At 66.7% G+C, this 56,468-nt stretch carries 52 protein-coding genes and 2 riboswitches (1 of these 54 running past the window's edge); of the genes, 22 read left to right on the forward strand and 30 right to left on the reverse strand.

What is annotated here, in order from left to right; all coding sequences use genetic code 11:
• The 7 genes from LGN10_RS30600 to LGN10_RS30630 form a co-directional block, all read right to left on the reverse strand.
• Window positions 1-1,729: type II and III secretion system protein family protein (locus LGN10_RS30600; RefSeq protein WP_226226019.1), on the reverse strand; the 1,729-nt coding region annotated here is incomplete at its 3' end.
• Between the two features lie 104 nt (window positions 1,730-1,833).
• Entirely contained in the window at window positions 1,834-2,673 is an 840-nt protein-coding gene (cpaB, locus tag LGN10_RS30605) for a Flp pilus assembly protein CpaB (RefSeq protein WP_226226020.1), read from the reverse strand.
• A 35-nt stretch (window positions 2,674-2,708) separates the two neighbouring features.
• Complete coding sequence (locus LGN10_RS30610; RefSeq protein WP_226226021.1) at window positions 2,709-4,109, reverse strand: ATP-binding protein; 1,401 nt, start codon at window positions 4,107-4,109, stop codon at window positions 2,709-2,711.
• Window positions 4,110-4,141: 32 nt separating this feature from the next.
• Entirely contained in the window at window positions 4,142-4,681 is a 540-nt protein-coding gene (locus LGN10_RS30615) for a prepilin peptidase (protein ID WP_226226022.1), read from the reverse strand.
• A 28-nt stretch (window positions 4,682-4,709) separates the two neighbouring features.
• A complete protein-coding gene (locus LGN10_RS30620) occupies window positions 4,710-4,916 on the reverse strand; it encodes a Flp family type IVb pilin (RefSeq protein WP_060313811.1) in 207 nt (68 codons plus the stop codon).
• A gap of 82 nt (window positions 4,917-4,998) precedes the next feature.
• Complete coding sequence (locus tag LGN10_RS30625; protein WP_059577621.1) at window positions 4,999-5,190, reverse strand: Flp family type IVb pilin; 192 nt, start codon at window positions 5,188-5,190, stop codon at window positions 4,999-5,001.
• A gap of 149 nt (window positions 5,191-5,339) precedes the next feature.
• On the reverse strand, window positions 5,340-5,531 hold the full coding sequence (locus LGN10_RS30630) for a Flp family type IVb pilin (protein WP_060313814.1): 192 nt from the start codon (window positions 5,529-5,531) through the stop codon (window positions 5,340-5,342).
• 1,052 nt (window positions 5,532-6,583) lie between these two features.
• On the opposite strand from LGN10_RS30630, the gene LGN10_RS30635 reads away from it, so the two are divergent.
• The 6 genes from LGN10_RS30635 (at window position 6,584) to LGN10_RS30660 (ending at window position 12,063) form a co-directional block, all read left to right on the forward strand.
• A complete protein-coding gene (locus LGN10_RS30635) occupies window positions 6,584-7,822 on the forward strand; it encodes a glycosyltransferase family 87 protein (protein WP_226226023.1) in 1,239 nt (412 codons plus the stop codon).
• Window positions 7,819-9,198 carry a glycosyltransferase family 87 protein gene (locus LGN10_RS30640; protein WP_226226024.1) on the forward strand — a complete coding sequence of 460 codons (1,380 nt, stop codon included), beginning with the start codon at window positions 7,819-7,821 and terminating at the stop codon, window positions 9,196-9,198. Before LGN10_RS30635 ends, LGN10_RS30640 begins: the two co-directional genes overlap by 4 nt.
• Before the next feature lie 24 nt (window positions 9,199-9,222).
• Window positions 9,223-10,266, forward strand: a complete 1,044-nt coding sequence (locus LGN10_RS30645) for a glycosyltransferase family 2 protein (protein ID WP_089466202.1) — start codon at window positions 9,223-9,225, stop codon at window positions 10,264-10,266.
• Window positions 10,267-10,279: 13 nt separating this feature from the next.
• On the forward strand, window positions 10,280-10,663 hold the full coding sequence (locus LGN10_RS30650; protein ID WP_060010744.1) for a GtrA family protein: 384 nt from the start codon (window positions 10,280-10,282) through the stop codon (window positions 10,661-10,663).
• Window positions 10,664-10,955: 292 nt separating this feature from the next.
• Window positions 10,956-11,459 carry an inclusion body family protein gene (locus tag LGN10_RS30655; protein WP_059577607.1) on the forward strand — a complete coding sequence of 168 codons (504 nt, stop codon included), beginning with the start codon at window positions 10,956-10,958 and terminating at the stop codon, window positions 11,457-11,459.
• Between the two features lie 64 nt (window positions 11,460-11,523).
• Window positions 11,524-12,063 (forward strand): AidA/PixA family protein, encoded by a 540-nt coding sequence (locus LGN10_RS30660; protein WP_226226025.1) that lies wholly within the window; start codon window positions 11,524-11,526, stop codon window positions 12,061-12,063.
• A 107-nt stretch (window positions 12,064-12,170) separates the two neighbouring features.
• Here the strand turns inward: LGN10_RS30660 and LGN10_RS30665 are convergent, their stop codons facing one another.
• Window positions 12,171-13,112, reverse strand: a complete 942-nt coding sequence (locus LGN10_RS30665) for an ABC transporter substrate-binding protein (protein ID WP_226226026.1) — start codon at window positions 13,110-13,112, stop codon at window positions 12,171-12,173.
• 96 nt (window positions 13,113-13,208) lie between these two features.
• Window positions 13,209-14,330 carry a TauD/TfdA family dioxygenase gene (locus tag LGN10_RS30670; RefSeq protein ID WP_059637735.1) on the reverse strand — a complete coding sequence of 374 codons (1,122 nt, stop codon included), beginning with the start codon at window positions 14,328-14,330 and terminating at the stop codon, window positions 13,209-13,211.
• Window positions 14,331-14,736: 406 nt separating this feature from the next.
• On the opposite strand from LGN10_RS30670, the gene LGN10_RS30675 reads away from it, so the two are divergent.
• Complete coding sequence (locus LGN10_RS30675) at window positions 14,737-16,191, forward strand: MFS transporter (RefSeq protein ID WP_226226027.1); 1,455 nt, start codon at window positions 14,737-14,739, stop codon at window positions 16,189-16,191.
• Window positions 16,192-16,246: 55 nt separating this feature from the next.
• Window positions 16,247-17,515: an ATP-grasp domain-containing protein gene (locus LGN10_RS30680; protein WP_059577592.1), complete on the forward strand. Its 1,269-nt coding sequence runs from the start codon at window positions 16,247-16,249 to the stop codon at window positions 17,513-17,515.
• A gap of 18 nt (window positions 17,516-17,533) precedes the next feature.
• On the opposite strand, the gene LGN10_RS30685 is transcribed toward LGN10_RS30680, so the two are convergent.
• On the reverse strand, window positions 17,534-18,409 hold the full coding sequence (locus LGN10_RS30685; RefSeq protein WP_226226028.1) for a LysR family transcriptional regulator: 876 nt from the start codon (window positions 18,407-18,409) through the stop codon (window positions 17,534-17,536).
• Window positions 18,410-18,571: 162 nt separating this feature from the next.
• Between LGN10_RS30685 and LGN10_RS30690 the strand changes: the two genes are divergently transcribed.
• Window positions 18,572-19,516, forward strand: a complete 945-nt coding sequence (locus LGN10_RS30690; protein WP_226226029.1) for a hypothetical protein — start codon at window positions 18,572-18,574, stop codon at window positions 19,514-19,516.
• A 28-nt stretch (window positions 19,517-19,544) separates the two neighbouring features.
• Window positions 19,545-20,795, forward strand: a complete 1,251-nt coding sequence (locus tag LGN10_RS30695; protein WP_226226030.1) for an ATP-grasp domain-containing protein — start codon at window positions 19,545-19,547, stop codon at window positions 20,793-20,795.
• 175 nt (window positions 20,796-20,970) lie between these two features.
• On the opposite strand, the gene fumC is transcribed toward LGN10_RS30695, so the two are convergent.
• The 5 genes from fumC to LGN10_RS30720 form a co-directional block, all read right to left on the reverse strand.
• Window positions 20,971-22,356 (reverse strand): class II fumarate hydratase, encoded by a 1,386-nt coding sequence (gene fumC / locus LGN10_RS30700; protein WP_059577580.1) that lies wholly within the window; start codon window positions 22,354-22,356, stop codon window positions 20,971-20,973.
• Window positions 22,357-22,517: 161 nt separating this feature from the next.
• Entirely contained in the window at window positions 22,518-23,348 is an 831-nt protein-coding gene (locus LGN10_RS30705; protein WP_059577576.1) for a hypothetical protein, read from the reverse strand.
• Window positions 23,349-23,466: 118 nt separating this feature from the next.
• The gene (locus tag LGN10_RS30710) at window positions 23,467-24,696 is read right to left on the reverse strand and encodes a pyridoxal phosphate-dependent aminotransferase (protein ID WP_226226031.1); all 1,230 of its coding nucleotides are present in this window, start codon (window positions 24,694-24,696) and stop codon (window positions 23,467-23,469) included.
• A gap of 126 nt (window positions 24,697-24,822) precedes the next feature.
• Window positions 24,823-25,644, reverse strand: a complete 822-nt coding sequence (locus LGN10_RS30715) for a hypothetical protein (protein WP_124862431.1) — start codon at window positions 25,642-25,644, stop codon at window positions 24,823-24,825.
• A 37-nt stretch (window positions 25,645-25,681) separates the two neighbouring features.
• Window positions 25,682-26,878 (reverse strand): MFS transporter, encoded by a 1,197-nt coding sequence (locus LGN10_RS30720; protein ID WP_124657520.1) that lies wholly within the window; start codon window positions 26,876-26,878, stop codon window positions 25,682-25,684.
• A gap of 95 nt (window positions 26,879-26,973) precedes the next feature.
• On the opposite strand from LGN10_RS30720, the gene LGN10_RS30725 reads away from it, so the two are divergent.
• On the forward strand, window positions 26,974-27,867 hold the full coding sequence (locus LGN10_RS30725; RefSeq protein ID WP_059577565.1) for a LysR substrate-binding domain-containing protein: 894 nt from the start codon (window positions 26,974-26,976) through the stop codon (window positions 27,865-27,867).
• An 8-nt stretch (window positions 27,868-27,875) separates the two neighbouring features.
• Here LGN10_RS30725 and LGN10_RS30730 read toward each other — a convergent pair whose 3' ends face one another.
• Both LGN10_RS30730 and LGN10_RS30735 read right to left on the reverse strand, forming a co-directional pair.
• Complete coding sequence (locus tag LGN10_RS30730) at window positions 27,876-29,081, reverse strand: MFS transporter (protein ID WP_089466204.1); 1,206 nt, start codon at window positions 29,079-29,081, stop codon at window positions 27,876-27,878.
• Window positions 29,082-29,556: 475 nt separating this feature from the next.
• Window positions 29,557-30,171, reverse strand: a complete 615-nt coding sequence (locus LGN10_RS30735) for an NIPSNAP family protein (protein ID WP_060313842.1) — start codon at window positions 30,169-30,171, stop codon at window positions 29,557-29,559.
• Window positions 30,172-30,267: 96 nt separating this feature from the next.
• Here LGN10_RS30735 and LGN10_RS30740 point away from each other — a divergent pair, with 96 nt between their 5' ends.
• Window positions 30,268-31,188 carry a LysR family transcriptional regulator gene (locus LGN10_RS30740; RefSeq protein ID WP_059577555.1) on the forward strand — a complete coding sequence of 307 codons (921 nt, stop codon included), beginning with the start codon at window positions 30,268-30,270 and terminating at the stop codon, window positions 31,186-31,188.
• 183 nt (window positions 31,189-31,371) lie between these two features.
• Here the strand turns inward: LGN10_RS30740 and LGN10_RS30745 are convergent, their stop codons facing one another.
• The 3 genes from LGN10_RS30745 to LGN10_RS30755 form a co-directional block, all read right to left on the reverse strand.
• On the reverse strand, window positions 31,372-31,596 hold the full coding sequence (locus LGN10_RS30745) for a hypothetical protein (RefSeq protein WP_059577552.1): 225 nt from the start codon (window positions 31,594-31,596) through the stop codon (window positions 31,372-31,374).
• Between the two features lie 278 nt (window positions 31,597-31,874).
• The gene (locus LGN10_RS30750; protein WP_006485974.1) at window positions 31,875-32,078 is read right to left on the reverse strand and encodes a cold-shock protein; all 204 of its coding nucleotides are present in this window, start codon (window positions 32,076-32,078) and stop codon (window positions 31,875-31,877) included.
• 451 nt (window positions 32,079-32,529) lie between these two features.
• The gene (locus LGN10_RS30755) at window positions 32,530-33,633 is read right to left on the reverse strand and encodes an alpha/beta fold hydrolase (protein WP_226226036.1); all 1,104 of its coding nucleotides are present in this window, start codon (window positions 33,631-33,633) and stop codon (window positions 32,530-32,532) included.
• Between the two features lie 207 nt (window positions 33,634-33,840).
• On the opposite strand from LGN10_RS30755, the gene LGN10_RS30760 reads away from it, so the two are divergent.
• Window positions 33,841-34,470 carry a TetR/AcrR family transcriptional regulator gene (locus tag LGN10_RS30760; protein ID WP_060313847.1) on the forward strand — a complete coding sequence of 210 codons (630 nt, stop codon included), beginning with the start codon at window positions 33,841-33,843 and terminating at the stop codon, window positions 34,468-34,470.
• A 148-nt stretch (window positions 34,471-34,618) separates the two neighbouring features.
• Entirely contained in the window at window positions 34,619-35,140 is a 522-nt protein-coding gene (locus LGN10_RS30765; protein WP_089466207.1) for a DUF2867 domain-containing protein, read from the forward strand.
• Between the two features lie 119 nt (window positions 35,141-35,259).
• Here LGN10_RS30765 and LGN10_RS30770 read toward each other — a convergent pair whose 3' ends face one another.
• Complete coding sequence (locus LGN10_RS30770; protein WP_059577547.1) at window positions 35,260-36,180, reverse strand: LysR family transcriptional regulator; 921 nt, start codon at window positions 36,178-36,180, stop codon at window positions 35,260-35,262.
• 81 nt (window positions 36,181-36,261) lie between these two features.
• Between LGN10_RS30770 and LGN10_RS30775 the strand changes: the two genes are divergently transcribed.
• The 6 genes from LGN10_RS30775 (at window position 36,262) to LGN10_RS30800 (ending at window position 41,688) form a co-directional block, all read left to right on the forward strand.
• On the forward strand, window positions 36,262-37,212 hold the full coding sequence (locus LGN10_RS30775; protein WP_089466208.1) for a ketopantoate reductase family protein: 951 nt from the start codon (window positions 36,262-36,264) through the stop codon (window positions 37,210-37,212).
• Window positions 37,209-37,601, forward strand: a complete 393-nt coding sequence (locus tag LGN10_RS30780; protein ID WP_059577543.1) for a VOC family protein — start codon at window positions 37,209-37,211, stop codon at window positions 37,599-37,601. Before LGN10_RS30775 ends, LGN10_RS30780 begins: the two co-directional genes overlap by 4 nt.
• A gap of 2 nt (window positions 37,602-37,603) precedes the next feature.
• On the forward strand, window positions 37,604-38,062 hold the full coding sequence (locus LGN10_RS30785; protein ID WP_059577540.1) for a MaoC family dehydratase: 459 nt from the start codon (window positions 37,604-37,606) through the stop codon (window positions 38,060-38,062).
• Complete coding sequence (locus LGN10_RS30790) at window positions 38,062-39,285, forward strand: CaiB/BaiF CoA transferase family protein (protein WP_060010608.1); 1,224 nt, start codon at window positions 38,062-38,064, stop codon at window positions 39,283-39,285. Before LGN10_RS30785 ends, LGN10_RS30790 begins: the two co-directional genes overlap by 1 nt.
• Entirely contained in the window at window positions 39,282-40,115 is an 834-nt protein-coding gene (gene aroE, locus LGN10_RS30795) for a shikimate dehydrogenase (protein ID WP_089466209.1), read from the forward strand. The genes LGN10_RS30790 and aroE overlap by 4 nt, the downstream gene beginning before the upstream one ends.
• Before the next feature lie 340 nt (window positions 40,116-40,455).
• Window positions 40,456-41,688 (forward strand): MFS transporter, encoded by a 1,233-nt coding sequence (locus tag LGN10_RS30800; protein WP_060010614.1) that lies wholly within the window; start codon window positions 40,456-40,458, stop codon window positions 41,686-41,688.
• 68 nt (window positions 41,689-41,756) lie between these two features.
• On the opposite strand, the gene LGN10_RS30805 is transcribed toward LGN10_RS30800, so the two are convergent.
• Window positions 41,757-42,521 carry an SDR family NAD(P)-dependent oxidoreductase gene (locus tag LGN10_RS30805; RefSeq protein ID WP_060313868.1) on the reverse strand — a complete coding sequence of 255 codons (765 nt, stop codon included), beginning with the start codon at window positions 42,519-42,521 and terminating at the stop codon, window positions 41,757-41,759.
• Between the two features lie 139 nt (window positions 42,522-42,660).
• On the opposite strand from LGN10_RS30805, the gene LGN10_RS30810 reads away from it, so the two are divergent.
• Window positions 42,661-43,578 (forward strand): LysR family transcriptional regulator, encoded by a 918-nt coding sequence (locus LGN10_RS30810; RefSeq protein ID WP_059577525.1) that lies wholly within the window; start codon window positions 42,661-42,663, stop codon window positions 43,576-43,578.
• 218 nt (window positions 43,579-43,796) lie between these two features.
• Here the strand turns inward: LGN10_RS30810 and LGN10_RS30815 are convergent, their stop codons facing one another.
• The gene (locus LGN10_RS30815) at window positions 43,797-44,663 is read right to left on the reverse strand and encodes an NmrA family NAD(P)-binding protein (protein WP_059577522.1); all 867 of its coding nucleotides are present in this window, start codon (window positions 44,661-44,663) and stop codon (window positions 43,797-43,799) included.
• 209 nt (window positions 44,664-44,872) lie between these two features.
• On the opposite strand from LGN10_RS30815, the gene LGN10_RS30820 reads away from it, so the two are divergent.
• Window positions 44,873-45,805 (forward strand): LysR family transcriptional regulator, encoded by a 933-nt coding sequence (locus LGN10_RS30820; protein ID WP_104012676.1) that lies wholly within the window; start codon window positions 44,873-44,875, stop codon window positions 45,803-45,805.
• 50 nt (window positions 45,806-45,855) lie between these two features.
• Here LGN10_RS30820 and LGN10_RS30825 read toward each other — a convergent pair whose 3' ends face one another.
• The 7 genes from LGN10_RS30825 to LGN10_RS30855 form a co-directional block, all read right to left on the reverse strand.
• Window positions 45,856-46,593 carry a transporter substrate-binding domain-containing protein gene (locus tag LGN10_RS30825; RefSeq protein ID WP_226226032.1) on the reverse strand — a complete coding sequence of 246 codons (738 nt, stop codon included), beginning with the start codon at window positions 46,591-46,593 and terminating at the stop codon, window positions 45,856-45,858.
• A 159-nt stretch (window positions 46,594-46,752) separates the two neighbouring features.
• The gene (locus LGN10_RS30830) at window positions 46,753-47,664 is read right to left on the reverse strand and encodes an ABC transporter ATP-binding protein (RefSeq protein WP_226226033.1); all 912 of its coding nucleotides are present in this window, start codon (window positions 47,662-47,664) and stop codon (window positions 46,753-46,755) included.
• 45 nt (window positions 47,665-47,709) lie between these two features.
• Complete coding sequence (locus LGN10_RS30835) at window positions 47,710-48,684, reverse strand: ABC transporter permease (RefSeq protein WP_226226034.1); 975 nt, start codon at window positions 48,682-48,684, stop codon at window positions 47,710-47,712.
• Window positions 48,685-48,748: 64 nt separating this feature from the next.
• Window positions 48,749-50,620 (reverse strand): allophanate hydrolase, encoded by a 1,872-nt coding sequence (gene atzF, locus LGN10_RS30840; protein ID WP_089466212.1) that lies wholly within the window; start codon window positions 50,618-50,620, stop codon window positions 48,749-48,751.
• Window positions 50,617-54,237: an urea carboxylase gene (gene uca / locus LGN10_RS30845; protein WP_089466213.1), complete on the reverse strand. Its 3,621-nt coding sequence runs from the start codon at window positions 54,235-54,237 to the stop codon at window positions 50,617-50,619. The genes atzF and uca overlap by 4 nt, the downstream gene beginning before the upstream one ends.
• Window positions 54,238-54,316: 79 nt before the next feature.
• Complete coding sequence (locus LGN10_RS30850) at window positions 54,317-54,973, reverse strand: urea amidolyase associated protein UAAP2 (protein WP_089466214.1); 657 nt, start codon at window positions 54,971-54,973, stop codon at window positions 54,317-54,319.
• Between the two features lie 11 nt (window positions 54,974-54,984).
• Window positions 54,985-55,740, reverse strand: coding sequence for an urea amidolyase associated protein UAAP1 (locus LGN10_RS30855; RefSeq protein ID WP_089466215.1), 756 nt, complete (start codon window positions 55,738-55,740; stop codon window positions 54,985-54,987).
• Window positions 55,741-55,798: 58 nt separating this feature from the next.
• Window positions 55,799-55,930: riboswitch (guanidine-I (ykkC/yxkD leader) on the reverse strand.
• 432 nt (window positions 55,931-56,362) lie between these two features.
• Window positions 56,363-56,468, forward strand: a riboswitch (guanidine-I (ykkC/yxkD leader) (it continues 16 nt past the right edge of the window).

Raw genomic sequence — 56,468 nt, forward strand, 5'->3', positions numbered from 1 at the left:
GCGCCGCTTTCGGCGGCTCGGCCGGCGCCGGCGGCTGCACGGCGGCTTGCGGCGCGCGCGGCGCGGGCAGCGCGGCCGGCGCGACCGGGGCTTCCGATTTCGGCGCCGGAGCGGGTGCGGGCCCCTGGGCCGGTGTCTGCGGCGCGGCGGCGGCATCGTTCGCGGGCTGCATCGGCTGGGCGCCTGCCTTGCGCACGCCGCGGCGGCCTTCCATGTTGCCGGTCGCATACACGTCGATTTCGTTCGGCTTCGAGAAGCTGTCGGTCGGCAGCGCGACGTCGGCGGTCTGCAGCGGCTTCACCAGGTGCGGCGTGATCAGGAAGATCAGCTCGGTGCGGTCCTGCTGGAACGACGTGCTGCGAAACAGCGCGCCGAGCACCGGCACTTCGCCGACGCCGGGGATCGCCTTCAGCGCGCCAGTCGCGTTGTCCTTGATCAGCCCGCCGATCGCGAACGATTCGCCGTCGCTCATCTGCACCGTCGTCGATGCGCGCCGCGTCGTGATCAGCGGCAGGATCGACGTGCCGCCGATGTTGGTCGCGCTCAGCGTGACGCCCGTCTGCGACAGCTCCGACACTTCCGGCGCGACCTTCAGGCTGATCCGGCCGTTGGCCAGCACCGTCGGCGTGAACTTCAGCGCGACGCCGAATTCCTCTTCCTGCAGCGTGATCGACGACGTGCCGTTGCCGCTGCTCTGCGGGATCGGGATGAAGATCTTGCCGCCCGCGAGGAACGTCGCTTCCTGGCCGCTGATCGTCACGAGGTTCGGCTCCGCGAGGATCTTGACGAGGTTGTCGGTGTTCTGCGCGTCGGCCGCGATGCTGAACGGCTTGTTGTTCGCCTTGTTGAAGATGGCGCCGCTCGCGACACCGGCGAGCAGGTTGCTGACCAGCGCGCCGCTCCACGAACCGAACCCGCCCTGGATGTTGAACGCGCTGCCCATCTGGTTGATCAGCGTCTTCGACACCTCGGCCACCTTCACCTCGAGCATCACCTGCTGCGGCGACGTGACGTTCAGCATGTTGAGCACGCCGCCGCCCTGCTTGCCGCCGCCCGCGCCTTCGCCCGCGTTGTCGCCGTACGCATGGGCGATCTGCACGGCCTGCTGCGCGGCCTGCGAGCTCGACACGGTGCCGGCGAGCACGATCGTGCCGGCCGCGGTCGACACGTGAATGTCGCGCTCGTTCGGCATCAGTTGCAGCAGCGACGCCTGCAGGCCGCCGGCGTCCGCGCCGACCGCGACGTCGATCACGCGGCACGCACCGCTCCTGCCCTGCACGATCATGTTGGTCGTGCCGACCGCGAGCCCGAGGATGTACAGCGTCTGCGGCGACACCATCGTCGCCTGCGCGACGGCCGGATTGCCGATCGTCCGGTTGCGGACCGGCTCCGGCATCGGCACCAGCAGCGACTTGCCGAGCGGCACCGCGACGCTGGTCGATTCGTGCACGGCGCCAACGCAGTTCGGCCCGCGCAGCGGCCCCGCCGATGCGGCGGGCGCGGCGGCCGGCGCCGGCGACATGCTGATCGTCATCTGCATCGGCCCCTTGCCGACCGCGGCCGGCGCGCTGGCGCCGCCCTTGGTCAGCACCGCCGATTCGATGCCTTCCTGGGCGAGTGCGCCATATACGGTCAGCCATCCCGAACAGAGGATCGCGGCCATCATCGTGCCCCGTGCGACGCGTGTGCGCAGTGGGCCGGTACCTGTGCGTTGCGGTTTGATCTTCATTTCGTCTGATCCCCCGAGAGACCGGCGCCGTGCCGGTTATCGACTTCCAAGGCCGCCGCGCGTTGCCGGCGGCCGGTTTGTTTATCTGGCTGGTTCGATCTGCTTCAGAAACATTCGACGCTGCTCTTCACGCCCGACAGCACGCCGACGCAGTCGCGCCGGACTTCCGGCGCCGCATGCGACGCGACGTGCACGCGCACCGGCCGCGCATGGACGGGCGCCGGCGGTGCTTCCGGTGCGGGCGCCTTGCCGAGCAGCGTCATCTTCGTCGCGCCGCCGGTGGCCAGCGTCTTCTGGTCGACCTGGTTGCGCAGCACCAGCGACAGCGTGCCGACGCTGCGTGCGAGGTCGAGCCGTTCGGCCTGGTCGGGCGTGACTTCCAGCGTCACCGCGTTGACCACCTTCGGCGCCGTGTCGTCGCGGCTGACCTGCTGCGCGACGGCGAGCACGAGGATGTGCTCGAGCACGATCTTCGAGATGCTCTGCCCGTCGGTCTTGCCTTGCTGTTCCTGCGTGTTGACGATCACGTCGACGTAGTTGCCGGGCAGCGCGAAGCCCGCGACGCCAACCACGTCGTTCACGCGCACCGTGATCGCGCGGCTGCCGTCGGCGATCACCGCGGACAGCCCGCCCTTCGTGCCGACCGGCGCGAGCTTCGACTCGATCACCGGCTCGCCGCGCGCGAGGCTGGTGCGTACGACACGCCCTTCGAGCGCCTTCGTGTCGGTGAACGCGCCCGTGGGCACGCTGCCCGACGGCCAGCTCACCATGTGGATCTGGTTCGGCCCGAGCGGCTCGCCCAGGTTCAGGTCGGTGGTGGCCACCGCGACGGACGTGACCGAGCTCGTGGATGTCTGCATCAGCCAGTGGGAGGCGAATACGACCGCGGCAAGACCCGCGATCATCGCGACGACCAGCATCATGACCGCTCGACTGTTTTTCATGGCAATGCTCCTCGACGAATCGTGAAAGAAACCGCTCAACCGGTGACGAACGTACGGCCTCCGCGCTCGATGGGCGGCGGATGGCCGCCGTCCCGTTCGGGCGCCGCGCCGAAATAACTCGCCCACGCGTCGTACAGCGCGTCGTGCGTCACCTCGGGCGGATCGCCGCGGTAACGCGCGCCGGCGGCCACGAGGCGCAGCAGGTCCGCCGGAAAGCACGCGAGAAACGCCTTGCCGGTCGGCCGATGCAGCCGATGCAGCAGGAAATCGAAGGCATCGCTCGCCGAGACGAGCCCGAGCGTCGCGCAGGCCGCGTCGTATACCGCGCGGTAGTCGTCGATCGACATCGCGCCGACGTGCAGCTTCGAGCCCAGGCGGCGCATGAACGCGTCGTCGCAGAACTGCTCCGGCGCGAGGTTGCTCGAGAACACCGGCCATACGTCGAACGGCATCACGAAGCGGTTGCCGGATTCGAGCGTCATGAAATCGACGCCGCGATCGAGCGGACGCAGCCAGCGGTTGAGCAGGTCGCGCGGCTCGACGCGCTGGCGACCGAGGTCGTCGACGACGTACATGCCCATGTTCGCCTTCATGTGCGGCGGCGCCTGGTAGAAGCCGGCCGCTTCGTCGCGACGCAGATCGAGCTCGTCGAGCGTCAGCTCGCCGCCCGACATCACGACCGGGCGCTGGCACAGACGCCAGCGCCGATCGACCGACTGGCCGCCGCACGCGGCTTGCGCATCGACGTGCACGAGCGGGTCGTAGACCTGGATCACTTCGCCCGCCGCGCAGATCGCGTGCGGCACCGGCACGCGGCCGTGCATCAGCGAGCCGAGCCGCTCGGCGAGAAAGGTCTTGCCGCTGCCGGCCGGGCCGTAGATCAGCAGCGGCCGGCCCGCATTCAGCGCGGCGGCCGCCGCATCGAGCACCGCCGTGTCGATCACGACGCCTTCGAACGCGGCCCACACGTCGCTCTGCCCGATGTGCAGCTTGCGCACCGAATGCGCGGCCACGCTCGCGAGATACGCGTCGAGCGTCACCGGCGCGGGGCCGCTGTAGCCGCTGCGTTCCCGCTCCTCGAGCGCGAGCACGCGGCCCGCATCGGTCAGGCGGAACGTCACGTCGAGATCGGTCGCGCCGCGATGGGTCAGCTCGACGAGATGCTCGCGCACCAGGAATCCAAAGACGTCGTCGAGCACCGCGAGCGGCAGGCAGTGCCGCTCGACCAGGTCGCCGTACGACGGGCGGCCGAGCACCAGCGTCGACTTCAGCACGAGGCCGGCGACGAACGCCATGCTCAACCCGGTTTCCGCGAGCGAGCGCGGAGCCGGCGGCAGTTGCGCGCCCAGCTTCGTGTGGACCTCCCGCGACGGCAGCGGATCGGGCAGGCGTGCCACCTGCGCGTCGCGTCTCGGTTCGGTGTGGTTCGTGTTCATGATCGTTGCGTCCTCGTTTCGGATCCGCCGCGCTATGCGCACGACGCGAACAGCATGCCCAGCGTGCCGGCCGCGATCGCGACGCCGTACGGCAGCGTGCCGACCGACGCGATCTCGACGGGGCCGTCGGCGACCTCGGCGCGCGCCGCTTGCGAACGCCGCACGATCAGCGCGCGCACGTTCGCCCACATCCGGCGCATCCGCCCGCGCAGCAGCGCGTAGACGATGGCGCCGATCCCGCCGGCCAGGAACGTGGCCAGCACGATGTAAAACGTCATTTCCGCGCCGACCCATGCGCCGATCGCCAGCATCAGCTTCACGTCGCCCGCCGCCATGCCGCGCAGCAGGTAGAACGGCAGCAGCAGGCCGAAGCCGGTCGCGGCGCCGGCGAGCCAACCGAGCACGCCCGCGGGCACGCCGTGCAACAGGCACTGCGCAACCAGCGCGCCGGCCAGGCCGAGCAGCACGAGACGGTTCGGAATGCGACGGGTCGCGATGTCGGTGCTGGCCGCGGCGATCGCGAGCAGCGTCACGCACAACGGAACCGGATAAGGCGGCGCAACGGGAAACATGGCGAACCTCGCGGGTCGAATCGGTGGATCAGGAAGCCATCGCCAGCGCGGTGGTCACGGCGGTGCTCACGGCCGCGGCGATCATCTCGTACGCATCGCCGAGCGAACCCTTCAGCGTGACGACGCTGCCCAGTACCGCGATGGCGAACATCGACGCGAGCAACGCATACTCGATCGACGTCACACCTCGTTCGTCGGCGATCCAGCGACGGGCGACACGCACGATGGCTTTCATGATGGTCTCCGGTGTCCGGTTGACGGAATCGCCGGGGACGGCTCGAACGCTGCACCAGCCGAGCCGTCCACGGCACGCTCCATCAGATGCCTGCAACCGCCGAATCGAGGTCGGCCGCGATCGTGCTGAACACGGTCTTCAGATCCTTCCCGATGGTCGACAGCGCGAGGATGATGCCGACTGCGATCAGTGCGGCGATCAGGCCGTATTCGATGGCGGTCACGCCGTCTTCGTCGCGAATGAAACGGCCGGCTTGTTGAATGAACTTGGACATGATGTTCTCCTTGCGTGGTGACTTTCAAAACCCTCGCGCACCGGCTGGTCGGACGACCGTGCATCGATACGTCGAGGAATGTCGTTGATGCCGTGTGGCGCCGACGAACGATCCGGACGATTCGGGCGAACCGTTCGTCGTACCGTCCATCAGATGCCTGCTACCGCCGAGTCCAGATCCGCGGCGATCGTGCTGAACACGGTCTTCAGATCCGTACCGACCGTCGCCAGCGCGGCGACGATGCCGATCGCGATCAGCGCGGCGATCAGGCCGTATTCAATGGCCGTCACACCGTCCTGATCGTGGGCGAACCACGCGATCTTTTCGATGATTCTTGACATGAGCGTTCTCCTTTCGGACTGCTATGAAATACCCTTCGTCGGTCATGACGTCGGGAGGGGGCACCACCGGCACTACTCTGGAAATCGGAAGCCGACGATCAGTCGCGGAAACGGGGCGGACCACCGCGGTCCGTGCGAACGGGTATCGGCGAGACGGAGCATGAGAGACGCGCGTACGGTGCGACCGGCCGGATGAGCCGGGCAGGTCGATCGAACTGAACGGCACGACGGCCGTCCGACGCATGGAATCCGGTTGAACGGGAGATGAATTCCCGGCAAAGCCGCAATGTGTCTTTAACGCGGCTTGCGATCCGCGATGTGCTGTGGTCTTTCATTTTTATTCCCCATGTACTGCCATGCCGATTTCTTATTGCCCTGAAGCGACCGGGTCTCTCGGGTCGTTCGACGACGGTTGCCGCGGTGGATCGAACGGGAGCCGCGTGTTCCCCGACGCGCTCCGGCCCGACTTTTTCCGCAGGTGATTCGCGAGCCGGTTCCGCTGCCTGTTGCCCGAACCGCCCGGTCGTCACATCGTCGACTGCCGTGCCAACGCTTACGCAAAGAGCGGACCATCCCGGGCGAAATCGAGACGCACCAAGGGTTTCGGCGATCGACCCGGCCTCCCGCCAACCGCCCGGCCGCCGAAATGTTTCAACTTTGATATATGCGGCGCCGGCGCATGTAGCCGGCATGAAACCCCGTCATCGCGCTGCACAAAGGTCCAAAAAAATTTTCTCGGGATTTTCCCGGACGCGGCGGCGCGCCCAGGCGTCGCGGGTTCCGCGGCATGCCCGGCCGCTAAAAATCGCGGAATGTTTCAGGCCAGAAACACGAATGCCGGCGGCGGCGTTTTCTCATACCAGAAACGGCGGTTTTCACCCGAATCGCTGAACACATTCAATGTCGGCCGGCCGTGCGCGGTTTGCATCACGCGATTTTTTCTTCAACAATGAATTCACCGGACAACGCCAATTCAGCGCGATTCGATCCGCAGGCACGACAACATCGAACGGCTGCGACAAACCACGCGGCCAAACCACAGACGGGGCATCATGTACACAGCCAATCGTGAAACGCGCGATCGCGCAATACGCTGTGCTCAATGGCTGACGGCCGACCGGATCATTCCGTACAGCTGCATCATGCTGATGATCTTCGTCGCGCTCCTGATCGTCTGGGGTGTCGTGACCGACGGCTTCACATCGAACGCCACCGCCCGACCCGGCACCGACTTCTCGGTCTTCTGGACCGCATCGCATCTCGTGTTGCAAGGCCATGCCGCGGCGGCCTACGACACGTCGTCATTCCTGCAGGCCGAGTTCGCGCACTTCGGTGCGTATCTGCAAAACCGGCCGCTTCCCTGGCTCTATCCGCCGACGATGCTGCTGTTCATCGCGCCGGTTGCCCTCGTGCCTTTCCTGCCCGCTTACTTCCTCTTTTTCGCGGGCAGTCTTTTATGCTACGCGTTCGCCGTCTCGCGCTTGTCGGGGCTGCGCGCGCATCTTCCCGTGCCGCGCGCCGCGGCGTTCGTCGTCGTCGCGTATTCGGCGGTGTGCATGTCCGCGCTGTTCGGCCAGAACAGCATCCTGACCGCCGGCCTCGCCGCGCTCGCGCTGCATCTGCTCGGCAGGCGGCCGGTGCTGGCCGGCGTGCTGATCGGGCTGCTCGCGATCAAGCCGCAACTCGCCGTCGTGTTCCCGTTCGTGCTGATCGCGACGCGTGCGTGGCGCACCTTCGCGGCGGCGGCGCTCAGCGCGACGCTGTTCGCGGCGGCCGGCGTCGCGCTGGCCGGCCCCGCCGCGCTGCACGGGCTGAGTCATGCGATGGCGACGGTACGCGCGCAGCATTTCATGCTCGCGTCGTACTGGCTCGCGTCGCCGACGCCGTTCGCCGCGCTGCGGCTCGCGGGCGCGCCGGTGGCGGCCGCGCTGGCCGCCCAGGCGGCGGTCGCGCTCGTCGCGCTCGCCGCGGCTGTCAACGTATGGCGCCGCACGCGCGACATGCGGTTGCGCGGCGCGGTGCTGGCCGTCGCCACGCTGCTGACGACGCCGTACCTGTGGAACTACGAGCTGACGTGGCTCGGCATCGCGCTCTTCTGCCTGATCGCGCACGGCCTCGACGAAGGCTGGCTGCCCGGCGACCAGGGCATTCTCGTGCTCGCGTGGCTGCTGCCGATCTTCGAAATGCTGAACCGGCTGATGAAGCTGCCGCAGATCGGGCCGGTCGTGCTGCTCGCGGTGCTGTTCGTCGTCGTGCGCCGCACGGCGCTCGCGTCGCGGAGCGCACGATGAAGACGCCGTCGTTCGCCCGTCACGCGCACCCGAATGCCGATCTGCACCCGGAACTCCCGATCGCCGGCCCGCGCCGCCATCCGCACTGGCTCAATCGCGATCGCGTGCGTCTCTATGCGGCCGCCGTGCTGCTGACGGAGCTGCTGTTCATCGCCATTTACCTGATCCGCGTGCACCTGTCGCACGGCGGCGCGCTGGAGCCGCTGTCGCAGGATTTCTCGCCGGTCTGGAGCGCCGCATGGCTCGCCGCGCACGGGCACGGCGCCGACGCGTGGCATTACTCCGCGCTGTTCGCGGTCCAGAAGCTCGCCATCCCGACGATGACGCTCGCGGACGGCACGCTGCCGTGGCTCTATCCGCCGACGATGCTGCTGCTTGTGGCGCCGCTCGGCTGGCTGCCGTACACGCTGGCGCTCGTGCTGTGGCTCGGCATCGGCATCGCGCTGTTCGCCGCGGCGATGCGCGCGACCGTGCAGCGCGATGTCGCGTGGCTGTGCGCGCTCGCGTTCCCCGGCGTGTTCCTCACGGTGATCGTCGGGCAGACGAGCCTTTTCACCGCGACGCTCGCCGCCGTCGGCCTGCTCGCGCTGAAACGCCGCCCCGTCTGCGCCGGCATCTGTTTCGGGCTGCTGACGATGAAGCCGCAGCTCGCGGTGCTGTTCCCGCTCGCGCTGCTGTGCGCGGGCCAATGGCGCGCGCTGGCCGCATGGGCCGCGACGATCGCCGTCAGCGCCCTGCTCGCGACGCTCGCGTTCGGCGTCGCCCCGTGGATCGCGTTCGCGCACCTGATCGCCCACGTCTACACGATCGTGGGCACCGGTCACGCGAAGCTCGCACGCATGCCGACCATGTTCGCGCTCGCGACGATGGCCGGCTGGCCCGCCCTCGTCGCGCGCGGCCTTCAACTGCTGTCGGCGGCGGTTGCCGCGGTCGCCGTCGTCTACGCGTGGCGCGGCGCGTGCTCGTATGCCCTGCGCGCCGCGACCCTCGCGTGCGCATGCCTGCTCGTCAGCCCCTATCTGTACGACTACGACCTGACGTGGTACGGCATCGTGATCGCGTGGTACGCACGCTATGCGTCGACGCGCGGCTGGCGGCGCTTCGACCGCGAATGGCTGATGCTGCTGTGGCCGATGCCGCTCGCGGGCCTCGCGATCGTGCCGCACCTGTCGTTCCAGTTCATGCCGCTCGCGACGCTCGCGTCGCTCGCGCTGCTCGTCAGCCGGATCGCCCGGGAAAGACGCGACGTGCCGTCGATGCCCGACGCGCGCGACACCTCCACCGAGACCGGGTTCACCCACCGGCTCCGGCCACACCACCGCCCGGCGCACGGCATGCGCCGCACCGGTCGCCCGACGCTCGGCGCCGGCAGGTAAAGCGACATCACAAGGGGAATCATCATGCGGGAATCCATCTACACGCCGCTCGTCTCGCTGGTCGTGCCGTTCTACAACGAAGGCGAAGCCGTCGAGCGCTTCTTCGACGTCGTGATTCCGTTGCTGAGCGCGATCGACGCGATCCGCTTCGAGATCGTCTGCGTGAACGACGGCAGCCGCGACGACACGCTGGAACGCCTGGTCCGGATCGGCGCCGCCGAGCGGCGCGTGCGCGTGATCGACCTGACCCGCAACTTCGGCAAGGAGGCCGCGCTGACGGCCGGCCTCGACGAAGCGGCCGGCGATGCGGTGATCCCGCTCGACGCCGACCTGCAGGACCCACCGAGCCTGATCCCCGTGATGATCGAACACTGGCGCGACGGCGCGGAGGTCGTCGCGGCGAAGCGCAGCAACCGCGCGTGCGATTCGTTCGCGAAGCGCACCGCCGCCGCGATCTACTATCGCGTGCACAACCTGCTGTCGGACGTGAAGCTGCCGGAGAACGTCGGCGATTTCCGGCTGATGGACCGCAAGGTCGTGAACGCGCTGCGCAACCTGCCCGAGCGACACCGCTTCATGAAAGGGCTGTTCGCGTGGGTCGGCTACAAGACCGTGATCGTCGAATATCAGCGCGATCCGCGCAGCGCCGGGCACTCGAAATTCTCCGGCTGGAAGCTGTGGAATTTCGCGCTCGAAGGCATCACCAGCTTCAGCACCGTGCCGCTGCGCAGCTGGACCTACATCGGCATCGGCATCGCGGCGCTCGCATTCGTGTACGGCGCGTTCATCATCCTGCGCACGCTGCTGCTCGGCAATCCGGTGCTCGGCTACGCGTCGCTGATCTCGGTCACGCTGTTCATCGGCGGCATCGAGCTGATCGGGATCGGCGTCGTCGGCGAATACGTCGGGCGCATCTACGACGAATCGAAGCAACGGCCCGTCTACCTGATCCGCCGCCGCTACCAGGCGCACGGCAAGGTGATCGAACTGCCGGTCGCGCGCGATGCACGCCGCCAGCCCGCACGCCGGCGCGTGCAGCCGGCCCGGCCGCGCATCGGCGCGCGCTGAACGCACCGGCGCCATGATCGGCCTGCTCCAGGCCGAGCGCACGCGGCTCGTGCGCTTTGGCGTGTCCGGGCTCTGCTCGACCGCGATTCACACGCTGGTCGCGACAGCGCTGTTCGCGCTGCGCGATGCGACACCGGTGACCGCGAATGCGGTCGCGTTCCTCTGCGCCACCGTGTTCTCGTATCTGGCGAATACGCTGTGGAGCTTCTCGTCGACGGTACGCACCCGCAATGCGACGCGCTTTCTCGCGGTCACGCTCGCCGGGTTCGTCGAAACGCTGCTGCTCGCGCGCGCCGCCGAGGCGCTGGATGCGTCGCGCACGACGAGCGTCGTCGCGATCGCGCTGCTGATCCCGCCGACGACGTTCGTGCTGCACCGGCTCTGGACGTATCGGTAAGCTCCCCTTCCCGGCCCGCCAACGATCGACCAATCAATTAACAGATTCAATGTCGCGATATTTATGTCACGCATCTAATCGATTGATTCCGATTTTAAAATTAACCCGATAAATCATTTTATCGACCTGTTTACTTTTACAGCTTCCACGAGCAATCAAACGGGATAATCTGCATTCGCGGTCGCTTCCGCACGTGTCGATATCGGTGAGAAGCCTTGCTGCACAAGGCGATGGTGGCCGCACGAAGCAATTCGCGCAACGATAAGTCCCATTACTTCAAACGGGAGCTTCTATGTCACGCGTTACCGATGTGCTCGTTTCGTTCGATACCGAAACCATTCTCAAAAAATATCCGAATCCCAGCAAGAATCCGGCGGCGCCAACGCTGATCGACTGGCACTATGTCTATATGGTGACCAACCAGGACAACGTCATCTCCGGCCAGGCGGGCGGCGAGCTCGACCTGAAGGCGCAGGTCGGCGACCTGATCCGCTGGCGCGAAACGAGCCTGTCGCTGGGCTTCGAGAACCAGGTGGTGTTCTACAAGTTCATCGGCAACGTCGGCAACGACCTGATCTCGACGCCGACGCCGCGCGTCGCGGAGGCGTCGATTCCGGTGCCGAACACCAGCAAGCCCGAAGTGCCGACGTGCCAGAAGGTCGCGAACTACTACTGGTCGTCCGAATGCCTGAAGGTCGGCCGCGTGACCTACCATTTCCTGTTCCAGATCATCGATCGCAATTGCCAGAGCCAGGGCTGCTTCTCGTGGGATCCGTTCATCTCGATCCATAACTGATCGCGGCACGCGGGCGGCCGCACGACGGCCGCCCGTCCCGCCCCTTGTTGCGGAGGACGTGCTCATGTCTGGTGTACGTTGCGATGCGCTCGCGATCGTCGACGCCGTCACGCTGCTGGCGGCCTATCCCGATGCGAGCCGGGACGCCGACGCGCCCACCGTGATCGACGGCCGGCACATCTACGTGCTGAGCCCCGGCGACGCCGGGCAGGTCAGCCACCACGACAACCGGCTCTTTGCCGGCCTGTCACCGGGCGATCGGCTTCATCTGCGCGAAACCGCGCTGGCGCTGCGCGCGGAGGTGACCGTGCTGTTCGTCCGGTTCGCGCTGAGGGACGCCGGCATCGTCGCGCCGATCGAAGCGGAGATCCGCGACGCCGCCACGGCGGTGCCGAACGGCGACGACCTGCTGCATCCGTCGTGCCAGCCGATGAAGGACCATTTCTGGCGCGGCGAGGTGCTGGCCCCGGGCGCCACCACGTGCACGGCCGATTTCGCGGTGCTCGATCGCGACGGCGCCGTGTCGGGCTATTTCCGCTGGGAAACGACGATCGAGATCGCCGGCAGCGGGCCGGACACGAAACAGCCCGGCGCCACACCGTAGCCGGATCGCGACGGCCGTTTCACGTTGCCGGTGAATGCCGACTTCAACGCGATCGGGGCGGGGGACGGCTACGACGACGCTCACGTGCGCCCCGCCGCGTGCCGTACTCAGGTGCGCGGCAGCCCCGGCGGATTGGTCTGCGACCGGTCGATCGCCTCGGCATCCAGCCGCCAGTGGTCGAGCGCCTTCCGGTAGCTGCCGTTCGCGATCAGCGCATTGATCGCGAGCGTCAGCGGCTCGGCGAGGCCGCTGCCCTTGCGGGTCGTGATCGCGATATCCGCGGTGCGCGGCCAGCCGCCGCTGACGGTGCCGATCAGCTTTGCATCGCCGCGCAGCGACGCCTGGTACGCGAGCATCGAATTCACGCTGAAGATCGTGTCGACCCGGCCCGACTGCAGCGCGACCCAGCGCTCGGCCGCATCCGCGTAATACTGGATCTCGACCGGCGCGAGGCCGCGCGCGACGTTCTGCCGGTTCCATTCGAGCAGGATCTTTTCCTGGTTCGTGCCCGAATCGGTCACGACGCGCAGCCCCGCGACATCCTTCGGTTCGCGGATCGCGGCAAGCTTGCTGCCGGTCTTCACGTAAAAGCCGAGCTGATCCTTCCGGTAGGTCGAGAAGTCGAACTTCTCCTTGCGCTGCTCGGTCACCGTCACGTTCGAGATCACCGCATCGACCTTGCCGGATTGCAGCGCGAGCGGCCAGTCGGCCCACGCGAGCGGCACGATCTTCAGCTTGCGGCCGATGCTGTCCGCGATCAGTTGCGCGAGATCGGGATCGAAGCCGACCACCGTGCGCGCGTCGGTCGCATAGGTGCTGAGCGGCGGCAGGTTCGGCGCGATGCCGATCGTCAGCGTGTTCGCGTCGGCGAACCGGAAGCCGGCCGGCAGCGCCTGCTCGACCGCCGGATTCACCGCGCCGCGCTGCCGGCCCGGTTGCTCGGGGCTCAGGTCGAACGACGCGGCGTGTACCGCGACGGCGTTCGCGGCGATCAGCGCGGCGGCCAGCACGCGGGCGATGCGTGCGACGGGAAAAGCGTTTCTTCTCATGTCTTGTGGAATCCTGTTTTTATTCGGGGATGCGCGAAGCGGGCGCGGGCAGCGGGCCGGCAACGTTCGACGCCAGTCGCTGCCCCGCCGGGCCGGTCACGCAGGCGTCGCTTCCAGTTCGACCGCGGCCGCACGCCGGGCCGCCGGTTGCACGACGGGCGACGGAGGCCTCGCGTGCGCCGACTCGCCCGCATACAGCGCCTTCGGGTCGAACACGCGTGCCTGCAGCGGCGTGAACGCACGGAAATTCCACAGGCTGCGCGCGACGAACACGCGCTGCACCCAGCGGAACGCGCGGTCGTTCTCGTCGTACTGCGGATCGAAGCGGTCGCGCGAATGCAGCGTGAAATGGTTGTTGATCAGCACCAGCTTGCCCGGCGACACCTGCACGCCGAACGACACCTCGCGCACCGCGCGATACAGGTTGGCCAGCGCTTCCTGCGCGCGCGGGTTGACGGCCAGCACCATGTCCGGATAGAACGCGACCGTTACGCGCGGCGCGTCGAGCGGCCCCGACAGCACCGCGCTCAGGTCGGTGTTGTCGCGCGGCGTGGGCGTCGCGCCGCGCCATCGGTACGGCACGCGGATGATGTAGTGCTCGCCGTAGAGTTGCGCGATATCGTCCGGCGACAGCAGTTGCAGCGCGCGGCGCGCATCGGCGAGCCGCGTGTACGGGCCGCCGCCGGCCTCGCTGCGCACGCCGAGCAGCAGCAGCGCGAACGGCGACGTGTCGCCTTCCGGCATGTGCGCCTGCGCGGCGTTCTCGATATGGAAGTCGAGCTCGACCTCGGAGCCGAGGCCCGTGTAGTCGCGCGCGGTCGCCTTGTGCGGCGTCAGGTTGTTCACCAGCTCGCGCCCTTCGTGCGCGATCGAGTACGGCTCGCCGGCGAGCGTGCTCAACGCGACCAGCACGTTCTCGCTGAGCACGCCGGCCTTGAACGAGCGGCCGGTTTCCTCGAACCGCGGGCTGCCCGTCACGCCGTCGTCGATCGGCAGGTTGTCGATCTCGATCGAGCCGTGCGCGTCCGCGGTCGGCGCCTTCGCCCGGTCGAATGCGTCGACGATCCGGTCGGGAAACGCGTTGTAGGCCAGCTTGCGAACTGCGCTGATATAGCCAGCGCCGCCGGCCGGGTCGTAATCCAGCGCGCCGAGCGTCGTGCGGATGTGAGCGGATTCCGCTGCCGTCAAAGCGATGCGTGCATCTGCGAGATAGGTCATAGGTCTCTCGTATAAAGATCTGGTTCGAAGAGCGGCATGGCATCGCCGCCGCGCGCCGCCGTCCTCGGGGCGAAGCGCTCGACAAGACTAGGAGACCGTCATTGCATTTCGAAATGATATTAATTCGATTGCAAACAAAAATTATCGATATAAGTTCAGCAATGCGGACGGAACCGGTTCACCGCGTTTTGCGCCGACCCTTAACACGAATACTTGTTAAAAAATCGTTGCTTATTATTTGTATTCGCCAATGGGTCGATGCTAGTTTTCTGTCGGATTCGACGCCGCGGCTGGCGCCCGACGGGCAGCCGGCTCCCTTGATGCGCCATACGGAAACCTGCCAGATGAATCGATACCGCCTGCCGTCCCGCACCATCCACACGTCCCGCACGCACCGGGAGCCGCGATGAGCGACCGTGCCCCGGCGCTCGACCGCGTCGACCGCGCGCTGACCGCCACCGCCACCACCGCCGCCGGTTCGCCGCGCACGTCGCTGCGCGCCATCTTCCCGACCGTCGCGGCCGCGAGCCTCGGCTTCGCGATCGTCCAGCTCGACGTGACCGTCGTCAACGTCGCGATTCCGAGCCTCGGCCATGCGTTCGGATCGAGCGTCCACGGGCTGCAGTGGATCGTCGATGCTTACACGCTGTCGTTCGCCGCGCTGCTGCTGACGTCGGGCACGCTGGCCGACCGCTTCGGCAGCCGCCGGCTGTTCGCGTACGGCCTTGCGCTGTTCCTGCTCGCGTCGCTCGGCTGCGCGCTCGCGCCGTCGCTGGCGGCGCTGGTTGCCGCGCGGGTCGCGCAAGGCGTCGGCGCCGCGATGATCCTGCCCACGTCGCTCGCGCTCATCACGCATGTGTGCGCCAACGATGCCGCCGCACGCGTGAAAGCCGTCGCGTGGTGGAGCGCGACGGGCGGTGCGATCAGCGCGGCCGGGCCGACGCTCGGCGGCCTGCTGATCGATTCGCTCGGATGGCGCGCGATCTTCTTCATCAACCTGCCGATCTGCGCGTTCGGGCTGTGGCTCACGCTGCGCCATGTGCGGGATTCGGCCGCCGCGCGCACGCGGCTGTTCGATCCGGTCGGCCAGTTCGTCGCGGTGCTCGTGCTCGGGCTGCTGACGGGCGGCATCATCCGGGCCGGGGCGCACGGGATCGGCGACCCTTACGCGGCCGGCGCGCTGATCGCGTCGGTCGCGCTCGGCGCGTCGTTCATCGCGATCGAACGGCGCGTGGCCGCGCCGATGCTGCAACTCGCATTCTTCCGGATCGCGCGCGTGCCGGGCGTGCTCGCGATCGGCGCGATCACGAATGCAGCGTTCTACGGGCTGATCTTCTCGCTCAGCCTCTATTTCCAGAACGCGCGCGGCTTCACGGCAACCGAATCGGGGCTCGCGCTCGCGCCGCTCACGATCATCATGCTCGCCAACATCGCGAGCGCGCGGCTCGCGGTCCGCCACGGGTTTCGCGCGACCGTCATCGTCGGCCTCGCCGTATCGCTGGCCGGTTACGTGTGGCTGTGGCAGACGCTCGCCGCGCACACGCCGTACGCGCTGCTGGCGCCGGGGCTCGCGGCGATGGCGATCGGCGGCGGCATCGCGATTCCCGCGCTGACGTCGACGATGCTCGGCAGCGTCGAGGCCGGCCGCTCGGCCACCGCGTCCGCGATCCTCAATACCGCGCGCCAGGTGGGCGCCGCGATCGGCGTCGCGGCGCTCGGCGCACTGGTCGCCGGCCAGGGCGCGGCGATCGTGGCCGGCGCGGCGCGCGCGTTCGCCATCGCGGCCGTGCTCGTCGCACTCTGCGTCGTGCTGGCCGTGCGCTGGCCTCGCGACGCCCGCGATACCGGCACGCGGGCCTGAGCACCTTGCCGCACGCACTCCTTCAACCGATTTTCCATCCGAGCGAGAGGAATCCATGCAGCATCGCTTCATCGATACCGTCCTGATCGTCGACGGCGCGTCGACCGCCGCCTACCTGGCCCCCGCGTTTCGCGCATACGGCATCCGTTGCGCGCACGTGATCAGCGACCCCGATCTGCCGGCCATCTACCGCGACCAGTTCGTGCCGTCCGACTACATCCGGCAGGTCCAGCATCGCGGCGACATCGACGCGACGCTCGCGCAACTGGGCGACCTGCGGATCGGCGCGGTGCTGCATGGCCTCGACGCGGCGCTCGAGCTGGCCGACACGCTGGCCGAGCGGCTCGACGTGCCGTATCGCAACCCGCTCGCCACCTCCGCCGCGCGACGCGACAAGTTCGCGATGAACGAACGCATTCGCCAGGCCGGGCTGCGCGCGCCGGCGCACTTCCACAGCACGTCGGTCGATGAAGCGCTCGATTGGGCGCGCGCGCAGCGCACGCTGCCGCTCGTCGTGAAGCCGGCGCGCAGCGCGGGCGTGGCCGGCGTGAAGATCTGCCGGACGCTCGAGCAGGTCGAGGCCGCCGCGCGCGACGTGCTGAACACCCGTTCGCTGTACAACCAGCCGAACGACGACATCGTGATCCAAAGCTATTCCGAGGGGCAGGAATACATCGTCGATTCGGTGTCGTTCGAAGGCCGCCATCGCGTGGTCAGCCTGTGGGAAGTGCATCGCGACCGCACGCACGCGCCGCGGCTCGACAAGATGCTGGTGCTGAACCATGCCGACCCGCGCTACGCACCGCTGCTCGACTACGCGGCCGACGTGCTCGATGCGCTGGACGTGCGCTTCGGGCCGACCCACCTCGAGCTGTTCGATACGGCCGACGGCCCGACCATCGTCGAGCTGAACGCGCGGCTGCACGGCAGTCTCGATCCGCGGCTGACGAGCGCGGTCAGCGGCGAGAATCACGTATCGGCCACCGTCGAAGCAGTGCTGCATCCGGAGCGGCTGTTCGGCGACGTCGCCGCGCCGACGGATTTTCGCGGGTACTGCGGTCACGTGCTGCTGCTGTCGTCGCGCAACGGCGTGCTGCGGCAGGATTTCACGTGGCAGGCGATCCAGGCGTTGCCGTCGTTCGTCGGGCTCAAGCAGTGGATCAAGGTCGGCGACACGCTGCGCGTGACCACCGACCTGCAAACGGCGCTCGGCACGGTCGGCCTGTACAGCCCGACCTTCGAACGGCTGCTCGAGGATTGTCGGCGGATTCGCGAAATCGAGGCCGATTTCTTCGCGGACGAAGGCGCGGTCGCGCCGGTCTAGGGTCGCGGCGTGCCAGTGTCAGCGCGCGAGCAGCGCACCGGCCTGCCGGCCGAGCACCGCACGCAACGCGTCGAGTTCCGGCAGCGCGGGCGTTTCTTCGGGCGTGACGAGGTAGGTCGTCACGCTGTCGAGATCGTCGAATGCATGCGCGCGCAGTTCCTTGCGCGCCACGTGCTCGGTCGTGATCCGCTTCGGCAGGATCGCGACGCCCATCCCGGCCGCCACGCAGCCGAGGATCGCGCCGAACGTGCCGAACGACGACACCGATTCAATCGCGACACCGCGCGCCTTCAGCCAGTGCTCCGCGACCGCGCGGTACGGGCAGCCGTCGTGAAACGCGAGCAGGCGCACCGCGTTGTCGGCCAGCAGTTGCCGGCGCGTGACGGTCGCGGCGCTCACCAGCACCATGTCCTCCGCGAACGCGGGCTCGTAACGCAGCCCGGGCCGCACGACCGCGCGTGCGGTGAGCGCCGCGTCGATCCGGCCGCGCAGCAGCGCATCCGCCAGATCGGGCTCGCTGCCGATCTGCACCGCGAGGCCGAGCGCCGGGTCGCGCTCCTTCAGCGCGGCGGCCAGCGCAGGCAGCCGCGTGGCGGCCGTGCTTTCCATCGATCCGAGCCGGAAGCTACGGGCAACCGGCGTTTCGCGCACCACCTGCGTCGCTTCGTCGACGAGACGCAGGATGCGGTCGCAATACGGCATCAGCCGGCGCCCGGCATCGTTCAGCACCAGCCGCTTGCCATGGCGGTCGAACAGCGGTGCGTCGAGCGATTCCTCGAGCTGACGCAGCCGCGCCGTGACGTTCGACTGCGTGCAGCCGAGCCGTTCGGCCGCGCGCAACGCGCTGCCTTCCTGCACGACGGCCCGGAAAGTTTCGAGCAATGGGATGTTCATATCAGTTTCTCTTGTTACCGATTCAGTTTATATCATTTTACTTCGCCCACCATCCGGATTAGCCTAGCGCGTATTCCGTGCTGGCCCCTTCCGAGGAATCCGCATGCCATTCGCTGCCCGCTTCGGCTTCACTCCCGTTCGCCGCTGGCCCGAGGTTCGTCCGTGCGCGCACTGATTGCCGCGCTGGTGCGGCGCGGCCCGACCGTGCTCGCGTGCGGCGTCGGCCTCGGGCTGCTGGTGCCGCCGCTCGCGGCGCTCGCGCGGCCGCTGATGCCCGTTACCGTGTTCCTGTTCGTGCTCGGCACGCTGCTGCGCGTCGAGCCGAGCGCCGTGCGCGCGGTCGCGCGGCGCCCCGCCGTGTCGCTGCTGCTGCCCGCGCTGACGATGATCGCGTGCCCGATCGCGCTCGGCGTCGCCGCGCGGCTCGCGGGTTTGCCGTACGACTGGGTCGTCGCGCTGGTGATCGCGTACTGCGCGCCGCCGTCGAGCGGCACGTCGACGATTGCGCGCATGCTGTCGCTCGACGCCAGTGTCGCCCTCGTCGCGACCCTCGCGTCGATGGTGTTCGTACCGCTGACCGCGCCGCTGCTGACGGCCTGGTTCAGCCACGACGCCTCGGTGTCGATCTCGCCGTCGAGCCTCGCGCTGCGGCTCGCGCTGCTGATCGGCAGCGCCGAGGGCGTCGCGCTGCTCGTGCGGCGCCTTGCCGGCGCGCGGCTCGCGCGCCATGCGACGCCGATCGACGCGACCGTCGTCGTCGCGCTGCTGATCTTCGCGCTCGGCACGATGGCCGGCATGCAGCAGTCGATCATCGACGCACCGCACCGCGCACTGGCCGCGATCGCGCTCGCATTCGCCGTCAACGCCGGTTTCCAGATCGTCGCGTACGGGCTCACGCCCGGCGATGTCCGCACGCGCCTGAACGTCGCACTGATCGTCGCCAATCGCAACGTCGGGCTGATGTGGGCCGCGCTGGGACTGGCCGCCACGCCGACCATGGCGCTCGTGTTCGCGTGCGCGCAGTTGCCGATCTATACGTTGCCGCGCGTCGTTCAGCATCTGCTGCCGCGCCTCGAAGCGCAGCGCCTGCGCCGGCGCGCACGCTAGCTCTCCCGTCCTCGATCAAGGATTCACCATGAAGCGACTCATCGTGATCGGTGCACGCGCCACCGGCAGCAGCGTCGCGCTGGTGCGCGCCGCCCTCGCGCGCCAGGTGGCCGTGACCGTCGTCACCGCGCCCGGCCATCGTCTCGACGGCGTGTTTCCCGCGGGCGTCGAGACGGTCAACCTCGCGCCCGACGCCGACCAGCTCGCCGGTTGGCTGCGCACGCGCTTTCCGGACCAACTCGACACGCTGCGCGTGACGACCGCGCACGACACCTATGCGCGCACCGCCGCGTGGGTCGCCGATGCGCTCGGGCTGCCCGGCCCTGATGCGCGGCACGTCGCGCACGCGGTGTCGAAGTCGAACCAGAAGGCGTTGCTCGCCGCGCACGGCATCCCGGCCGCGCAGTTCGTGTCGGGTACGCCGGCCGCGCCGGCGGCGCTCGCGGCGGCCGCCGCCCCGTTGCGGTTCCCGGTCGTCGTCAAGCCGTCGGAAGGCTCCGCGAGCGACGGCGTGCGCCGCTGCGAGGACATCGCCGCCGTGCGCGCGCAGCTCGATGCGCTCGCCGCCGTGCAGGCCGATGCACGATCGCTTGCGACCGAGCGCATCGTCATCGAGGAATTCCTGGAGGGCAGCGAATACTGCGTCGAGTATTTCGACGGCCGCTACGTCGGCGCGCTGCGCAAGCTCAAGCGGCATGGCGCGGGTTTTCTCGAACGCGGGTATACGTCCGAACTCGATCTCGACGCCAACACGCTGCGCGCGCTGATCGACGTCGGCACGCGCGCGACCGCCGCCGCCGGGCTCACGTGGGGGCCCGTGCATCTCGACTGCATCGTGCACGACGGCGTGCCGCACGTGATCGAACTGAATCCGCGCATCGCGGGCAGCTTCATCTGCGACATCGTGCGCGACGGCTACGGCTTCAACGTGGTCGAAGCATTGCTCGACAGGCTCGACGGAAAAACGGTGACGATTCCCGAGCTGTTCGAGCCGCACGCGTATGCGCGCGCCGAATTCCTGCTCGACAGCGATCCCGGTACGTGGCGCTTCGCGCAGGCCGGCGAGATCGACGACGGGGCGGTAAGGATCAGCTACGGGCCGCAAGTGCTGCCCGATCGCGAACGGTGCGCGTTTATTTATGTGCGGGTTGCGTTGCCGGCGGTACGCGGTGCTGAGGACGACGCTGGCTCGACGGCTCAGCACGGCGCCGTCGTGGAGCCGACGCTGGCGACAGCTCCCTCTCCTGATTTGAAGCCTTCAACTGGAGAAATGGCCTGACGCATGCGCCAGGCCCTCTCCAGAACGATTGTGGCCGTTCATCGCGTGCCCGGCACCAGATCGACGATTCCATCGATGCCGAGGCATCGCGGCTCGTACGGCCGTGAATCATGCCCTCGTCCGAACCGGCCTCGACATAGAGCAAACAGCGATCGGTCCCCTCGTCGATACCCTTTCAGGATCGCGTCATGTCGAGCGGCACGACGTATCGGTCGAAATCCTCCGGTGCGACGAATCCCAGCGCATTCGCGACTTCCCTCAGCGATTTCCCTTCGCGGTGAGCCGTCTTCGCGACGATCGCTGCGTTGTCGTAGCCGATGTGACGATTGAGCGCGGTGACCAGCATCAGATTCTTTTCGAGGTTCTCGTCCATCTGCTGCAGATTGGGCTCGATGCCGACCGCGCAATGCACGTTGAACGCGCGACACGCGTCGGCGAGCAGCGTGATGCTCTCCAGCACGTTGTGGACCATCACCGGTTTGTACACGTTGAGCTGGAAATTTCCCTGGCTCCCGGCGAATGCGACGGTCGCATCGTTGCCGAATACCTGCGTGCAAACCATCGTGAGCGCTTCGCATTGCGTCGGATTGACCTTCCCCGGCATGATCGACGAGCCTGGCTCGTTCTCGGGAATATGAATCTCGCCGATCCCGCAGCGCGGCCCGCTTGCCAGCCAGCGAACATCGTTGGCGATCTTCAGCAGTGCCATCGCGAGCGTTCGGATCGCCGCGGACGTGCTGACGAGCGCGTCGTGCGCGGACAACGCAAAGAACTTGTTGGCCGACGACCGGAACGGATGCCCCGTGAGTTCACCGATGATGGCCGCGCACGTGTCACCAAACAGCGGATGCGCGTTCAGCCCCGTGCCCACGGCCGTGCCGCCGATCGCGAGATCGTACAGCCCAGTCAGGTTGGTCCGAATCGACGCGAGCGAATAGTCGATCTGCTTCACCCAGCCGCCGATCTCCTGCCCGAACGTGATCGGCGTCGCGTCCTGCAAGTGCGTGCGCCCGACCTTCACGACGTCGAAATACCGCTCGGATTTCTCCAGCAACGTATCGCGCAATGCCATCACGCTCGGAAACAACGTGTCGAACAGTTCCGTGACGACCGCGATATACATCGCAGTCGGAAACGTGTCGTTCGACGACTGGCCGCGATTGACGTGATCGTTCGGATGAATCGGCGTCTTGCTGCCGAGCACCCCGCCCTTCATTTCGATTGCGCGATTGGAGATGACCTCGTTGACATTCATGTTCGACTGCGTGCCCGAGCCCGTCTGAAACACCACCAGCGGAAAATGATCGTCGAGCGCCCCGGAGATCACTTCGTCCGCCGCCTCCGAGATCGGGATGGCGATCGCCTCCGGCAATTCGCCGAGCTTGAGATTCGCCAGCGCTGCGGCCTTCTTCAGGATGCCCATTGCATGGATGATCGATCTTCCCCACTTGAAGCGGGATTGGCCGATCGGGAAATTCATGATGGAACGCTCGGTTTGTGCACCCCAGTATTTTTCCGACGGGACCTGGATGGAACCCATCGAATCCGATTCGATACGCATGTTTGTTGACCTCGATTCAGTCGCTCGCCGCGGCGAGCGTTGGACTCATTCATCTGGCGAAGCAGGATTCGAATGCATTCGCCGGCAGGCCCTGGCGGCTTCCCGCTCCGGCCTCGCCTATCGCGCCGGGATGCGGCCCGCCGGCTCGTTTCCCTGGCCCGTTACGCGCGGAGCACCGATGCCATCTTTCCAAGGTGCTCGCATGCCCGGATCACGTACTCGTCGGACAGCATGCCGATACGGCGATAGTTGATCTCCTGGTTCGACGCTTCCGCATAAAGCGTCAGCGCGTCGGCCGCGTGCCTGAAATGCCGCGCTTCGACGCTTCCGCAATGCACGCTCAGAAACGATGCGATCCGGTTGACCTCGGTCGCCGTGACCGAGAAGGACTCGCGTATCCATTTCTTCCACATCGGCGTCATCAGGTTGTATTCGCCCGTATTGAACAGCTCGGTCATCGCCATCATCTCGATGGCCTCGATCAGGTCCGGTGCGAGCGGGCGCTTCTGTCCGACCCATGCAGAGAATTCCTTCGTGACGGGATCGAGAAACCGGTCCTGCAGGCGCCAGTTGTCCGAACCGCAGATGGCGGTTGCCATCCGGTGATACAGCTTCGAATGGTGTGGATGTCCGTGCAGCTCGCCGAGGCCGATATCCTCGACGATGATCTCGCCGCAGTGTCGCGCGGCTGTCAGCATCTTCACCTTGTTCCGTTCGCCATCGAGCGACTCGGATTCCTGCAGGAGACGCACGATGATGCTCGATACGGCATGGGCGGCGCCATCCGGGCTGCGCCATCCGCAAAAAAAGGTACAAAGCGAGTCGGTGGTCCATTTTCCCGACGTGATGCCTTCATAGGTCTTCCGGTATTCGCGCAACCTGTCGCGATTATTTTCGAAGCCGGTCAGCAGCGCGTCGACGAGCCGCCTGTCCTCCACGTCGATCAGTGCGTCGTTGACGTAATCGATGAAAGCGTGCGTCGAATGCTCCATGTCTTCCTCCTCGATTGATGAATGTGTCGATCGTGATGAGGCTTGCACGATCGGCGCCCCCAATGTCGGCGCTACTCGACAAGCCGATCGGGCCGTGTGGCGGCGCCAACCGTCGGGTTCAATCGACGTCGATCTCCGCCACGAACCGGCCGAGGCGAAGCAGGCCCTCGATCAATTCTTCATGTTCGATTGCATAGGAGATCCGGATGCAGTTTGCATTGCCGCAGCCGGCGCCCGGAACGACAGCGACGTGCGCTTCCGTCAATAGCAGTTCGGCGAGATGGTCGACGTCGCGGATCCGCTGCCCGCGGTAATGGCGGCCCAACTTTTCCGAGACATCGACGAACAGGTAGAACGCGCCTTCCGGCGGGGCATAGGCGACGCCCGCGATCCGGTCCAGAAACGTGCGTGCCGTGGTCAGTTGCTGCTCGAGGAACCGGTTGATCTCCGCGATGAATGCGTCGGAACCGGACGTGATCGTGCTCAGCGCCGCGTACTGCGACAGGCTACTGGGATTCGACGTCGTATGCCCCTGCAGATTATGCATCGCGGCTATCACGTGCGCCGGCGCACACGCGTAGCCGACGCGCCAGCCAGTCACGGCCTGGCTTTTCGAAAACGAGTCGACGAGGACCGTCTGTCGCCTGAGCGGCTCGAAAAGCGACAGGATGTTGTGATGCTCGTGCGGATGCCTGACGAGATGCCGATAGCACTCGTCGAACACCACCCAGATTTGGCGGTCGAACGCGAGCTTTGCAATTCCAAGCAACTGCTCGCGCTGATAGACCGTTCCCGTCGGGTTGTTGGGCGTGTTGATCACGATCATTCGGGTTCTGTCCGTCAGCGCGCCCTCGACCGAACGCCAGGTCAGTCGGTACTGATCGGCCTGCGTGTCGACGCAGACGGCCGTCGCACCGGCGAGCCGGATCTGGGTCGGAAAGGTCTCCCAATAGGGAGTCGGAACGATCACTTCGTCACCGGGGTTCAGCAGGACCATCGACGCATTGAAGAGCGCCTGCTTCGCGCCCGCCGTGACGGCGATCTCGTCTGCCGTGAACATCGCCCCGCATCGCCGGCTCACGCTTTCCGCGAGCTTTTCTCGGAGTTGGGGCAATCCGATCGGCGGCGTATAACGATTGCGCCTGCTTTCCACCGCATCGATCGCGCCCGCCTTCATGGGCGGGCATGCATCGAAAGAAAGTTCTCCGGCAGCGAAATTGATGACCTTGACGCCACGGTCCTTCAATGCGTTTGCTTTGCTGCGCATGCTCGACGTGCCCGGTGCGGTAACGCTGCGCGCACGGTCCGACAACGGCAACTCGATTTGCGGGATGTCGCGTGTATTCATGTCGTCGTAGGCGAAAACCAATGAAATGGAGCCACGGCAAGGCGAGCCGGTCGTGGGCTTCGCCTTATTAATCAGTTATGCGAACTGAACCCGGCAGGTCGGCACCTGGGCCGACCCCGCACTGCGTCAGACGAGCGCTTGCGCGCACTCGCGCATGACGGTCGCCTTGCGACGCAGGTAGTCCTGGAACAGCGTCATCGCAGCCGATGCGTCGATCGTTACCTGCATTGCGTCGGCGAACGCGTTGACCGCCTGTACGGCGTGCCCGAAGTGATTGCTCTCGGTCCCGCCGGTATGCACGGTGACCCACGCGACGATGTGGCGCACGCGATCGGCCGGAATGCCGACGTGCGTGTGGAACCAGGATTTGTAGAGGTCGTGGATGAACTCGACTTCACCGTGCGTGTAAACCTCGTGAACCAGCGTGGTAAGCAGGCCGAGGAGGATATCCCGTTCCTTCAGCCGCTGACGATCCGTCCAGTCCTTGAATGCCTGCGCGGACGGAAGGCAAGCGGACTTCAGCAGCCACGTGTCGTCACCGCACGCAGCCGTCGCCATCGTATAGAAGAGATCGGCATGGAGCACGCCGCCCAGCGCGCCGAGATCCTCGTCGGTGATGCGCTGCAGGCTCGCGCATACGTCATGAAGCTGGTTCGACGCCGCCGAACCGGCGTCGGAGCGCGCCAGCAGCGTGATCCGGTTTGCAAGGCCGGAGACGCTCGCCGCGGAATTGTTGGTCTTCGACCAGCTGGCGAAAAAGGTGCGAAGAGCCGGCGCCGAATAGCCGCGCTCCGTCAACCGGCGGAATGCACCTTCGATGTCCCGAAGCGCCTCCTCCTCGGCCGAGAAGGCCGCAACGAGCGCCTCCTTCAGGACGCCGCCTTTCATCCCGTTAAGCACAGGCGTGACGATATCGAGCAACCCCGCTTGCGATTGAAACGTTTCCATCCTTTTCTCTCCGGTTCTAGATGTGATTTGAAGCGAACTACCGGGTCAGCCGCACTTCGGGTGAGCGCGGTCTGCCTGCGCTGGCGGGAGGCATCCCGCGCCAGAAGAAAAACACGAGCGCGCCTGCGAGCGCCTGTGCACCGACGACGAATGCGACGCAGCCCACCCAGCCCCAGCGATTCCACGCGGGAACGGGCAGGACCGAGCCGAGACTCCCGCCGAAGTAATAGAAGGAAAGGTAAATGCCGATCGCCGTCGATCTTGCACCCCGCGCCACCCGCGAGATGAACGCGTTGGCCGACGCCTGCTCGACGAACACCGCGGTGGAACTGAGCGCGAGGCCGGCCAGGATCGCGATGACGCTGCTCGACAGCGTCAGCAATGCACCGACGATCGCGAGCCCGGTCGCCGCAAGGGCGAGATCGCGCGGGCCGCGTTGCGCCGCGACGCGGCCCGCGAGCGGCGTGACGACGACCGCGACGAGAAATACCGCATAGATCGCGCCGATCTCGACCGTATTGAAGCCAAATGGCGCACGGGCCAGCCGCAGTCCGACGAAGGTGAACGTCGCGACCTGCGACGCGAGCACGCATGCGCCGACCAGGAACGACGCGAGCAGCGGGCCGCGCGTCAAGAGCGTCCAGCGAGATGCCGACGCGCCTTCGTCGTCCGGACGCGCGGCGCCGGCCGCCGGCAGGCACGCATGAATCGCGAGGCCCGTTGCCAGACACAGGAACGCGATGACGTCGAGCGCGTGGCGCCAGCCGAACGCGGACGTCAGGCTATTCGTCACGAAACGCCCGGCGAATCCGCCGAGTGTCGTGCCGGCGACGAAGAGCGCACTGACCTCCGTCGCCGCGTCGTGGCTGAAGACCTCGCCGATGCACGCGATCGAGATCGCGAAGATGAACGGCATCAGCACGCCCGCGGCAAAGCGGGCGGCGAGGAACGATGAAAAGCTCGCCGCGTGCGCAGACCAGAGAACGGGAAGCGCACACGCGACGGCGGCGCACGAAATGACCGTTCGGCGATCGAAGCGGGCGGCCAGCGCGCCGACGAACGGAGCGATAATGGCGACCGCCAAGGTGGTGGCGCTGACGCCCTGGCCGGCTTGTTCCGGGCTCACGTCAAATGCCGCGGCAAGTTCGTGCAGGATGCCCTGAGTCGAATAAAGATTGAGAAAAGCCGCAAACCCGCACAGGAAAAATGCGGATCGAATGGTTCTGTTGCCCACTGGTGACGCCCTGTCTGGTTTGTGTGACAGTCTGACGAGTGGGCGACACGCGCGCCAATACTGTTTTCGTGGTCATTGATACCGAAACGACAAAAATGCTCGACCTACGCCGCCTCCGCTATTTCGTGACCGTCGCCGACGAATTGCACTTCGGACGCGCGGCGTTGCGTTTGCGTATTGCCCAGCCGCCTTTGACGCGCCATATCGCCGCGCTGGAAACCGACCTCGGTATCCGGCTGTTCGAACGATCGACGCGCGCGGTCCAGCTCACGCCGGCAGGCGCGCTGTTTCTCGAACACGCGAGGAGCGTCATTCATGCCGTCGACGAGGCGGAGGCAACGGCGCGCAAGATGGCGCAAGGCATGGTCGGCCGTGTCGTGATCGGCTATGCGAGCTCCATTCCGATGTCCGACGCGTTTTCGGACATCATCCGCCATGCGAGCCGCAGCATGCCGGAAGTCGAGTTGGCGTTTCGGGAAGTATCGACCGCGAGTCAACGCCAGCAGATCGCCGCCGGCACGCTGGACGTCGGATTCGGTTGGGCCGCGGCAAAGACGTCGGAAGCGCGCATCGGGTCCCTCGTCGTGTCGATCGAGCCGCTCGTCGCCGCGGTTCCGGCCCAGAGTCGATACGCGGGCAAGGCGACGATCGAGTTCCGTGAACTCGTCAACGAGAACTTCGTCACGTTCCCCGCGGGCTACGGTTCCGCGCTGAACGCGGCGCTCGACGATCTGTGCGCCCGCGAGGGCGTTGCGCCGCGGATCGGGCCTACCGCGTCGCAGATCACGACGCTGGTGTCGCTGGTGGCAGCGGAACGCGGCGTCGCCATCGTGCCCAGCTTCACGTCGACGTTGCAACGCTCGGGTGTCGCTTACGTGCCGCTGGCGACGCCGCATGTTCTCGAATTGGTCGTCACGTGGTCCGAACCGTTTTCGTCAACCTGCGTCGAGCAGTTCATCGAGTTCGCGAGGTCGGTCGCAGCCGGCTAGGACAGGCGCTATGCTTCCAGACCCTTCTGCACGTACCACGATAACGGCAGTGTCAGCAGCAGGACCGAGGCCAGCGCCAGCAGCGCGGTCGGGACGCCCGCGACGTCGCCCAGACGGCCGAACAGAACCGGCGACAGCGCGCCGCCGCCGATCGTGCCCGTATAGAACAACGCGAACGCCTGCTCGCGCTTGCCGACGCCGGCCAGCTCCGGCACGACACCGTAGAGCACGGACGATGTTCCGTTCAGCGCCAATCCAAGCAGCGGGAGCATCGCCATCATCGCGAAGAGCGGCGAGAACACGGCGAGCACGATCAACAGCGACGTGGCGGACTCCGTGAGCCACACCGTCTTCATCATCCCGATGCGCGCGCCCAGATAGCCGCAGAACAGCTTGCCGAACGCGCCGCCCACGAACAGCAACGTCAGCGCGAGACCGATACCGGCAGTGCCGGCCCCTTTGCTTTTGAGGAGGAACGGCAGGAACGTCAGAAAGCCCATCCGCACGGCACTGTCGAGGGTGCCGGTCGCGAGCAGCGCGTGCAAGCCGCCGGCCGAACCGCTGCCCGCGGGCGTTTTCGGCGTCTTGTCGCGCGCCGCCCGCGACGAGTCGCTCGACGGAATCAGCCACCACAGCAGGCCCGCTGAAACCACGCCCAGCACGCCGATCAGCGTGGCGCCGGTTCGCCACGTCACGACCGTCAACAGCAGGCCGATCAGGCCGGGTATCAGCGTCTTGCCGATGTCGCCGGAGAAGTTGTATTGAGCCAGCGCCTCCTTCACGCCTCCGCCCGCCTCGTAGGAATCGGTGACCATCGACGATGCGAGCGGATGCTGCGTGCTGGCGCCCAGTCCGCCCAGTACCAGCGCGATCAGCAGTACCGTCAGCCCGCCGGCCTGCCCCGCGATCAGGTAGGCCATGCCCGCGAGGGCCGTCCCGGCCACCAGCAAGCGCTCCCGGCCCCAGCGCCGCGCTGCCCGGCTGGCGAGCAACTGAAAACCCGCCATCACGCCGGAATAGAGCCCGCGCAACAAGCCGATCTGCGCGTAATTGATCGCGAACTGCGCCTGCCAGATCGGCAGCAGCACGTAAATGACGTCGGTCAACCCGTCGTGCACGGCGTGTGCGCCGCAAGCGGCGATCAGCGAGCGGCGACGGGAGGAATCGGGGCCATTCGGGGTCTCGAGAGAGACTGCGTGTTTCAAATCGCTCATTTCGGTGATGGTGTGCCGACTGTCGGTTGCGGTTCGCCGCCACTCCTGGTCAACGGCTTGAACAGCGACCTGATATCGAAGTACTCGCTGATCGCGCACTGTGACCGACCGCGCGTGGCAAATCGTGAATGATAGACCAGGACGACATTCTGGCATCCCGCCGACAATTCGCCGGACGCATGGTCGTGGTCATGGTCGAGCGATTTATCGATGCGCACATGCTGAATAGGCCGATGACCGATTTGGCGCACTGAAAACACGCGACATCCAGCGCGGGCGGTGCAACGCATGTTTGCGAGCGCAACGCATGAACGTCATCGCGATGACGGGCGTGATCAAGGAAGAGATGTGAAAGGACGAGTTGAAGCGGTTTCCGTTGCAGCGTTTCGTCCGGCGCGTCGCAACATGGCTTCTCGATGCCGTCTCCGCGGATATCGCTTGGCATTGCTTACCGCATCTGGCACCCACGGCGCCTTCAACGCAACGGCGACCACGCCTCCGGCAGGCCGATCGTCGACGTCGCCCTTTCGATCTGCTCCGGCCCCCCTGCCGGCGGCCACAGGCCCGCTGCATAGTGTTGCTTTCGCAACGCCATGCGTGCTTCCAGACTCGGGAATCCCCAGATGTGCGTGATGCGCGGCGGCCCATCGAGCGCATACATGTTGCAAACGAGATGCGACGTATAGGCTTTGGCCGGGCCCACCGCACGTTCCCACGCGGAAAGGGTCGGCGCAATTCCGCCGGCTTTCAGCCAGTAGCGGCGAATCTCGTAGAAGCCGCCCAATGCGCCCGGTTCGATGTCGGGTAGAAAAGGAAACAGCGCATAGCTTTCCATGTCCAATCGAACGGATGCGCTTTCAATCCCGAAAGGTCGCTCGGCATGCAATGCCCGATCGCGTTCATGCTGCAATTCATCCCTCGTCCCGAAGCCGCGCAACACGACGATCCGCGATAGCTCGCCAATTTCCGTGCGCCATGCGCCAAGCAGCCTTCCTTGCGCGTCGGCATTCGATACCCACCGATGCGCACGGCGGGACACCGTATCCTGGTCCAGCAGCGGACACGACAACGTCGTGAGTTCGTACAGCATTTCTGCCCTCCTTTCGCTTGCATGTCGCAATGTATTTCCAAAGCGATGGCCGATAAACGCGCATCACCTTGAAACAGAATCCAGTACCATTGCGCAATGGATCTCCTCAAGGCGATGGCCGTATTCGTCCGCATCGTGGAAACGGGTAGCCTGACAGCGGCCGCGCAAGCGTCCGGTCTGTCGCCGACCATGGTCGGCAATTACCTACAGGCCTTGGAAACCCGGCTCGGCGCGGTCCTCGTTCACCGCACGACCCGCAAGCAGAAAGTCAGCGCGTTCGGCCACGCTTACTACGAGCGATGCGTCGAAATCCTCGGTCTGGTCGACGACACGGAACGGCTCGCGCTCGATCATCTCCAGCAGCCACGCGGGCGTTTGCGCGTGACCGCGCCCGTCGTGTTTACGAACGAGTGCCTGATTCCCGCGCTCGCGGACTATTACCAGCGCTACCCGGAGATCAAGCTCGATATCGTCGCCACCGACTCGCTCGCCGATCTGTTCGACGAAGGTTTCGAGGCAGCCATTCGCATCGGCGCGATCGCCAACCCCGATGTCGTGGCGCGTCCGTTGGCGTCCTATCGGCTGGTGCTGTGCGCGTCGCCCGCTTACGTTCACGCACATGGCGCGCCCACCACGCCGAACGCGCTTGGCGAACATCACTGCCTGACGTACGCGTATCCGCCTCGGTCGGCGTGGCACGCGGCACAAACTCAATGGATGCTGGAAGGTCCGGATGGGCCGATGAGCGTCGCCGTGGACGGCAGACTGAAAATCGACAATGCGGAAGCGTTACGCCGGGCGGCATTGAGAGGGCTGGGTATTGCGATGCTTCCTTCCATGTTGATACGCGAGGACATTCGCGACAAGCGCCTCATCGAGATCATGCCGGACTTCGCCGCCCCCGAAAGGTCGATGAATCTGCTTTATCTGCAAGAGAGGCAGCAATCACCGAAGCTTCGTAGCTTTACTGAATTCGTGGTGGACCGATTCGGCGCCGAAACGGTCCACGGAATCTGATCCGGCCGCGGCCAATCGCGAAAGGCGCCGTATTGCATCGGCACCTCGCGATTTCGATCCGATGTGCGTTTCCGTTCTCGCCCACCGCGAGCGTTGATCCACACCGGCCCGCGAGGCAATAGCGCCGAGGCGATGGTGTTCGAATCGGATCGCGCCGCCGCTCGCGTCTGCCGGGCGTTGCCCTTAGCCGCGCGTATCGACCCAGTGGCGTGCCCAGCGTGCCGAATGCGCGAGCGCCTGTGCCTCGCTCGCGAAGTAATCGAGCGAATAGAACTGGTAGCGGCCTTCGTCGTGCATGCTGTCGACGCGTTCGAGCAGCAGGTTGGATGAAAAGCTCCCGTCGGGCAAGCGATGCGTCGAGGGTTGGACGGCATAGCCGTTGTATTGTTGAATTCGTTTGTCGTGCATTTTAATTTTAATGATGTTCGAGTGCGTGCGGGCCGTGCGACCGGCACACGGGTACGCCGATTCAAAAGCCATTGCGGACCGAATCTGACGCAGTCGGAAAGCGGAAATAAGGCGTTGCGGCCGGAGGGGAATGAAGTGCAACGAGACGTGTGGCGCTTGGCAAGCTGCTACCCCAATCGATGCAGTTGCAGGCAATCGCGCCAACTTGAGGAGACGAAGCTCCGTGGGGATGTCGCTGCGACCCGGCGTCCGTCGCGGAAGGCCGGGCCCTTCAAACTTTACAGCGGCTTGATGTTGGCCGCTTGCAGACCCTTCGGGCCTTGCTTCGTTTCGAAGCTCACTTTTTGGTTTTCAGCCAGCGTCTTGAAGCCGTCGGCGCGGATTTCGGAGAAGTGCGCGAACAGGTCGTCACCGCCGTTGTCCGGAGTAATGAAGCCAAAGCCTTTGCTGTCGTTGAACCACTTGACGATACCGGTATCCATGAAGATTCCTTGAGAAAAAAATACGAAAATTTGCTCTGTTGAAGAGCGCTTGAAGCGTCAAGGAGGGAGAGGACAACGAATACCGCCGGGAGGAGCGAGCAATTGATGAACAGCAATCGGACTTCTTGGACTTCGGTGCATACACTAACGGCCAGCAACCGCCACGTCAATCGTTATCTTGTAACTGTGTACCGGATAGTCGCTTGGAGGACGAGACCGGGAGATGCACTACGTCGCCTCGCGCATGGGCCAGCGTCGAAAGAGAAGCGCTCCGACCCCGAGTCGCCATGACGAGATCCGAAGTAGTCCATAAGATTGGACGAGGAACGTTCTCGGTCCAGAGCGTGCTTCGATCGTCGCGCGCATGCGGCTCGACTCATCGGAGCGCGACGCCCCAATCGAAGGCAGCCGGAAGCTGCTGTCAGCCCTGAACCAGCACCGCCCGCCTGCTTCACTCCTTCGCGAACGCGAGCAGGCGTTCGCCGAGTTTCTCCGGTTGCTCCTGCTGGATCCAGTGACCTGCGCCGTCGATCAGTTCGATGCCGCGCATGCTCGTCGCCGCCTTCGTACGCATCAGATCGAGCGCGCCCGGCGCCGAATAGGTGCCCCAATCGCGCTTGCCGCCAATGAAGAGCGACGGAACGTCGATCGTTCTGCCCGAAAACAGGCGCAACTCCGCGTTCAGGTCGGGATCCGACAGTACACGATAAGCCTGAAGCGCACCCTGAAACCCGGTGCGGCCGTACTCCGCCGTGTACACGCCCAGCTCCGCGTCGGTCAGCCACTTGCAGGCAAGGGCTTCCGCGGCGGACGGCTGGAATGGCGCGACGGTTTCCGGCATCGTCTTGCCGAGATCCATCACGTAATACGTGGGCATTTGCGCAAGCTCCGCGGCGGTGAGCGCCTTGAGCGGATGCGGCTTGTTCCCCGGCCAGTCGGCGCTCTTCACATGGAAAAATGCACGAAGAAACGCGGACAAACCTTGGGGTGGATGCCACATGTCCCGGTTGGCGTTCCGTGTGCTCAGGTATTGCTGGTAATACGCTCTCGGCGGATCGAGCGCGGCAAGCGCCGCCGCCAGCTTCCCGCTTTCACTGTTCGGGCGAGCCGACGATGTCGCGTTTCGCGCAGTGTCGAACGGAAGCGCGGGCGGGCCGGGGAACGGTGCGCTCATCAGCACCACCGACGGAAAGACGTCAGGCCGCGCCAGCGCACAATACGCGGCCACGGGCGAGCCGAGGTCGTGTCCTGCCAGCATCGACGTATGCCGATACCCCAACGCCGAAACCAGTCCGAGGGCGTCGCGCGCCATGTTCAGGAAGCCGAAGGGCCCGAGCGGGGCGTCATAGTCGTTCGCCCAGCCGGTGGTGCGTCCATACCCCCGCTGGTCGGGTGCGACGACGTGGTATCCCGCGTCGGCCAGGATGGGCATCAGATGCCGCCAGCCGTAGGCCAGATCCGGAAAACCGTGCAGAAGCAGCGCGAGCGGCCGGCCGGCGCTTTCATGACCGGCTTCGAGAATATGGACATCGAGGCCGTTCACCCCGTGAATCATGCGCGAGCGCACCCCGTTGGGAAGCGTTCCTGCGGCGTAGGTCGGCATGGCCAAATCGCTTTCTCCTGTCGGGTTTGCGCGGGCAGGCCGAAGCCACGCGGCAACCAGGCCGGCCGCGCCCATCGCGAGGACGGCTCGTCGCGGCGCCGATGGCTTGCTGTTGTCGACGGGCATCGTGGCGCTCCGGAATATGGTGATCACCATAGTATGGCGATCGCCATAGCCCGGTCAAGCGAAACGTGGTACGTTTGCCGCATGACACGCAAGACTGACGCTCGCGCTCGCGCGATTGCCACGGCGGAACGGCTGTTTCGCATCCAGGGCTACACCGCGACCGGACTGACCCAGATCCTCGAAGAAAGCGGCGCCCCCAAAGGATCGTTCTACTTCCACTTCCCACGCGGCAAGGCGCAACTCGCGGAGGAAGCCATCGATCATTACGTCACGAATCGAATTGCCGTCTTGCGGAACATCTCGGCTGAGACGACCGGTCATGCGCTGAATTTTGTTCGCCGGATCCTCAGCACATTTGCCGCCGAAATGGTCGCCACCGATTTCCAGTACGGGTGCCTGATGCAAAACCTGGCGAACGAACTGCCCGCGCTCGACGCCGAACTCACCCAGCGGGTCGCGCGTGGGTTTGCCGATTCGACCGAGGTCATTGCGGCGCATTTCCGCGGGTGCGGTTTCGCTTCCGCACGCGCATCGTCAGCCGCGGCCGCGCTGGTCGCCGCGCTCGAAGGTGCCCGTACGATCGCCCGCCTGGAGCGCTCGCCGGCCGTATTCGACGCGCTGGCGGAGGTCAGCGGCCAAAGGTGGGGCGCTGCCGACGCGTGATCCGGCCCGATGTTCCCGTGACGAGTCGTCCGTGACTTCCGCCGATCACGGGGCATCGCCCGTTGCCGAGATACCGCGAATGCTGTCGACTGCGTTCGCTCGAATGGCGCAGCGGTAACCGGGCAACGTGAACGGTGGGGAAACTGGCATGCAGACGCATTCGAAGAAAACCGAACAGGTCGGCCTCCCGGCGCGCTCGAGGCTGAGCCGCTCATACGGCTCGGCGGATTTCGCCGACGCATTTTCGGTGGCCTTGCCGGCCACCGCCTGCAACGACGCGGCGTCTCTCGCCCGACACATCTTTACCGGGCAACCCAAGTGGATCGCGCCGCTGCTACGCATCCGGGACCTGATCGTGTGGCCGTTCGGCCTGAAAGGAACGGCCGATTTGAAAGCCGCGAACGGCGACCGAATCAGCATTTTTCGCGTGTTCGAACGACACGACGACGAAATCATTCTGGGCGAGGACGACGCGCATCTCGATTTCCGTGTGTCGGTGCTCGTGCAGCCCGCATCCGATGGCCTGCCCCGGCGACTGACGCTCACCACCCTCGTTTTCTACAATCGTCCGTTGGGCCGGGTTTATCTCGGCGTCATCGCGCCTTTCCATCGCCTCGTCGTGCGATCCTCGCTCGACCAGGCGCAGGCGCTCGGATGGCCGCGCCGATAGCCGCCGGAAAGCCCGGCGCCGCCGCAGGCGCCGTCACGGCGACATCGACGATCGCCACGGCGTTTTCATTTGCCGGTGGTCTGAACGACCGGCCTCCCTCGCGACGCCGAAGCCGCGGATCAATGCGAAGCACCGAACAGTCGAATCACGACGCCGCGCAGCCACCGGTTGCCGGCCTCGTGGTGATAGCGCGCGTGCCAGTGCTGCCGTACCGCGAAGCCTTCGACGGGAATCGGGCACGCATGAACCGCCAGATCGTTGGCCTGTGCCAGCGTCTCGCCGATATGACGCGGTAGCGTCGTGATCAGGTCGGTCGTCTGCACGATCGCCCCCAACCCCAGAAAGCCCGGCAATTCCAGCACCACGTCCCGCTCGATGCGCGCCTGCCGCAGCGCCTGTTCGAGCAGTTGCGCCCCCGTTCCCGCCGTAATGGCGACATGCCCCTCCGAACGATACTGCTTTACCCCAAGCCGGCCGCGAATCCGCGGGTGATGCCGGTTCACCAGACAAATCCAGTCCTGGTCATACAGCTTCTGCTGGTAAATACCACCGCCAAGCCACGGCACGTAGCCGATCGCGAGATCGGCTTCGCCGGATTCGAGCGCCCGCTCCGTATTGCCGTCGATCCGTGCGGCTTCCAGCCGGACGCCCGGCGCCTGCGCGCGGACATGGGCCAGCAGCCGCGGCAGCAGCGTCACGTGGCTCGCGTCGGTCATGCAGATGCGAAAGCGTCGCTGCGCGGTCGCCGGATCGAATGCGATCTCCCACGCCGTGAAGCGTCGCAGCGATTCGAGGATTTCCCGGCATGGCCCGATCAGCGCGTCGGCTTGCGGTGTCGGCGCCATGCCGCCGGGCGTGCGGATGAAGAGCGGATCGTGCAGGTGTTCGCGCAAGTGCCCGAGCCAGATGCTGACGGTCGGCTGGCTCTGGCCGAGCTGCTCGGCGACGCGCGTGACGCTGCGCACGTCGTACAGGAGATCGAATAGCTGAAGCAGCTTCAGGTCCGGCAGATCGGCGGGCATCGTCGCATTATTGTCCATCGCAATGACGCTATTGTATCCATTGCATTGTCGACATGAGCGGCGGCTCCTATCGTGAGGCCATACGTCAAGGAGACACCATTGAAAATTGCGATTCTGGGTGCTGGCGCGCTGGGCTGTGCGATCGGCGCCACCCTCACCGAAGGCGGTCACGAGACCTGGTTGATCGACCGTTCGCCCGCGCACGTCGACGCGATGCGTCGCGACGGCCTGCGGGTCGACGACGCCCGCGGCACGCGCCTGGTACGCGTCCATGCGACGACGCAGGCCGCCGAAGTCGGTGTGGCCGACCTGGTGGTGGTCCTGGTCAAGTCGTTTCACACCGATGCCGCCATCCGCGGCGCGCAGTCGCTGGTGGGGCCCGATACCGTCGTGCTGTCGCTGCAGAACGGCCTCGGGCACGAGGACATCCTGAGCGACGCCGTCGGCCGCGAACGCGTGCTCGCGGGCAAGACCTACGTCGGCGGCGTGCTGCGCGGGCCGGGCCATATCGAATCCGGCGTGATCGGCAAGCACACCTACATCGGTGAACTCGACGGACGCATCACGCCGCGCGTGCAGGCGATCGCCGCCGCGTTCGATACCGCCGGCCTCGCGACGACGATCAGCGACAACATCGTCGGCACGATGTGGGACAAGCTGCTGGTGAATGTCGCGACCGGCGCGCTGACCGGCCTCACCGGCCTCACCTACGGGCAGCTTTACGACGAGCCGCTGCTCAAGGCGACGTCGCTCGCGGCCGTGGCCGAGGCCATTGCGGCGGCGCAGGCGGCCGGCGTCAGGCTGTCGATGACCGATCCCGAACAAGCGTGGACGCTCGCCGCCGAGGGGCTGCCGGCAGCCTTCAAGACCTCGATGCTGCAAAGTCTGGAGAAAGGCTCGATCACCGAGATCGATTTCATCAACGGTTCGGTCGTGCGCGCCGGGCAGCGCCACGGCGTGCCGACCCCGGTCAATGCCACGCTCGTCGCCTGCATCAAGGGGCTGGAGCGCGCGATGGCCGATCGCCAACGCGAGGAGGCAGCCGCATGAGCGCCACGAAAGCCTATCTCGAACACGTTGCGATCTGGGTGAAGGACATCCGCTGGCACATCCGTTTCTTCGAGGAAGTCCTCGGCATGACGCTGCGCGAAGTGGACGGCACGCTCGACGCACCGCGGCAGTACTGGACGCTCGGCGGCCTGCAGTTCATCCACGCGCCGGAACATGACGGCCCGGAAGGCCGGCTCGCCCATCTCGGCGTGATGTGCGAGGACCTGGAGGCCGCGCTGGCCGCGGCGCGGCGGTTCGACGTGACCGAGATGCCGCAGGGGCGCAACTGGATTCGCCTGCCCGACGGGCTCGCCGTCGAGCTGATTCAGGCCCGGCCGGCTTGCTGCGTCGCGCAGGCGCTGGCGATCAACCCGCGCGCGGAGGCATGACCATGACGATCGTCGAAAAATACTGGGACGACGCGCGCGAGGGCGACACGTGCACGAGCCCGACCTACCGGGTGACCAAGGAGCGCATTCTCGCGTATGCCGACCTCACCGGCGACCATACGCCCGTTCACGTGGACGAGGCATACGCGAACGCGAGCCATTTCGGCTGCCTCGTCGCGCACGGGCTGTTCGGGCTATCCATCGCCGACGGCCTGAAAACGCAGAGCGACTATCGCTTCCTGCCGGGCATGTCGCTCGGCTGGACCTGGGATTTCCTGCTGCCGATCAAGGTCGGCGACGTGCTGCACGTGACGTTCCGCGTCGGCTCGATGCGGGCCAGCAAGAGCCGCCCGGACTGGGGCATCGTCGTGCTGCCGTCGGAGCTGATCAATCAGGACGGGCAGGTCGTTCAACGCGGCGAACATCGTCTGATGGTGCCGCGCCGTCCGGAGGCACCGTGATGCAGGCCCGTCCCCTCGAAGGCATTCGCGTCGTCGACTACAGCCATTTCCTCGCCGGCCCGTATGTCGGGCGCTGTCTCGCGGCGCTCGGCGCCGAAGTCATCAAGGTCGAGCGTCCCGGCACCGGCGACGCCGGGCGACAGCACGCAACCGTGCTCGACGACCAGCAAAGCGGCTACTTCCTGCAGCTCAACATGGGCAAGCGCGGCGTGAGCGTGAACATGAAGGACGCGCGCGGCAAGGCGTTCATGCAGCGGCTGTGCGACTCCGCCGACGTCTTCATCGAGAACTATCGTCCGGGTGCGCTGGACAAGCTCGGGCTCGGCTATGCCGAACTGTCGGCGCGCAATCCGGGCCTCGTCTACTGCTCGATTTCGGCGTACGGTCACACCGGCCCCGATGCGCATCGCGCGGGCTTCGGGCTGATCGCCGAAGCGAAGAGCGGGATCATGCAGATGGTCGGCACGCCGGGCGAGCGCCCGCCGCTGCTGCGCATTTCGCTCGGGGACATGTACACCGGCATTCATGCGGTCGCGGCGATCAACGCCGCGCTGCTGGGGCGCGTGAAGAGCGGCCGCGGGCAACACGTCGACATGGCGCTGTACGACACGCTGGTGTCGATGCACGAGTATGCGGTGCAGTGCTACACGCTGAAAGGCGTGCTGCCCGAGCAGACCGGGCACGACATGCCGACGTCGACACTCTACGGCGTGTTCCGCGCCGCGGACGGCGATCTCGTGATCGCCGCGCAGGTGGATGATGCGTGGAAGCGCTTCGCCGAGTTGATCGCGGCGCACGGCGGCCCCGCGGATTTCGGCGCCGACACGCGGTTTCACGACAGCACCGGGCGCAACGCGCACCGCGCGGAAATCCTGTCGGTGGTCGAGCCGTGGGTGGCCGCGCGTTCCGTCGCGTCGGTACTGGACCTGCTGGACGGCATCGACGTGCCCTGCGCGAAGGTGCAGCGCATCGACGAGGTGTTGAACGATCCGCAGATCCAGGCCCGAGGCATGGTCGTCGAGCAACAGCATCCACGCTACGGGACGCTGCGCCTGCCCAACTTGCCGTTCCGGTTCTCCGATTGCGATACGACGATTCGCGACGTCGCGCCCGATCTCGGGCAGCACAACGCGGAAGTCGCGCGTTCCCTCGGGTTCGATGCGGCCGAAATCGACGCGATGCAGGCCGACGGCGTCCTCTATTCGAAAGCGAGCCAATCATGACCGACCAATACGCGGTGATCGGCAATCCGATCGGACACACGAAATCTCCGCTGATTCACGGCCTCTTCGCGCAAGCGACGCGGCAGGACCTCCGCTATACGGCGATCGAGGGCCCGCTCGAGCCGGCAGGCGCCTTTGCTGCCGCGGTACGTGCGTTTTTCGAGGGCGGCGGCAAAGGTATCAACGTCACCGCGCCGTTCAAGCTCGACGCGTTCGCGATGTCGGACGAACGCAGCGAGCGTGCGCGGCTCGCGGGCGCGGCCAATGCGCTGAAGTTCGACGGCGGCCGCATCCTGGCGGACAACTTCGACGGAATCGGGCTGGTTCGCGATATCGAAGCGAACCTCAATCTGCCGATGGCCGGCAAGCGCGTGCTGGTGCTCGGTGCCGGCGGCGCGGCGCGCGGCGCGCTGTTGCCGTTCCTCGAAGCCGGCCCGGCGGAACTCGTGATCGCGAATCGCGACGTCGACAAGGCGCGCGCACTGGCCGCGCAGGTCGCCGGGCGAGGCCCGCTGGTTGCCGGCAGCTACGCGGACCTCGCGCGGATGGGACGTTTCGACCTGGTCGTCAATGCGACGTCGGCCAGCCTGACCGGCGACCTGCCGCCTGTCCCGCCGAGCGTGTTCAGTCCGAAGGGAACCGCCTACGAACTCGCCTATGGCAAGCGTCTCACGCCGTTCCTCCGGCTCGCGAAAAACGCCGGCGTGCACGGGATCGCGGACGGCGTCGGCATGCTGGTCGAACAGGCGGCCGAAGCGTTCGCATGGTGGCGCGGCGTGCGCCCCGAGACCAGCGCGGTGATCGATCGGCTGGCCGTGCCGTTCGACTGAACCGGCAATGGGATCGGCATGCAGGCGATCCCGATGCGCGACGGCATCGATCGCGACAGCCTCGGCAGGCGCGAGACGGCAGGCCCGGCGCCTCCCCGGTGAACGACCTGCGGCGAGCGAACGCGCAACCGGTCGGCAATTGCCGAATACGATCGGTTGCGCGTCGCACGCAAGCCCATGCCAGCATCATTGCGCGGCCAGCCGGCGATCGATGCGCCGGCGTGTTCGGCACCGCTTCCACCCCGCATTTTTTCAGCTTGCCGCCGCAGTGCTCACACGCCGGGCGCCCTTGCCTTGCCGCTGCCTTCACCGCTCACCCGATACCCTGCCGAACACCGTCATGCCGGACACCACGCGCCCCGCTCGCCTGAACTTCGCGCTCATGTTGCCGCTGCTGCTGGCGGCCCAGCCGGTGGCGACCGACAGTTACCTGCCGGCGCTACCGGAAATCGCTGCAACGCTGGGCTCGGCCAGCGTCAGCCTCACGGTTTTCGCGTTGATATTCGGTATCGGACAATTGCCGATGGGCAGTCTTTCCGACCGGTTCGGCCGCCGCCCCGTCTTGCTGACCGGCCTGGCGCTCTATGCGCTGACCGCACTGGCGGCGGCGCTCGCATCAACCGCCCCGATGCTGGTGGCCGCACGTGCGATGCAGGGCTTTGCGATGGCCGCGATCCTGGTATGCGCCCGTGCGGCGGTACGCGACCGGTACTCGGCGGGCGACGGCCCGTACGTGATGGCGCGCGGTTTCATGGGAATGGGGATGATGGCGTTCCTTGCCCCGATTGTCGGTGCGTATGTCACGCAGCACGCCGGCTGGCGATGGGTACTCGCGGGGATGAGCCTGTATGCGTTCGGCTTGCTCGTCATGTGCTGGTACGGCTTCGAGGAGAGCGCCGCCAGTATCGCGCCGCGCCGGAATTCGACCGGGGACGTGCGCGAGATATTCAGCGATGCCCCGTTCAGGGTATGGACGCTGCTGGCCGCGTCGACGTACACCGGCATGTTCTGTTTTCTGCTGCTGTCTCCGACGGTCTACATCCGGTATCTCGGCATCTCGCCCCAGCGATACGGCTGGATACCGGCGAGCGGGACGCTCGTCTATGTCCTGAGCACCTACGGCTGCCGCCAGTTGCTCCGACGTCAAAGCATGCTCCGAACGGTGCGCCAGGGCGCGACGCTGAGTCTTTCCGGCGCGGTGATCCAGGCGTTGGGGTGTGTGCTGCTTCCCGGCAGCATCTGGCCGCTGCTCGTCGGGCACGGCGTGTATTGTCTCGGCCACGGGATCCATCAGCCATGCGGGCAGGCAGGGGCGGTGAGCGGCCTGCCTCATCTTGCCGGCCGCGCGGTATCCTGGTCCGGCTTCATCATGATGTTCTTCGCTTTCAGCGTGGGACAGACGGCGGCGGTTTTCACCGATCCGCGCTATCAGTCGGGCGCGTGGCCGATGGTGGTGCCGATGCTCGTCGTCGGCGTCACGCTGGTCACGATCGCGTTTGCGTGGTTGCCGAAAATCGGTGGCGCGAAGTTGGGCGCGGCAACGGCTCCGGCACGCGCGGTGGATGGTCGATGAGTTGCTTCGGGCAGTCGGCGGGCGAAGCGACGCGAACGCCTGCCCGACGTCGCGTCGATCAGCCACGCTCAGATCTGTTGCTGCCCGCCATCGACGAACAATTCGATGCCGTTCACGAAGCTCGCATCGTCTGAAGCGAGGAACAGCGCCGCGCTCGCGATCTCGCCCGGCTCGCCGAGGCGTCCCATCGGAATCTGGGCCGCCAGATAATCGGCCAACCCCTGCCGCTGAGCCGCATCGTCACCGGCAAGATCAAGCAGGCCGGGCGTGCGGGTCGCGCCGGGGCTGATCGTGTTCACACGAATGCGGCGCTCCTTGAGGTCGAGAATCCAGCTGCGCGCAAACGCGCGCACCGCCGCCTTCGAAGCCGAATACACGCTGAACGCAGCGGTACCCGCGCTGCCCGCCGTCGAGCCGGTCAGAATCACCGATGCACCCTCGGCAAGCAGCGGCAGCGCCTTCTGCACGGTGAACAGCACGCCCTTTACGTTGCGATCGAACGTTTCGTCGTAATGCGCCTCGGTGATGCTGCCGAGCGGCAGCATCGAACCGCCGCCGGCGTTCACGAACAACACGTCCAGGCGCCCGTGCTCTTCCTTGATTTGCGCATACAGCGCGTCGAGTTCGTCGAGCTTCGTGGAATCGGAACGCACGCCCGTCGCGTGGCCGCCGGCTGCGCGAATCCCTTCCACGGCGGCATCGAGCTCGGCCTGGCGGCGGCCCGTGAGATAGACGTGCGCGCCGTCAGCGGCGAAGCGCTGGGCGGTGGCGAGACCGATGCCGCTGGTGGCGCCGGTGACGAGTGCGATCTTGTTGTCGAGCTTGCGTGCCATGGTATTGCTCCTTTCGTTGATCAGTGGTGTTTGCGTCAGGTGTCGCGTAGTGCGATGTGAGGAGAATATCGACGGCCTGATCTTTTCGAAATAGAATTGATCGCAATCAAACGTTGCATAAATGCAAGGATGAGGCGCAATGGCGTACCTACCCGACTTCGAAGGGCTCGCGATGTTCGCGAAGGTGGCCGAGCACGGGTCGTTTGCGGCTGCGGCGCGCGCGACCGGGGTGTCGGTCGCCACCGTCTCGCGCGGCGTGGCCCGCCTGGAAGACCGGCTCGGCGCGCGGTTGTTCAATCGGACGTCGCGCCAGCTCTCGCTGACCGAGTTCGGCCGGACGATCAGCGAGAAAGCCGGCGAGATCTATCGCCAGGCCGAGGAGGCGGAAAGCTCGGCGCGCGAAATGTCGGTGCAGCCCCGCGGGCTGGTGCGCCTGACCGTGCCGATGTCGTTCGGGCTGCGCTGGGTCGCGCCATTGCTGCCGGGCTTCTTTCGCGCGTATCCGGAAGTGTCGATCGACCTGCATTTATCGGATGCGTCGGTCGATCTGATCGCCGATGGATTCGACGCCGCATTGCGTATCGCCGCGCTGCCGGATTCGTCGCTGGTCGCGCGGCGGTTGTGCGCAGTCACGCAATTCGTGGTGGCGTCGCCGGAATATTTGCGTCGCGAAGGAAAACCCGCGCATCCGCGCGAACTCGCGGATCGCCCCTGCCTCTCGTACGCCTATCGTGCGCGTAGTGCCGTCTGGCGTTTCACGAACGACGCGGGCGACGAGGAGTCGGTCATGCCGACGGGCCCGCTACGCGTCACCAACGCCGATGCGCTGTTGCCGACGCTGCTCGATGGTCTCGCGATCGCCGAGCTGCCGGAGTTCATCGCCTACGACTATCTGGCCGATGGCCGTCTCGAAGCCATTCTCACCGACTGGTCGCTGACGAAGGGTGGGCTTTATTTCGTTACGCCGTCGGCACGGGCGCGCCCCGCGAAGGTGACGGCATTGTCCGACTACATAGCCGAACATCTGGGCAATCCAGTCTGGCGATGGCCAACGTGACGCGCGCGGAAAACGCTGGGGATACCTGATCTTCAAGGACTTGATCAGGTTCGACCGATCGACCGCTACGGCCCCCAGAGAAGGCCGTCGGCCGACCGTCTGCGCGAACGACTTCAGATACTTCACGCCCGTGTCGCACATGATCGCGACGACGTGGCGTCCGGGCCGAGGCGTTCGGCGAACCGCAACCCCGCCCGTCTCGCCGGCCATCCGATGCGTCAGACCGTACGCGACACCAGTTCGCCCAGCACCGTGTCCAGCGCGACGCGGCCACGCAGGATTTCGTCAGGATCACTTTCGAAATCGAGCCAGCCTTCGTTGAAACCGTCCAGCATGCGCATGCGCGGGAGCGGGTGCTGCATGCCCTGCGCGCGAAACAGCGCTTCCCACGTTCGCCTGTCGACGGCCTCCGCGCGCACGTCCCGACCCAAAACGCGAGCGAAGGCCTGTGCAAGATCGTCGGGGCTCACCCGGCGCGGCCCTTCGAGCTCGACGACACGCACCCCGCGCCACGTCTGCTGGAGCAGGTCCGCCGCCACGCGGCCGACGTCCGCGGTGGCGACCATCGGCACGGGCTTGTCGAGCGGCTGCAGGTAGCTGGCGACGACGCCATCGTCGCGCGCGGACGCGACATCCCACGCGGCGTTCTCCATGAACCAGCCGGGCCGCAGGAACGTCACCGGCATCGGCAGCTCGCGCAGCGTCTGCTCCATCAGCGTGAGTTGCGTGAGCAGATTGGGCTCATCAGCCTGCGCGCCGATCGTCGACAGGCACACGACCCTTTCGGGGCGCGCCTTCAGCAGCGCGGCGGACACGGCTTCGATCACCTTCCGCGCTTCGGGAAACCCGGGCGCCGGATCGAACACCGGCGGCAGCAGGATGAAAACGCCCGTCGCGCCGGCGAACGCGGCGGCGAGCGACGAAGCGTCTTCCATGAAAGCGGTCGCCATCTCGCACCCGCGCGCCGCCCACGCCGCGGCCCGCGTCGCATCGCGCACGACCGCGCGCACGGGCCGACCCGAGGCCAGCAGCTCACGGGCCAGCGCGCCGCCGACCTTGCCGGTGATTCCAGTGATTGCATACATTGCTCGTTCTCCATGTGTGAATGCGTGGGTCGCATTGTGGACAAACGCCGGCCGAAACAAAACGACATGGATGGCATCATATTAGTGACAACGCGTCATCAATTCGGCATGATCGATGCGCACGCCCGGCAATGGGCATCATGCGGCGTGGGCGTGCCGGCCTTCCGCGGGTCGCTCGCGATCCGCCAACCGTATTCATTCGAGCAACCATGAGATCCAGTAGCGAGAAACTGTCCGGCGGCATCAGCGTGTTCGCCGCCGTGGTCGATGCCGGGACGTTCGCGGCCGCCGCCGACGTGATAGGCATGACGCCGCCGGGCGTCAGTCGAGCGATTGCGCGGCTGGAAAGAAAATTGAATATCCGGCTGTTCAACCGCACGACGCGGTCGGTGTCGCTGACCGAAGAGGGCCGCCGCTTTTACGAGCAGGTCATGCCCCATCTCGCCGGGCTGGAGGAAGCCGCCGCGGCGGCCGCGGGTGGCGCGTCCGCGGTGCGCGGCAAGCTGCGCATCAATCTGGATCCCGTCGTCTATCGCGCCATTCTCGGGCAACGGCTCGATGCGTTCATGGACGCCCATCCCGAACTCGAAATCGAACTCATGGCGCGAGACAGCCTGGGCGACCTCGTCATGGACGGCTTCGACCTCGCCGTGCGATTCGGCGAACCGCGGGCATCCAGCCTGATCGCGAGAAAGCTGCTCGATACCGGCGTCGTGACGGTCGCGGCGCCCGCGTACATCGCGCGCCGGGGGCGGCCGGAAAAACCCGAGGACCTCGAAAACCGCAACCACCGCTGCCTCGAATTTCGGAACCCGGAAACAGGCAAGCCGTTCGCGTGGGAATTCCATCGCAAGCGCAAACGCATCGTGGTCGACACCCGCGGACGCCTCACGGTCAACGATCCAGGCGCCCTGCTCAACGCATGCGTCGCCGGTTCCGGCATCGCGCAGATGCTGCTGCTCGGTGCCGAGCCGCTGATCGCCGACGGCCGGTTGATCAATCTCTTTCCCGAATGGGCGGACGAGCGGTATCCGTTATACGCGTACTACCCGTCCCGGCATCACGTGCCGGCCAAGACCCGCGCGTTCCTGGATTTTCTGGTCGAACTGTCGAGCATGCACGGGGGCGTCGGCACGCGCTAGTGCTCCGGCGCCGGCTCGCGAGCGCGCGGCGGCCCGCCGGCGAGCGCCAGCTACACTGTCTGCGCGAGGGCAGGATCGATCTTGCGCGCGGTCAGTCCGAATCTCGCCATGCGGGCGCGATGGTCCGGCGAGCCGAGATAGGCACGAAGTTGCCGATCAAACGTGTCGAGAAGACGCCGGTTTTCCCGGTTGAATGAAAACGCGCCGAGCGGAGGCGCTCGCCGTGCGCCGTTGACGCCCGGCTCGTGCGCGACGGCCTCGATCATCGCGCTGCCTATCCGGCTCGCAACGATTCGATTCCCCAGCGCCGTGCTCGCATAGGCGTCGATCACGCCGGAGAGAACGGCCGCGATCGCGTCGGCTTGCTGTTCGAACACGACGATTTGCCGCCGACTCACGCCTGACGCCATCGCGGAATCCTGCTGGACCTGTCCGGCAATGATGCCGAGGCGCGCATCGGGACGTTCGGCGATCGACGCATAGCTCGTGAGCGCTTTCGGGTTGCCGGGACGCACCAGAAAGCCGTCCTCGATGCCCCACACCGGCACGCTGAACGCGACGGTATCGGCGCGCTGCGGCGTCACGAACAGCGGCACGTTCATGTCCCAGTGACCCGATGCGACGCCGGGTAGCAATTCGCTGAACGTCGTCGGGCAATACTCGATCCGGGTAACGCCGATCTGTCGCAGGATCGTCGCCGCGAGCTCCAGATCGGCACCCATGGCGGTGCCGTCCGCTTCGGTCCAGCCGAACGGCGGTTCCTCGATGTACGCAATGGTTACCTTCATCGCATTGTCCTGCAGGCCGAAGAATCGATCAGGAGTTCATCAGCTTACCGTGGGAAGTCGAGATCCACGAAGAGCGGACAAAATTAATTCGGGTGTAAGCAAATTGACGACATTATTTTGGCGAGACCGTCAGGCGTTCCAGAATGAACTGGCTCCACGCTATTCGACGTTGTCCGCCACGTCCGTCATCCGGATCATGTGCGGCTTGATGCCGTCGTCTTCGGCCGTCGCGGCCTCCTTCGGATGAATCAGCGCTTCGAGCCGCGCCTTCGTCGCGATGAACTCGGGCGTATTGACCTGCGAGTAATCGCGCGGCCGCGGCACCGGCACCTCGATCAGTTCCTGCACGCCGCCGGGGTTCGCCTTCAGCACCAGGATCCGGTCGGCCAGAAAGATCGCCTCGTCGAGGTCGTGCGTGATGAACAGGATCGTCACGTCGATGTTGCGCCAGATGTCGAGCAGGTGCGTCTGCATCCTCGCCCGCGTCTGGGCGTCCAGCGCGCCGAACGGTTCGTCCATCAGCAGGATGCGCGGACGGTTCGCGAGCGCACGGGCAATCGCCACGCGCTGCTTCATCCCGCCCGACAACTGGTGCGGATACACGTCCGCAAAACGCGTCAACCCGACGAGATCGAGCCACTGCAGCGCCTCGCGCTCGGCCACGCCGCTGCTGCTGCCGTTCATTCGCAGGCCGAACATCACGTTCTTCTTCACCGTGAGCCACGGAAACAGCGTATAGCCCTGGAACACCATCCCGCGATCGGCGCCCGGCCCGTCCACCGGTTTGCCGTCCAGCAGCACGTCGCCGCTCGTCTGCGCGTCGAGCCCGGCGAGGATCCGGATCAACGTCGATTTGCCGCAACCGGACGGGCCGATCACGCACACGAACTCGCGCCGATGCGTGCGGAAACTGATGTCGTCGAGCGCGACACACTCGCCCTGCGGTGTCGTGAAACGCTTGCCGATGTGCCGCACGTCGAGTATCACGTCGCGGGCCTTCAGTCGCGCGAAGCGCTCGCGCACCGCGTCGGATTGAATCAGGTAATCGGGGACGGCTTGCGGGTTCTGCATGATGCCCTCTGCTGAAATCGGTCGATGGATACGTGCGGGCGGCGCTCACGCTTTCAGCGTGCGGTCCCACGGAAAGAGCCGGCCGCCGAGCAGCGCGAGCACGATATCGGTGCCGAGGCCGATGATCCCGATCATCAGGATCGCCGCATACACGTTGTCGAAATGCTGGTAACGCGCCTGCTGGCTGATGTACCACGTGATGCCCGAACTCGTGCCGACGAGCTCGGCGACGATCAGGTAAGTCCACGCCCAGCCGAGCAGGATCCGCTGATCGCGATACAGATCGGGCAGCACGCCCGGAATCACGACGTGCGTCAGCAGCTTCAGTTTCTTCGTGCCGAGCGTCATCGCGGCCTCGAACAGCCCGTATTCGAGCTTGCGCGTGGTGTTCGCGATGATCAGCACCTGTTGGAACAGCGTGCCGATCACGATGATCGCGATCTTCGGCGCGTCGTAGATGCCCAGGATCGCGACCATCAGCGCGCCGAACGCGGGCGCCGGCAGGTAGCGGAAGAACTCCAGGAACGGCTCCTGCAGCCGCGCGAGCGCACTGAAGGTGCCGCAGACGATGCCGAGCGGCACGCCGATCGCCGACGAAATCACGAAGCCCCAGAAGATGATGCGGATGCTGTGCCACAGGCTTTCGTGCAGCCACACGCCGTCGCGCGACGCGGGCGGTGTCGTGAACGCCGTGTAGAACGCGCGCAATACCTGGTGCGGCGCCGGCAGGTAGACCGGATTCGCGCGCTCGCCCTCGGGCACGGCTGCGTGCGCCGCACGCGCATGCGCGAGCTCGTCGTCGAACACGTCGCGATCGATCTGCATGCCGGCCTGGAAATAGTCGACGCTGCCCGGATTCGTGATGCGCATTTGCGGATGCCAGACGAACGGGACATAGCTGATCAGGCACCAGACGGCGAACGGCAGCAGGAAGGACGCCAGCCCGAGCGTCCATTTGCCGCGCGTCGTCAGCTCGCGCCGCACGGCGAGCCAGCCGGTCGTGTTGCGGGTCGTTGTCATCGGAATCTCCGTATCGTTTCGGGTGCCGGTCGCGCGAATGCCGCGGCATCGCGCGACCGTGCGGTCATTGCCGTGCGTCGCTCGCGGCCTGCGCGCGGTACGCCCGCCAGCCGCCGAACCGCGTGATGTCCTGCGCTTCGTCGAGCGCCACGTTCTCGCACAGGAAGCCCTGCACGGGCGAACCGTCGGCGAGCGTCAACGTGCCGATGCCGAGCGGCGCCGCAATACCGGCGACGAAGCTGCCGTACGCGTCGACCGGCATCTCCCAGATTTCGACCGCGATCGGCGCGCCGCCGTCCGGCACGCGCACGAGCCCCGGTTTGGCGACGCCGCCGCTTGCGTCGGCGGACAGCGCATAGAGACGATAGGCCGGCGCGGTCGTGGTCGCGGCGACGAAGCGCGCGCCGCGCTGCGTGAGCTGCCCATTCAACGGTTCGCCGCGCAGATGCGCGCCGACGACGGCCACCCGCACGACACCCGCCGATGCGACGCCCGGCGGCATCGCGGCCGCAGGCGGCCGTACGTCGCCGCCCGCCGCCACGCCGTCGCCCCATGCCTGCGCGAGATCGAGCAGCCGCGCATCGTCGTGCGCGCGACCGACGAACGTGATGCCGAACGGCAAGCCCGCATGCGGCCCGGTCGCGCACGTGCCTGCCGGCACCGCGATCGCCGACAGGTCGAGCAGGTTCACGAAGTTCGTGTAATAGCCAAAGCGTGAATTGATCGCGATCGGATCGGCTTCGAGCGCATCGACGGTCGCGGTCGTCGCCGAGGTCGGCATCACGATCGCGTCGAGGCCGTCCCACGCGCGGGCCGCATCGACGCGCAGCGCCGCAAGCCGGTCGAATGCGGCGAACGCATCGGCGGCGCTGAAGCGCGACGCGCCGCCGAGGATCTCGCGAATCACCGGATGCAGCGCATCGGGCTCGCGCGCGGCGAACGGGCCGATCGCGGCGAGCCGCTCGGCGACCCACGGGCCTTCGTACAGCAGCCGCGCGGCGGCCAGGAATGGGCCGAAGTCGATCTCGACGATCCGCGCGCCGGTCGCGCGCAGCCGTTCCAGCGCCGCACCCCATGCCGCGCGATACGATGCGTCGCCGAAGAATTCGAGCTGATCGGCACGTGGCGTACCGAAACGCAATTGCGCGAGCGGCCGCGCCGGCTGCGCGCGCAAGCCGTCCGCGCCCAGCAGCGGCTGCCAGGCGCGCCCGTAAGGATCGCCTTCCGTCACGCCATGCGCGGCGGCGAACACGGTGCGCGCGTCGTCCGCCGAGCGGGCGAACACCGACACGCAATCGAGCGACCGGCAGGCCGGCACCACGCCGAGCGTGCTGAGCACGCCCCGGGTCGGCTTGAGCCCGACGAGCCCATGAAATGCGGCGGGTACGCGCCCGGAGCCCGCCGTGTCGGTGCCGAGCGAGAACGTCGCGACGCCGAGCGCGACGGCCACGGCCGAGCCGGAACTCGAGCCACCCGACGCGTAGCGCGGGTCGAGCGCATTGCGGCACGCGCCGTATGGCGAGCGCTGCCCCGAGAGCCCGGTCGCGAACTGGTCGAGATTCGTCTTGCCGACGGGAATCGCGCCGGCCGCGATCAGCCGCTCGACCACGGGCGCGCTGCGTTCGGGCGTATATGCGTAGGCGGGGCAGCCCGCCGTCGTCGGGATGCCGGCGACGTCGATGTTGTCCTTGACCGCGAACGGCACGCCGTAGAGCGGCAACGACGCGATGTCGCGCCCGGCCAGTGCGTCGGCATACGGCATCATCTCGTCGCGCGTCAGCGGCCGGATCCACGCATGGTGCGGGTCGCCCGCGTCGAAGTGCGCGGCGATCGCGTCGACGAGCGCATGCGGCGTCAGGCCGCCCGCCGCGTAGCGTGCGCGCAGCGCGGCAATCGAGTGCAGCCCGGGCAGGATCGAGCGTTCCGTCGTACTCATGCGACCTCCTCGGCGGCGCCCGCCTTCATCACCATCAGCCGCTGGCCGGCCACCACCGCCGCGCCAGGCGCGCAATCGATCGTTTCGATCGTGCCGTCTTCCGTTGCCGTCACCGCCACCTCCATCTTCATCGACTCGACGATCGCGACGACCTGCCCTTCGGTCACGCGCTCGCCGGCTTCCACCAGCACTTTCCACACGCTGCCCGACACGTCCGCGGCGATCGCCCGCTGCGTGTCGTCGAGCGCGGCCGCCACCCGGTCCGCTTGCGGGTCGCCGTGCTCCGCGTCGCCGACGTATTCCGCATGGCCGGCCGCGCGCCACCGCTCGCGCTCCGCGTCGAACGCGGCCTGCTGCGTCGCCTTGAACGCGGCGATCGAATCCGCCTCGTCGTTCAGGAAGCGGTTGTAGGCGCGCAGATCGAACACCGATTCCTCGATCTTCAGCGTCGCGCGGCCCGCGATGAAATCCGCACGCAGCGCACTCAGCTCGGTTTCGCTGACTTCGTAGAAGCGGATCTCGTCGAAGAAGCGCAGCAGCCACGGCTTGCCGGCTTCGAATTCCCGCGTGGTGCGGTGGCGGTTCCACATCTGCACGGTGCGGCCGACGAACTGATAGCCGCCCGGCCCTTCCATCCCGTACACGCACAGATACGCGCCGCCGATGCCGACCGCGTTCTCCGGCGTCCAGGTGCGCGCGGGGTTGTATTTCGTCGTCACGAGCCGGTGCCGCGGATCGATCGGCGTCGCGACGGGCGCACCGAGGTAGACGTCGCCGAGGCCCATCACCAGATAGCGCGCGTCGAACACGATGCGCTTCACGTCGTCGATGCTCGCCAGGCCGTTGATGCGCCGGATGAACTCGATATTGCTCGGGCACCACGGCGCATCGGGCCGCACCGACTGCATGTAGCGTTCGATCGCGACGCGTGTCGACGGGTCGTCCCATGAAAGCGGCAGATGGACGATGCGGTTCGGCACGCGCATGTCGGCCACGTCGGCCAACTCGCGCTCGGCCGCCTGCAGATGCGCGAGCAGCGCATCGAGCGGCAGCGTCCGCGCGTCGAACTGCACCTGCAGCGAGCGGATGCCCGGCGTCAGGTCGAGCATGCCGGGCAACCGGTGCGCGTCGAGCCAGCCCATCAGCGCGTGCACGCGAAAGCGCAGGTTCAGGTCGAGCATGAGCGGCCCGTATTCGACGAGCACGTTGCGATCGCCCGAGCGCCGGTAGACGACGCCGATGCCGCCGCCCGCGGACGGGTCGCGGTGCAGCACGCAATCGTCGGATGCGCCGGATGCAGCCGTTGCCACGTCACGCGTCGCATCCACGATCGCGGCAGCCGGCTTCCCGGCCGATATCCCGGCCGACACGCCCGCGCGCACGAACCGCACGGTGTCGCCCGGCCGCAACTGCCCGAGCTTCCACAGCTCGTCGCGCACGACCGTCACCGGACACACGAAGCCGCCGAGGCTCGGGCCGTCCGGGCCGAGAATCACCGGCATGTCGCCGGTGAAATCGACGGCACCGATCGCATACGCGTTGTCGTGGATGTTCGACGGATGCAGCCCCGCCTCGCCGCCGTCCGCACGCGCCCATTGCGGCTTCGGGCCGATCAGCCGCACGCCGGTGCGGCTGGAGTTGTAATGGACGGTCCACTGCGTGCCGTAGAGCATCGCGACGTCGTCCGGCGTGAAGAAATCCGGCGCGCCATGCGGACCGTCGAGCACGCCGAGCGTCCATGCATGGGTCAGCTCGGGAACGTCGGCCGCGGCCAGCGTCGCGCCGGCGTCGCCGCGCCCGGCGTCCGCGTGCAGATGCAGCACGTCGCCCTTGCGCAGCGCGCGGCCGGCATGGCCGCCGAACTGGCCGAGCGTGAAGGTCGCCTTGCTGCCGAGATAGTCGGGTACCTGCAGCCCACCCTTGACGGCGAGACACGCGCGCACGCCCGCGCCCGTCACGCCGCCCAGCTTGAGCACGGCACCCGCCCGTGCGCGCACGACCTGCCAGAACGACACCGCTTCGCCGTCGAGCGTGGCCGCGAGCGGCGCACCGCCGAGCACGAACAGCGTCGCGGTATTGAAGCGCAGCGTCGCGCCGACCATCGTGAATTCCAGCCCGGCCGCGTCGCGCGCGTTGCCGAGTAGCGCGTTCGCGAGATCGAACGCGCGATCGTCCATCGGCCCCGACGGCGGCACGCCGACGCTCCAGTAGCCGACCCGCCCGGGCGCCTGCTGCACAGTGGTCTGCACGCCGCCGTCGAGCACGTCGATCGTGTGCGGCGCAAACGCGAAGCGCGACAGGAAGGCAGTGGTCGGCGCACCGCGCGCGAACGTGTCGGAGCCGACGACGGCGCGCAGGTAGTCGAGATTGGTCTCGATCCCGTACAGCTCGGTACGGTCGAGTGCGGCACGCAGCGCCGCCAGCGCATCGCGCCGCGTGTCGCCGCGCACGATCAGCTTCGCGAGCAACGGATCGTAATGCGCGCTGATCTCCGTGCCTGCCTCGATCCAGCCGTCGACCCGCACGTTCTCCGGAAACGACACGTGCGTAAGCAGCCCGGCGCTCGGCTGGAACTGCTTGTTCGGATCCTCCGCATAGAGCCGCACCTGGATGCTCGCGCCGCGCGGCGCGACGGCAAGCGTGTCGAGCGGCGGCAGGTCGCCTTCGGCCTGCAGGATCATCCATTCCACGAGATCGACGCCCGTCACTTCCTCGGTCACGCAATGTTCGACTTGCAGCCGCGTGTTCACCTCGAGGAAATAGAACCGCCGCGCGGACGCGTCGAACACGAATTCGACCGTGCCGGCCGACGCGTAGCCCACCGCGCGCGCGAGCCGCACCGCGCTCGCGTGCAGCGCGTCGCGCTCGGCGTCGGTCAGGTCGGGCGCGGGCGTTTCCTCGATCACCTTCTGGTTGCGGCGCTGCACCGAGCAATCGCGTTCGCCGAGCGCGATCGCGCCGCCGCGGCCGTCGCCGAAGATCTGCACTTCGATGTGCCGCGCGTGTTCGACGAACTTCTCGAGATAGACGCCCGCATGTGCGAAATTCGCGGCGCCGAGCCGCACGACGGATTCGAAAGCCGCGCCGAGCTGCGCAGCATCGCGACACAGCGACATGCCGATGCCGCCGCCGCCCGCGGTGCTCTTGAGCATCACCGGATAGCCGATCGCGTCGGCTTCGGCGAGCGCCGTCGTGACGTCGTCGAGCAGGCCGGTGCCGGGCAGCAGCGCGACGCCGTGCGCGGCCGCGAGTTCGCGCGCGGTGTGCTTGAGGCCGAACGCGCGCATGTGATCGCCGCGCGGCCCGATGAAGCGCAGGCCCGCCGCTTCGCACGCGTCGGCAAAGCCCGCGTGCTCGGACAGGAAGCCGTAACCGGGGTGCACGGCCTGCGCGCCGGTCTCGCGCGCGGCGGCGAGGATGGCCGCGACGTTCAGATAGCTGTCGGCCGCCGGCGCGGGCCCGACCCGCACGGCTTCGTCGGCGAGCGCCACGTGGCGCGCGTCGCGATCGGCATCCGAATAGATCGCGACCGATGCGACGCCGAGACGCTTCAGCGTGCGGATCACGCGGCAGGCAATTTCGCCGCGATTCGCGACGAGGACTTTGGCGAATCTCATGTTGCCTCCCGCCGGGCCGCCCCAAGGAAGGCAACCGCCCCCTTGGGGGGCAGCGAACAATAGTGAGCGTGGGGGCAGGTCATTGCGCCTCCCACACGATGAGGCGCACGGGCGTCGGGTTGTAGCCGTTGCACGGATTGTTCAGTTGCGGGCAGTTCGAGATCAGCACCGTGACGTCCATCTCCGCGCGCATCTCGACGTATTTGCCCGGCGCGGAGATGCCGTCCTCGAACGTGAGCCCGCCGAGCGGCGTGACGGGCACGTTCATGAAGAAGTTGACGTTGCCCACGAGATCGCGCTTCGTGAGCCGCGCCCCGGCGCCGCACGTGCAGTGCGCGATCGCGTTGAGGAAGCTGTCGCGGCAGTTGTGCATGTAGCGCTTGTCGAGCGCATAGCGCACCGTGTTGCTCTCGGCCGCGCATGCGCCGCCGAGCGTGTCGTGACGGCCGCACGTGTCGGCGACGATCGTCGCCATCGGATTGCCATGGCTCGACACGAGCACGCTGCCCGCGCTCAGGTACAGGTTTCGCTGCGCGCGGATCGTGTCCTGCGCGCTGTAGCGTTCCTCGGGAGCGTCGGTGCGGTAGAACAGCGTGTCGACGGCCTGGTTGCCTTCCAGGTCGAGAATGCGCAAGGTCTGCCCGCACTTCAGGTCGTGCAGCCACGGGTCGCCCGCGTTCAGCGTGATGTCGTGGATCGCGTCGCGCGGGTCGAGACGGCTTTCGATGATCGGCATGCTCTCGCTCCTTACGCGAACAGACGGTCGGTGTTGGCGAAGCCGCGCGTGTTCTCCGCGCACGCGCGCCGGCACGGGTCGTCGTCGGGCGCCGCGCCGTCGGCCGGATACGCGCGGTACGCGATCAGCTTCACCGCTTTCGGCGCGTAGTCCGGACGCGGGTCGAGCGGATGCGGCGCGGTCGAGAACGCCGCGAGCGTATTCATCTCGAAGCGCAGGTCGAACGCGCTGCCGGGCGGCGAATGTCCGGCGACGAATTCGAGCGCGCCGTCGTCGTACGTGCTCAGCTTGCTGAAGAAGTTGACGTTCGCGGCGAGGTCGCGTGCCGATAGCCCGTATTTCGCGAGCTCGAGCACGAGGCTGTCGCGGCCGTTGCGGATCATCGCGTTGCGATTGGCCTGATACGACGACGTGCCGTACTTGTGCGCGAACAGCCGCGCATCGCCGACGCCGCCGAGCGGATCGTGCCAGCCGAGCGTATCGGCGGTGATCGACGCGATCACGCGCCCCATGTCCGTGTACAGCGCATGGCCGCGCGTGAGATGCGCGGTGTGCTGCGCCTTCAGCGTGTCGGCCATGTTGTAGCGCTCGAGCAAATCTTCCTGACGATGAAAGACGGCGGACAGGTTCGCGCCGCCGTCGACATCGACGATGCGCAGCGCGAGACCGCGCCGCAGAATGCCGGACCAGTGTGTTCCGGCGGGAATCAGCGTTTCCCACGCGACGTGCGACGGTGGGGCGAGGACGGCTTGGGGGCTCGGCGACATGGCGGCTCCGTGGGTCGGTTGGACAAAAGGCGTGAGAGGGCGACCGAACGACATCGCGACCTCCCGGGCTTTTATCCCTCCGTGGAGCCTCGCCGTTTCCTCGTATCGAGGCGAAGGCAAGACCGGATTGCTCTCGGACCAGGCATCGCGCGGCGCACGCCGCGCGACCGGAACCCTAGCGATCCTGAAGATGATGCAAATTGCTTCGCACCTCTCGGGCATCGAACAAGCGAGTTGCGTGCCAGCCGTCGCCCGATCGCCGCACGACACGGCCCGGCGGCGCGATGCCGCACGGCATGCGAATGGCGGACGCGTTCGCTTGCCCTCGCGGCGGGCGCGCGGCGCACCATGCACACGCAACCGCGCACCGGCGCAGTGCGCGTCGCGCGCTCGCACACCGGCCGATCCGCAATGGCATGGGCATTGCTGAATCCATGCACCGCCACCTCATCCCCGATCCTTCATGAACAAGCTCGACCTGCTCCGGCGCGTACTGCACGCGCTGTTCGCCGCCCGCTTCATCGAACTTCAGCGCACCATGCGCCGCCGTTGAATCGCGTTGCCCCGCGCCGTTGGCACGCTTCTCGCTCGGCATGACGCCGAGAGGTGCGGCGGCGTCGCATCTTAGGGATGCTAGGGTTCCGGTTCATCGAACGTCTGGTCCGAGAGCAGCCCGGCGCGGGTTCATCCGATCGCAAGAGCGGGTGCACGCGTGCTACACGGCGGGA

This window comes from Burkholderia sp. AU32262, from assembly GCF_020419985.1.
Lineage (GTDB): Bacteria > Pseudomonadota > Gammaproteobacteria > Burkholderiales > Burkholderiaceae > Burkholderia > Burkholderia semiarida.

Excerpts from the sequence above, each read along its gene's own strand:
- uca (WP_089466213.1), bottom strand. The coding sequence starts at position 54,237 with ATGAGATTCGCCAAAGTCCTCGTCGCGAATCGCGGCGAAATTGCCTGC.
- LGN10_RS30785 (WP_059577540.1), top strand. The coding sequence starts at position 37,604 with ATGACGATCGTCGAAAAATACTGGGACGACGCGCGCGAGGGCGACACG.
- LGN10_RS30635 (WP_226226023.1), top strand. The coding sequence starts at position 6,584 with ATGTACACAGCCAATCGTGAAACGCGCGATCGCGCAATACGCTGTGCT.
- LGN10_RS30825 (WP_226226032.1), bottom strand. The coding sequence starts at position 46,593 with ATGAAGGTAACCATTGCGTACATCGAGGAACCGCCGTTCGGCTGGACC.
- LGN10_RS30750 (WP_006485974.1), bottom strand. The coding sequence starts at position 32,078 with ATGGATACCGGTATCGTCAAGTGGTTCAACGACAGCAAAGGCTTTGGC.
- LGN10_RS30745 (WP_059577552.1), bottom strand. The coding sequence starts at position 31,596 with ATGCACGACAAACGAATTCAACAATACAACGGCTATGCCGTCCAACCC.
- LGN10_RS30770 (WP_059577547.1), bottom strand. The coding sequence starts at position 36,180 with ATGGACAATAATGCGACGATGCCCGCCGATCTGCCGGACCTGAAGCTG.
- LGN10_RS30810 (WP_059577525.1), top strand. The coding sequence starts at position 42,661 with ATGGCGTACCTACCCGACTTCGAAGGGCTCGCGATGTTCGCGAAGGTG.
- aroE (WP_089466209.1), top strand. The coding sequence starts at position 39,282 with ATGACCGACCAATACGCGGTGATCGGCAATCCGATCGGACACACGAAA.
- LGN10_RS30790 (WP_060010608.1), top strand. The coding sequence starts at position 38,062 with ATGCAGGCCCGTCCCCTCGAAGGCATTCGCGTCGTCGACTACAGCCAT.
- LGN10_RS30680 (WP_059577592.1), top strand. The coding sequence starts at position 16,247 with ATGCAGCATCGCTTCATCGATACCGTCCTGATCGTCGACGGCGCGTCG.
- LGN10_RS30760 (WP_060313847.1), top strand. The coding sequence starts at position 33,841 with ATGGCGATCGCCATAGCCCGGTCAAGCGAAACGTGGTACGTTTGCCGC.
- LGN10_RS30675 (WP_226226027.1), top strand. The coding sequence starts at position 14,737 with ATGAGCGACCGTGCCCCGGCGCTCGACCGCGTCGACCGCGCGCTGACC.
- LGN10_RS30800 (WP_060010614.1), top strand. The coding sequence starts at position 40,456 with ATGCCGGACACCACGCGCCCCGCTCGCCTGAACTTCGCGCTCATGTTG.
- cpaB (WP_226226020.1), bottom strand. The coding sequence starts at position 2,673 with ATGAAAAACAGTCGAGCGGTCATGATGCTGGTCGTCGCGATGATCGCG.
- LGN10_RS30650 (WP_060010744.1), top strand. The coding sequence starts at position 10,280 with ATGATCGGCCTGCTCCAGGCCGAGCGCACGCGGCTCGTGCGCTTTGGC.
- LGN10_RS30645 (WP_089466202.1), top strand. The coding sequence starts at position 9,223 with ATGCGGGAATCCATCTACACGCCGCTCGTCTCGCTGGTCGTGCCGTTC.
- LGN10_RS30765 (WP_089466207.1), top strand. The coding sequence starts at position 34,619 with ATGCAGACGCATTCGAAGAAAACCGAACAGGTCGGCCTCCCGGCGCGC.
- LGN10_RS30725 (WP_059577565.1), top strand. The coding sequence starts at position 26,974 with ATGCTCGACCTACGCCGCCTCCGCTATTTCGTGACCGTCGCCGACGAA.
- LGN10_RS30705 (WP_059577576.1), bottom strand. The coding sequence starts at position 23,348 with ATGGAGCATTCGACGCACGCTTTCATCGATTACGTCAACGACGCACTG.
- LGN10_RS30660 (WP_226226025.1), top strand. The coding sequence starts at position 11,524 with ATGTCTGGTGTACGTTGCGATGCGCTCGCGATCGTCGACGCCGTCACG.
- LGN10_RS30755 (WP_226226036.1), bottom strand. The coding sequence starts at position 33,633 with ATGATTCACGGGGTGAACGGCCTCGATGTCCATATTCTCGAAGCCGGT.
- LGN10_RS30835 (WP_226226034.1), bottom strand. The coding sequence starts at position 48,684 with ATGACAACGACCCGCAACACGACCGGCTGGCTCGCCGTGCGGCGCGAG.
- LGN10_RS30715 (WP_124862431.1), bottom strand. The coding sequence starts at position 25,644 with ATGGAAACGTTTCAATCGCAAGCGGGGTTGCTCGATATCGTCACGCCT.
- LGN10_RS30850 (WP_089466214.1), bottom strand. The coding sequence starts at position 54,973 with ATGCCGATCATCGAAAGCCGTCTCGACCCGCGCGACGCGATCCACGAC.
- LGN10_RS30710 (WP_226226031.1), bottom strand. The coding sequence starts at position 24,696 with ATGAATACACGCGACATCCCGCAAATCGAGTTGCCGTTGTCGGACCGT.
- LGN10_RS30630 (WP_060313814.1), bottom strand. The coding sequence starts at position 5,531 with ATGTCAAGAATCATCGAAAAGATCGCGTGGTTCGCCCACGATCAGGAC.
- LGN10_RS30780 (WP_059577543.1), top strand. The coding sequence starts at position 37,209 with ATGAGCGCCACGAAAGCCTATCTCGAACACGTTGCGATCTGGGTGAAG.
- LGN10_RS30640 (WP_226226024.1), top strand. The coding sequence starts at position 7,819 with ATGAAGACGCCGTCGTTCGCCCGTCACGCGCACCCGAATGCCGATCTG.
- LGN10_RS30670 (WP_059637735.1), bottom strand. The coding sequence starts at position 14,330 with ATGACCTATCTCGCAGATGCACGCATCGCTTTGACGGCAGCGGAATCC.
- LGN10_RS30625 (WP_059577621.1), bottom strand. The coding sequence starts at position 5,190 with ATGTCCAAGTTCATTCAACAAGCCGGCCGTTTCATTCGCGACGAAGAC.
- LGN10_RS30655 (WP_059577607.1), top strand. The coding sequence starts at position 10,956 with ATGTCACGCGTTACCGATGTGCTCGTTTCGTTCGATACCGAAACCATT.
- LGN10_RS30855 (WP_089466215.1), bottom strand. The coding sequence starts at position 55,740 with ATGTCGCCGAGCCCCCAAGCCGTCCTCGCCCCACCGTCGCACGTCGCG.
- fumC (WP_059577580.1), bottom strand. The coding sequence starts at position 22,356 with ATGCGTATCGAATCGGATTCGATGGGTTCCATCCAGGTCCCGTCGGAA.
- LGN10_RS30615 (WP_226226022.1), bottom strand. The coding sequence starts at position 4,681 with ATGTTTCCCGTTGCGCCGCCTTATCCGGTTCCGTTGTGCGTGACGCTG.
- LGN10_RS30815 (WP_059577522.1), bottom strand. The coding sequence starts at position 44,663 with ATGTATGCAATCACTGGAATCACCGGCAAGGTCGGCGGCGCGCTGGCC.
- LGN10_RS30735 (WP_060313842.1), bottom strand. The coding sequence starts at position 30,171 with ATGCTGTACGAACTCACGACGTTGTCGTGTCCGCTGCTGGACCAGGAT.
- LGN10_RS30610 (WP_226226021.1), bottom strand. The coding sequence starts at position 4,109 with ATGAACACGAACCACACCGAACCGAGACGCGACGCGCAGGTGGCACGC.
- LGN10_RS30730 (WP_089466204.1), bottom strand. The coding sequence starts at position 29,081 with ATGAGCGATTTGAAACACGCAGTCTCTCTCGAGACCCCGAATGGCCCC.
- LGN10_RS30685 (WP_226226028.1), bottom strand. The coding sequence starts at position 18,409 with ATGAACATCCCATTGCTCGAAACTTTCCGGGCCGTCGTGCAGGAAGGC.
- LGN10_RS30805 (WP_060313868.1), bottom strand. The coding sequence starts at position 42,521 with ATGGCACGCAAGCTCGACAACAAGATCGCACTCGTCACCGGCGCCACC.
- atzF (WP_089466212.1), bottom strand. The coding sequence starts at position 50,620 with ATGAGTACGACGGAACGCTCGATCCTGCCCGGGCTGCACTCGATTGCC.
- LGN10_RS30740 (WP_059577555.1), top strand. The coding sequence starts at position 30,268 with ATGGATCTCCTCAAGGCGATGGCCGTATTCGTCCGCATCGTGGAAACG.
- LGN10_RS30620 (WP_060313811.1), bottom strand. The coding sequence starts at position 4,916 with ATGAAAGCCATCGTGCGTGTCGCCCGTCGCTGGATCGCCGACGAACGA.
- LGN10_RS30830 (WP_226226033.1), bottom strand. The coding sequence starts at position 47,664 with ATGCAGAACCCGCAAGCCGTCCCCGATTACCTGATTCAATCCGACGCG.
- LGN10_RS30695 (WP_226226030.1), top strand. The coding sequence starts at position 19,545 with ATGAAGCGACTCATCGTGATCGGTGCACGCGCCACCGGCAGCAGCGTC.
- LGN10_RS30820 (WP_104012676.1), top strand. The coding sequence starts at position 44,873 with ATGAGATCCAGTAGCGAGAAACTGTCCGGCGGCATCAGCGTGTTCGCC.
- LGN10_RS30665 (WP_226226026.1), bottom strand. The coding sequence starts at position 13,112 with ATGAGAAGAAACGCTTTTCCCGTCGCACGCATCGCCCGCGTGCTGGCC.